At 63.8% G+C, this 42153-nt stretch carries 32 protein-coding genes and 5 pseudogenes; 23 read left to right on the forward strand and 14 right to left on the reverse strand.

The features are described 5' to 3' along the window. The 4 genes and pseudogenes from H3V53_RS30625 to H3V53_RS30640 form a co-directional block, all read right to left on the reverse strand. Positions 1-111: pseudogene (locus H3V53_RS30625) on the reverse strand (branched-chain amino acid ABC transporter permease); the annotation flags it as partial. Between the two features lie 227 nt (positions 112-338). Then, the gene (locus H3V53_RS30630) at positions 339-1538 is read right to left on the reverse strand and encodes an ABC transporter substrate-binding protein (protein ID WP_054916866.1); all 1200 of its coding nucleotides are present in this window, start codon (positions 1536-1538) and stop codon (positions 339-341) included. Positions 1539-2076: 538 nt separating this feature from the next. Further along, positions 2077-3036, reverse strand: a complete 960-nt coding sequence (gene ispH, locus H3V53_RS30635) for a 4-hydroxy-3-methylbut-2-enyl diphosphate reductase (protein ID WP_336601063.1) — start codon at positions 3034-3036, stop codon at positions 2077-2079. Positions 3037-3038: 2 nt separating this feature from the next. After that, on the reverse strand, positions 3039-3494 hold the full coding sequence (locus H3V53_RS30640; RefSeq protein ID WP_336601064.1) for an FKBP-type peptidyl-prolyl cis-trans isomerase: 456 nt from the start codon (positions 3492-3494) through the stop codon (positions 3039-3041). A 219-nt stretch (positions 3495-3713) separates the two neighbouring features. Between H3V53_RS30640 and radC the strand changes: the two genes are divergently transcribed. From radC to nadB, 4 genes are all read left to right on the forward strand, one after another. Next, a complete protein-coding gene (radC, locus tag H3V53_RS30645; protein WP_336601084.1) occupies positions 3714-4421 on the forward strand; it encodes a RadC family protein in 708 nt (235 codons plus the stop codon). A gap of 261 nt (positions 4422-4682) precedes the next feature. Continuing rightward, entirely contained in the window at positions 4683-4916 is a 234-nt protein-coding gene (gene rpmB / locus H3V53_RS30650) for a 50S ribosomal protein L28 (RefSeq protein ID WP_004186391.1), read from the forward strand. Positions 4917-4926: 10 nt separating this feature from the next. Then, complete coding sequence (gene rpmG / locus H3V53_RS30655; protein ID WP_007586229.1) at positions 4927-5094, forward strand: 50S ribosomal protein L33; 168 nt, start codon at positions 4927-4929, stop codon at positions 5092-5094. A gap of 244 nt (positions 5095-5338) precedes the next feature. Next, positions 5339-6937 (forward strand): L-aspartate oxidase, encoded by a 1599-nt coding sequence (gene nadB / locus H3V53_RS30660; protein WP_336601066.1) that lies wholly within the window; start codon positions 5339-5341, stop codon positions 6935-6937. Between the two features lie 90 nt (positions 6938-7027). Here the strand turns inward: nadB and nadC are convergent, their stop codons facing one another. The 6 genes from nadC to purN form a co-directional block, all read right to left on the reverse strand. Then, complete coding sequence (nadC, locus tag H3V53_RS30665; protein ID WP_336601067.1) at positions 7028-7930, reverse strand: carboxylating nicotinate-nucleotide diphosphorylase; 903 nt, start codon at positions 7928-7930, stop codon at positions 7028-7030. Further along, positions 7930-9060 carry a quinolinate synthase NadA gene (gene nadA, locus H3V53_RS30670; protein ID WP_336601068.1) on the reverse strand — a complete coding sequence of 377 codons (1131 nt, stop codon included), beginning with the start codon at positions 9058-9060 and terminating at the stop codon, positions 7930-7932. The genes nadC and nadA overlap by 1 nt, the downstream gene beginning before the upstream one ends. Positions 9061-9177: 117 nt before the next feature. Then, positions 9178-10374, reverse strand: a complete 1197-nt coding sequence (locus tag H3V53_RS30675) for a DesA family fatty acid desaturase (RefSeq protein ID WP_054916874.1) — start codon at positions 10372-10374, stop codon at positions 9178-9180. 208 nt (positions 10375-10582) lie between these two features. After that, complete coding sequence (locus H3V53_RS30680; RefSeq protein ID WP_336601069.1) at positions 10583-11950, reverse strand: mechanosensitive ion channel family protein; 1368 nt, start codon at positions 11948-11950, stop codon at positions 10583-10585. A gap of 111 nt (positions 11951-12061) precedes the next feature. Then, the gene (locus H3V53_RS30685; protein ID WP_336601070.1) at positions 12062-13321 is read right to left on the reverse strand and encodes an RsmB/NOP family class I SAM-dependent RNA methyltransferase; all 1260 of its coding nucleotides are present in this window, start codon (positions 13319-13321) and stop codon (positions 12062-12064) included. Beyond that, positions 13318-13983: a phosphoribosylglycinamide formyltransferase gene (gene purN, locus H3V53_RS30690; RefSeq protein WP_336601071.1), complete on the reverse strand. Its 666-nt coding sequence runs from the start codon at positions 13981-13983 to the stop codon at positions 13318-13320. Before purN ends, H3V53_RS30685 begins: the two co-directional genes overlap by 4 nt. A gap of 118 nt (positions 13984-14101) precedes the next feature. Between purN and H3V53_RS30695 the strand changes: the two genes are divergently transcribed. From H3V53_RS30695 to dut, 6 genes are all read left to right on the forward strand, one after another. Next, positions 14102-15094 carry a bifunctional riboflavin kinase/FAD synthetase gene (locus tag H3V53_RS30695; RefSeq protein WP_054916877.1) on the forward strand — a complete coding sequence of 331 codons (993 nt, stop codon included), beginning with the start codon at positions 14102-14104 and terminating at the stop codon, positions 15092-15094. 188 nt (positions 15095-15282) lie between these two features. Next, positions 15283-18120 (forward strand): isoleucine--tRNA ligase, encoded by a 2838-nt coding sequence (ileS, locus tag H3V53_RS30700; protein WP_336601072.1) that lies wholly within the window; start codon positions 15283-15285, stop codon positions 18118-18120. Beyond that, a complete protein-coding gene (gene lspA / locus H3V53_RS30705) occupies positions 18120-18620 on the forward strand; it encodes a signal peptidase II (RefSeq protein ID WP_054916878.1) in 501 nt (166 codons plus the stop codon). The genes ileS and lspA overlap by 1 nt, the downstream gene beginning before the upstream one ends. Positions 18621-18752: 132 nt before the next feature. Further along, positions 18753-19964: a bifunctional phosphopantothenoylcysteine decarboxylase/phosphopantothenate--cysteine ligase CoaBC gene (gene coaBC, locus H3V53_RS30710; protein WP_336601073.1), complete on the forward strand. Its 1212-nt coding sequence runs from the start codon at positions 18753-18755 to the stop codon at positions 19962-19964. Positions 19965-20039: 75 nt separating this feature from the next. After that, positions 20040-21041 (forward strand): LLM class flavin-dependent oxidoreductase, encoded by a 1002-nt coding sequence (locus H3V53_RS30715; protein ID WP_336601074.1) that lies wholly within the window; start codon positions 20040-20042, stop codon positions 21039-21041. A 43-nt stretch (positions 21042-21084) separates the two neighbouring features. After that, entirely contained in the window at positions 21085-21531 is a 447-nt protein-coding gene (dut, locus tag H3V53_RS30720) for a dUTP diphosphatase (protein WP_054916881.1), read from the forward strand. Between the two features lie 101 nt (positions 21532-21632). On the opposite strand, the gene clpA is transcribed toward dut, so the two are convergent. Together clpA and clpS are read right to left on the reverse strand one after the other, a co-directional pair. After that, positions 21633-23933 (reverse strand): ATP-dependent Clp protease ATP-binding subunit ClpA, encoded by a 2301-nt coding sequence (gene clpA / locus H3V53_RS30725; RefSeq protein WP_054916882.1) that lies wholly within the window; start codon positions 23931-23933, stop codon positions 21633-21635. Continuing rightward, complete coding sequence (gene clpS / locus H3V53_RS30730) at positions 23930-24244, reverse strand: ATP-dependent Clp protease adapter ClpS (protein WP_012399982.1); 315 nt, start codon at positions 24242-24244, stop codon at positions 23930-23932. The genes clpA and clpS overlap by 4 nt, the downstream gene beginning before the upstream one ends. Before the next feature lie 537 nt (positions 24245-24781). Between clpS and cspD the strand changes: the two genes are divergently transcribed. Further along, complete coding sequence (gene cspD / locus H3V53_RS30735; protein ID WP_017776809.1) at positions 24782-24988, forward strand: cold shock domain-containing protein CspD; 207 nt, start codon at positions 24782-24784, stop codon at positions 24986-24988. Between the two features lie 95 nt (positions 24989-25083). Here cspD and H3V53_RS30740 read toward each other — a convergent pair whose 3' ends face one another. Next, the gene (locus H3V53_RS30740) at positions 25084-26757 is read right to left on the reverse strand and encodes a multicopper oxidase family protein (protein WP_336601075.1); all 1674 of its coding nucleotides are present in this window, start codon (positions 26755-26757) and stop codon (positions 25084-25086) included. A gap of 142 nt (positions 26758-26899) precedes the next feature. On the opposite strand from H3V53_RS30740, the gene H3V53_RS30745 reads away from it, so the two are divergent. Then, a complete protein-coding gene (locus H3V53_RS30745) occupies positions 26900-27187 on the forward strand; it encodes a hypothetical protein (RefSeq protein ID WP_336601076.1) in 288 nt (95 codons plus the stop codon). Between the two features lie 300 nt (positions 27188-27487). On the opposite strand, the gene icd is transcribed toward H3V53_RS30745, so the two are convergent. Beyond that, a complete protein-coding gene (icd, locus tag H3V53_RS30750) occupies positions 27488-28744 on the reverse strand; it encodes an NADP-dependent isocitrate dehydrogenase (protein WP_336601077.1) in 1257 nt (418 codons plus the stop codon). Between the two features lie 303 nt (positions 28745-29047). Between icd and H3V53_RS30755 the strand changes: the two genes are divergently transcribed. From H3V53_RS30755 to H3V53_RS30810, 11 genes and pseudogenes are all read left to right on the forward strand, one after another. Then, positions 29048-29617, forward strand: coding sequence for a pseudouridine synthase (locus H3V53_RS30755; protein ID WP_336601078.1), 570 nt, complete (start codon positions 29048-29050; stop codon positions 29615-29617). 417 nt (positions 29618-30034) lie between these two features. Beyond that, positions 30035-30229 carry a hypothetical protein gene (locus tag H3V53_RS30760; RefSeq protein WP_336601079.1) on the forward strand — a complete coding sequence of 65 codons (195 nt, stop codon included), beginning with the start codon at positions 30035-30037 and terminating at the stop codon, positions 30227-30229. Positions 30230-30373: 144 nt separating this feature from the next. Then, positions 30374-30889, forward strand: a complete 516-nt coding sequence (locus tag H3V53_RS30765; RefSeq protein ID WP_336601080.1) for a DUF192 domain-containing protein — start codon at positions 30374-30376, stop codon at positions 30887-30889. A 258-nt stretch (positions 30890-31147) separates the two neighbouring features. Then, positions 31148-33253, forward strand: coding sequence for an elongation factor G (gene fusA, locus H3V53_RS30770; RefSeq protein ID WP_336601081.1), 2106 nt, complete (start codon positions 31148-31150; stop codon positions 33251-33253). Between the two features lie 353 nt (positions 33254-33606). Then, positions 33607-34116 (forward strand): cupin domain-containing protein, encoded by a 510-nt coding sequence (locus H3V53_RS30780; RefSeq protein WP_336601085.1) that lies wholly within the window; start codon positions 33607-33609, stop codon positions 34114-34116. A gap of 33 nt (positions 34117-34149) precedes the next feature. Further along, positions 34150-35166, forward strand: coding sequence for a HoxN/HupN/NixA family nickel/cobalt transporter (locus H3V53_RS30785; RefSeq protein ID WP_336601082.1), 1017 nt, complete (start codon positions 34150-34152; stop codon positions 35164-35166). Between the two features lie 287 nt (positions 35167-35453). Next, the gene (locus tag H3V53_RS30790; RefSeq protein WP_336601083.1) at positions 35454-37139 is read left to right on the forward strand and encodes an ABC transporter substrate-binding protein; all 1686 of its coding nucleotides are present in this window, start codon (positions 35454-35456) and stop codon (positions 37137-37139) included. 31 nt (positions 37140-37170) lie between these two features. Next, a pseudogene (locus tag H3V53_RS30795) lies at positions 37171-38180 on the forward strand (ABC transporter permease). A 107-nt stretch (positions 38181-38287) separates the two neighbouring features. Then, a pseudogene (locus H3V53_RS30800) lies at positions 38288-39087 on the forward strand (ABC transporter permease). Then, positions 39084-41178 (forward strand): annotated as a pseudogene (locus H3V53_RS30805) (ABC transporter ATP-binding protein). Before H3V53_RS30800 ends, H3V53_RS30805 begins: the two co-directional pseudogenes overlap by 4 nt. Before the next feature lie 566 nt (positions 41179-41744). Next, positions 41745-42153: pseudogene (locus H3V53_RS30810) on the forward strand (hypothetical protein); the annotation flags it as partial.

A 42153-nucleotide genomic window follows, 5' to 3' on the forward strand; every position in this document is an offset into this window, starting at 1 on the left:
GAAGTTGATGATGCCGAGAATGCCGTACACCATCGTGTAGCCCAGTGCAATGATGGCGTAGACACTGCCAAGCACCAGCCCGTTGAGAATCTGCTGGATGAAAATATCCATTTAATGCTCCTTAGCCCGTGCGACTGGATTCGCGCTCTACATCTGCCGGTTGGCGCTGATGCTTCACGCAAATCGCAACGGCACTGCGGGTACTGATATTAAAGACCGGTAAAGTTGTCTTCGCCGGGCGTTGTTGGCAGCTGGGTTGCAACTGCCCTCGCGCCCGACGCGGATGCAAAAACGGCACCGTCGGATGGTCCGGTGCCGTCAGGCTGTACGTCCCGTCATTACATCTTCACGACGTCGAGGACCGCCTTCTTGCCGTCCTTGAAGTCGTAAAGCGTAATCGCGCCTTCTTTCAAATCGCCCTTGTCGTCGAATGCGATGTGACCGATGACACCCGTGTAATCGGTCGAAGGCATCGCAGCGAGCACCTTGGGCGGCTCGATCGAATTGGCGCGCTTCATTGCATCGACGATCACGTACACAGCGTCATACGTGAACGGCGCGTAAATCTGCACCGGCGTGTGGAAGCGTGCGTCGTACTTCTTTTCGAAGTCCGCTCCCCTTTCCATTTTCGAAAGCGCAAGACCTGCTTCCGAACATACGAGGTTCTGGACTGCACTGCCTGCCAGCTCCCCTACCTTGTCGGTGCACACGCCGTCGCCGCCAAGGATTTTTGCCCTGATTCCGAGCGCCGCTGCCTGTTTCGTGAACGGCCCGCCCGTTGCATCCATGCCGCCGAACATGATGGCGTCCGGCTGGGCACTTTTGATCTTCGTGAGGATGGCCCGGAAATCCGTGGCCCGGTCATTGGTCGCCTCGCGCGCGACGATCTTCGCGCCGCCCGCTTCGGCCGTCTTCGCGAATTCGTCAGCAAGACCTTTGCCATAGGCAGTCGCGTCGTCGACGACGGCGATCCGCTTCGCGCCGAGCGCTTTCGTCGCGTAGTTCGCCAGCGCCGGACCCTGCTGCGCATCGGTCGCGACGACCCGGAAGGTCGTCTTGAAGCCCTGCTGCGTATAGGCCGGATTCGTCGAGGACGGAGAGATCTGCACAATGCCCGCGTCGCTATATATCTTGGAGGCCGGAATCGACACACCCGAATTCAGATGCCCTACGACGGCGACCACATGGTCGTCGACGAGCTTCTGCGCCACCTGCGTGCCCGTTTTCGGGTCGCCGGCGTCGTCCTGCGCGTCGAGTTGCAGCTGGATCTTGCGGCCGTCGATGGTCAACCCCTGCGCGTTGATCTCTTCAATAGCGAGACGCGCCCCGTTTTCGTTGTCCTTCCCCAAATGCGCAATGCCGCCCGTCAGCGGAGCTGCATGACCGATTTTCACGATAGTCACTTCGCTTGCGGGCGCGGACGCCGCCACGGCCGCCGACGCGCTCGTGCCCGCTTCGCCATCGCTTTTTTTGCCGCACGCGGTCGACATCGCGACCACGGCCGCGATGGACACGGCACAAGCAAACTTGACTCGCATTAAATAGGTCTCCTGCGCCTTGCTAAATCTGGTGTTCCGAGGCGCTCGAGCCCTGAGAACGCGCGCATTGTAACTCCAATTTTGCGACGGGCAATATTGTTGAATGCGCAGGGTTTTCCTGCATTGCAACCATATCCGCAGGCACTTAGCGCGCATTCATCGCAACCCGGTTGCGCCATAAATTCGTGCATCAGTTGCACCAGCGACGACGCCTTGCCACACCACATGTTGCCGCCGCTTCCGCGCGAGGCCGGCGGTATGGGCTTCCGCGCATATCGGCTTCGCACGACCATGTTCGCACGCTGATGCACCATATTTGTGCGCGAACAGACAGCCGCCGTAAACATCGGACGAAAAACGGGGATCGATCACGCCGATGTGCCCAAATTACGCCGCCAAAATCAAAAATAATGTTCGCCTCGCCACCGTGTTTGCCGAGATTTTGGTTGATCTGGCACCGTTTTATGAAGGAATCGGAGCAAAGCGAGGGCAACAAAAAGCGCGCCCTCGGCGCGCTTTTTCGGATGGGGACAGTTCGTCAGGCCGGCAGACCGAGCCCACGCGGCAGCGGAAACGCGATGTTTTCCTCGATGCCCTCGAGCGCGCGCACATTGCGCACCCCAAGCTCGCGCAGCCGCGCGATTACAGCCTGCGCCAGCGCTTCCGGGGCCGACGCGCCGGCCGTCACGCCGATGCGGCGCTTGTCGGCGACCCACGCGGGATCGATCTGATCGGGCGAATCGACCATATAGGACGGCACACCGAGTTTTTCGGCCAGCTCGCGCAGCCGGTTCGAGTTGGAGCTGTTCGGGCTGCCGACCACGATCACGACATCGCACTGCGGCGCCATGAACTTGACGGCATCCTGGCGGTTTTGCGTCGCGTAGCAGATGTCCTGCTTCTTCGGCTCCTTGATGTCCGGATACTTCGCCTTCAGCGCGCCGATGATCTGCGCGGCATCGTCGACGGACAACGTGGTTTGCGTCACGTAGGCAATCCGGTGCGGATCGGCGAGCTGCAGCGCCTGCACGTCATCGATATCCTCGACGAGGTACATGCCTTGGGCCGTCTGCCCCATCGTGCCTTCAACCTCCGGATGACCCTTGTGGCCGATCATCACGATGTCGAAGCCGTCGGCACGCATCTTCGCGACTTCGATGTGAACCTTGGTGACGAGCGGACACGTTGCGTCGTACACGCGCAGCCCGCGCTCTTCGGCCTCCGCGCGGACGGCCTTGGACACGCCGTGCGCGCTGAAGATCACCGTGCTGCCCGACGGCACTTCTTCCAGCTGCTCGATGAAGATCGCGCCCTTCTTGCGCAGATCCTCGACGACATACGCGTTATGAACGATTTCATGACGCACGTAGATCGGCGAACCGTACAGCTTGATGGCGCGTTCGACGATCTCGATCGCCCGATCGACGCCGGCGCAAAATCCGCGCGGTTGCGCAAGCAGGATTTCAGCTTCGGCGAGAGTCGTGTCCGTAATGCTCATGTTTACAGAATCCCGATGATTTTGACTTCGAACGTCAGCGCCTGGCCGGCGAGCGGATGGTTGAAATCGAACAGCGCCGAGGTTTCGCCGACCTCTTTCAGCACGCCGGCGTAGCGTCCGCCGCCCGGCGCATTGAATTCGACGAGATCGCCGGGAGAAAAATCCTCGCCGATCATGCTGTTTTCGCGCAGCGTGGCCAGCGACACGCGCTGGATCAGTTCAGGGTTGCGCGGGCCGAATGCCTGACCGGGCTGTAGCTGAAAGGTAGAGTGGTGACCCACCTTCAATCCCAGCAGAATATCTTCCAGCGGCGGCGCCAGCTGGCCCGCGCCCAGCAGCAAGGTAGCGGGCTTGTCGTTGAAGGTGCTGACGATCTCGGCGCCATCGGCGAGCGAAAGCCGGTAGTGAAGCGTGACGTGCGAACCGGATTTCACTTCGGAGATGTCGATGATGCTCATGCGGTACTCGTTCGGTCGTGGCGCGCGGCGCATGGACGCCGCGGCGCGGGTCGCGCGCACGGAAGGCCCGGCAAAGCCTTGGGGCGCCGTGCGCAAAGGCTCTATTGTAAGCCACATATCCGCAGCCGGCTGGAACGTTGCTGCGCGGCGGCTCGTCGCCGCTTTACCTGAATTTCGAGGAACGTTGTCATGGACGACACGATAGCCACGCCCATAGCCATGCCGCTCAAGGCCGCGGAAACGTCGCCGCCGCCGCGCGCGCCCGCGTGGCCGAAGCGCGACATGCCGCGCGAAAGGCTCCTCGCAGCGGGCCCGGCGGCGTTGTCCGACACGGAACTGGTCGCGCTCGTGCTCGGCTCGGGGTTGGCCGGTCACCATGTGTTCGACGTCGCACGTTCGCTGCTGCAGCGCTTCGGCTCGCTTCGCGCGATGCTCGACGCAACCCCGGAAGATTTCGACGGCGTGCGCGGCGTCGGACCGGCCAAGCGCGCGCAACTGCTCGCCATCATGGAAATGGCGCGGCGCTCGCTCGTCGAAAAAATGCGGGAGCGTCCGCTGGTCGATTCGCCGGAAGCCGTCGAAGATTATTTGCGGCTCCTGATCGGCTCGCGGCCGTACGAGGTGTTCATCTGCCTTTTTCTCGATACGCGGCACAGGCTGATCCGGTCCGAAGAGAACTCGCGCGGCTCGCTGACGCGCATGGCCGTCTATCCGCGCGAAATCGTCCGGCGCGCGCTGTCGGTGAACGCGGCGAGTCTGATCGTCGCGCACAATCACCCGTCTGGCGCCGTCAAGCCAAGCGCAAGCGACCGGCAGCTGACCCGCGTGCTGCGCGATACCCTCGCGCTGATCGACGTGCAACTGATCGACCATCTGGTGATCGGCGCGAGCGAGACGTTTTCTTTTGCCCGCGCGGGCTGGCCGTGAACCGCGCTGCATGCGGCACGCGGGAAGCCACGCGGCAGCGGCCGGGCGCGTGGCTTGGCGTGACTTGGGTTGCAAATAAGGTTTGATTTTTCGGCTGTTTTTCTGCTAAGATTGCGGTTTGCCTCTTTCCAACCCCTGTTCCGAAGCCTCAAGGCCTTCTCGGAAAGCAAGCGATTCAAGTCGGCTACGGCTCGGTCCTCATGTTTTCCCGGGAAACTTCACGGCGTTCGAACTCAGAATTAGCGTATTAGGAGTGCTCTCATGGCACGCGTATGCCAAGTAACTGGGAAAGCGCCGATGAGCGGCAACAACGTTTCCCACGCAAACAACAAGACCAAGCGTCGTTTTCTCCCGAACCTGCAAAACCGCCGTTTCTGGGTTGAAAGCGAAAACCGTTGGGTGCGCCTGCGCGTTTCGAACGCCGGCCTGCGCCTGATCGACAAGAACGGTATCGACTCCGTGCTCGCTGACCTGCGCGCACGTGGCGAAGCCTAAGGAGTAAATCATGGCTAAGGGCGCACGCGACAAGATCAAGCTGGAATCGACCGCTGGTACGGGTCACTTCTACACGACCACGAAGAACAAACGCAACATGCCGGAAAAGATGGAGATCATGAAGTTCGATCCCGTCGTTCGCAAGCATGTGGCGTACAAGGAAACGAAGATCAAGTAATTGAGTCTTCAGCCTGTCGACGACAAAAAGCCCCGCTTCACGCGGGGCTTTTTGCATTTGGGCCGAGCATTGCCTTCGGCATTGCCCTCTGCGCTCGTCCCACGCTGTTTCGGCGCCCGCAATAGACTTCGCCGTTCGGCCAGCTTTCCCTCGCCAGCTTCGACGCGTATGCTGTTCGGTTTTCCAATCGAACGGCCGTGGCGGCGCTAGCCGCACCAGCCGCGCAACACGACGGAGAGAGGAGATGAACTTCGATGTAGCGATTGTCGGCAGCGGACTAGCCGGTTTGAGTGTCGCGCTGAATCTCGCGCAGACGCGGCGCGTCGCCGTGATCGCCAAGCGTTCGCTGACAGAGGGCGCCAGCGATTGGGCACAAGGCGGGATCGCCGCCGTGCTCGATTCAGGCGATAGCGTCGAGGATCACGTCGACGACACGCTGATCGCGGGCGGCGGTCTGTGCGACGAAGCCGCGACACGTTTCATCGTCGAGCACGGCCGCGCGGCGATTCAATGGCTGATCGACCAGGGCGTGCCGTTCACGAAAGACGATGCGGCAGAGCTCGGCTTTCACCTGACGCGCGAAGGCGGCCACAGCCACCGCCGGATCATTCACGCGGCCGACGCGACCGGCCACGCCGTCGTCGCGACGTTGAGCGAGCGGGTGCGGCAACATCCCAATATCACGCTGCTCGAAGATCACTACGCGATCGATCTGATCACCTCAGACCGGCTCGGCTTGCCGGGGCGCCGCTGTCACGGCCTGTACGCGCTCGATCTCGCCAGCGGCCGCACCGTGACGATCGAAGCCCCCCACACCGTGCTCGCCACGGGCGGCGCCGGCAAGGTCTACCTCTACACCACGAACCCGGATACGGCGACGGGCGACGGCATCGCCATGGCCTGGCGCGCGGGCTGCCGCGTGTCGAACATGGAATTCATCCAGTTTCATCCGACCTGTCTGTTTCACCCCTACGCCAAATCGTTTCTGATTTCAGAAGCCGTCAGAGGCGAAGGCGGCGTTCTGAAGCTGCCGGACGGCACCCGCTTTATGCCCGATCATGATCCGCGCGCCGAGCTGGCGCCGCGCGATATCGTCGCGCGCGCAATCGACTTCGAGATCAAGAAACGCGGTATCGACTGCGTGTATCTCGACATCAGCCACCAGTCGCCGGAGTTCCTGCGAGAGCATTTCCCGACCATTCTTGCGCGCTGTCTCGAACTGGGCATCGACATCACGAAAGAGCCGATTCCCGTCGTACCGGCGGCCCACTATACGTGCGGCGGCGTCGTGACCGATCTGGCCGGACGCACGGATCTGGCGGGACTGTATGCCGTCGGCGAGACGTCGTGCACGGGGCTGCACGGCGCGAACCGGCTGGCGAGCAACTCGCTGCTTGAGTGCCTCGTGATTGGCCGCTCCGCGGCACAGGCCATCGAAGACGAAGGCTTCGGCGCCGCCGTGCACGCGCCGCTGCCCGACTGGGACGAAAGCCGCGTCTCGGACCCGGATGAGGAAGTGGTCGTGGCCCACAACTGGGACGAGCTTCGCCGTCTGATGTGGAATTACGTGGGCATCGTGCGCACGGACAAGCGCCTCGCGCGCGCGAAACATCGGCTGGCGCTGCTGCGCGACGAAATCCACGAGTACTACGCAAACTTCAAGGTGAGCCGCGATCTGCTCGAACTGCGCAATCTCGTCGACGTGGCATCGCTGATCGTCGACAGCGCGCGTTCGCGCCGCGAAAGCCGCGGGCTGCACTACAGCCGCGACTGGCCGAACACACTGCCGAAGGCGCTGCCGACCGTGCTCGCGCCTGAGCGCGTGCCGAACCGGACCGTGTAGCGGCCTGGCGGGTCGAGTGATCCATGAAACGGGCCATCGCCGTGTACTGACCGACGATGGCCTTTTCCCGAACCGCCCTGCAAAGCGCGATCAGACGATGCGCATCGAAAAATCCGTCGCGCGCACGTCCTTGGTTAGCGAGCCGACTGAAATGCGGTCCACACCTGTCTCAGCGATCCGCCTGATCGTGTCGAAGTTTACCCCGCCCGACACTTCAAGCACAGCGCGCCCGGCCGTGATTCGCACGGCATCTCGCATCATATCGAACGAAAAGTTGTCGAGCAGAACGGACCGCGCGCCGTGCGCGAGCGCGGACTCGAGCTGTTCCAGCGTTTCGACTTCGATCTGGATCGACACGCCCGCGTTCAGCGCGAGCGCCGCCTGCATCGCCGCACCGACACCGCCCGCCGCCGCAATGTGGTTTTCCTTGATCAGGATGCCGTCATAGAGCGCGAGCCGCTGGTTCGCGCCGCCGCCCACGCGCACCGCATACTTCTGCGCCAGCCGCAGGCCGGGCAGCGTTTTGCGCGTGTCGAGCACGCGCGCGCGCGTGTGCGCCGTCGCGTCGGCAAACTTGCGGGTGGCGCTGGCCACACCAGAGAGCATCTGCAGAAAATTCAGGCCGTTTCGCTCAGCCGTCAGCAGTGAGCGTGCCGGGCCGCGCAGTGTGCACACCACCGAATCCGCCGACATCCTGTCGCCTTCGCGATAACGCCAGCACACTTCGATACGCGGATCGACGCGGCGCATCACTTCGCTAAACCACGGCACGCCGCACAGCACCGCCTCTTCGCGCACGATGATGCGCGCGTCGCGAATTTCGTCAGCGGGAACCAGCAGGCCCGTCAGATCGCCGCTGCCGACGTCTTCCGCGAGCGCATCGGTGACATTGCGCGCGATCGCCGCACTGAAAGCCGCGCCGTACTGCGCTTCGATCTCCGAAAAAAGCGGCGACACGGCGTCGCTCAGGTCTCGTTGTTCATTCGCGCCCATCACGCCGCTCCGACGTTCGAGAACAGCGCGTTATCGCGCCCGAGATCGCCGCTCGCCTGCACGCGCTTCTTGTGCCGCGCGGCGAAATCGAGCATCCGGTCGATCGGCAGACGTGCGCGCTCGCCGATCGCCGCGTCGACGAAGATTTCGTTGTTGCCGCGCTCAAGCACGTCCGCGAGATTGCGCAGACCGTTCATCGCCATCCACGGACAATGCGCGCAGCTCTTGCACGTCGCACTATTGCCGGCCGTGGGCGCTTCGATAAAGGTCTTGCCGGGCGCCGCCAGCCGCATCTTGTGCAAGATGCCGAGATCGGTCGCGACGATGAAATGCGTCGCGCTGCTGTTCCGCGCCGCATCGATGAGCTGCGTCGTCGAGCCGACCACATCGGCCTGCGCGACGACGCTCTCCGGCGATTCAGGATGCACGAGCACCTTCGCGTGCGGATAGTCGGCGCGCACGAGATCGAGTTCAACACCTTTGAACTCGTCGTGCACGAGACACGAGCCTTGCCAGAGCAGCATGTCGGCGCCAGTCTTTTTCTGGATGTAGCCGCCAAGATGCCGGTCCGGCGCCCAGATGATCTTTTCGCCGCGCGCGTGCAGATCCGCGACGATCTCGAGCCCAATCGACGACGTCACCATCCAGTCGGCCCGCGCCTTCACTGCCGCGCTCGTGTTCGCATAGACGACGACCGTACGGTCCGGATGCGAGTCGCAAAATGCGGAAAATTCGTCGACGGGACAGCCGAGATCGAGCGAACAAGTCGCATCCAGATCCGGCATCAGAATGCGCTTGTTCGGACTCAGAATTTTCGCTGTCTCGCCCATGAAACGCACGCCCGCGACGACCAGCGTCTGAGCGTCATGATCACGTCCGAAACGCGCCATTTCCAGAGAATCGGCCACGCAGCCGCCCGTCTCGTCGGCGAGCTCCTGCAGTTCCGCATCGACGTAGTAGTGCGCGACGAGCACCGCCTTTTCTCGCGTCAGCAAGCCGCGAATGCGCTCTTTCAAAGCCAGCCGTTCCTGCGCCGACGGCGCATCGGGGACTTTCGCCCAAGCCTGGCCGACACTGCAGGCCGCGCCCTGCGGACGGTCGTACTCGACGCTCCTGATCGCCTGATTCATGATCTCCTCTGCCCCGCTGATACTGCCGCCGACAGCCATTCCGGCGGCCCAAAAAGCAAAACCCCGCCAACGCGGGGTTTTGTGACGTAACGAAAGTTTAATAGATTTCGTCGAAGATCAGGCGTAGCGCCGCAGGCGCATCGCAAATTCCTGCAGCGCCTTGATGCCGCTTTGTTCGGCGCGGTGACACCAATCCTGCAATTGCACCAGCAGTTGTTCGCGCGAGGCGTTGGAACGCTCCCACATTGCCGCCAGTTCGTTGCGCAACTCGATGTAGGTGCGCAATTTCTGGCTGTTCGCGAAAATCTGCGGCAGCTGAAGACGCTGCGGCTCGTCAAGGCCAGCCTCTTCCTTGTGAAACCAGTTGCGCGCGCCGCGCATCAACTGATACTTCTCGCGCGCGCCCACTTCCTTCAGGTGCGCAAGTTCCTGACGATAAGCCCGCTTGATCGCCTTCGCGTAACTCGCCATCACTTCGTAGCGGTTCGCCAGCACGGCCTGCAGCGTGTCCTGATCCAGCACGAGCTTGCCGGTGGTCAGACGCGGCGTAGGCGCGAGCTTCTTCACCTTGGCGAGACGGAAAGCCGACATGATGCGGATGTACATCCAGCCGATGTCGAACTCGTACCATTTGTTCGACAGCTTCGCCGACGTCGCGTACGTGTGGTGATTGTTGTGCAGCTCTTCACCGCCGATGATGATGCCCCACGGGATCAGGTTCGTGCTGGCATCCGACGAGTTGAAGTTGCGATAACCCCAGAAGTGTCCGAGGCCGTTCACCACGCCGGCCGCCCAGAACGGAATCCAGATCATCTGCACGGCCCACACCGTCAGGCCGACGATGCCGAACAGCGCGACGTCGATGACCATCATCAGGCTCACGCCGAGAATCGGATACTTCGTGTAGACGTTGCGCTCGAGCCAGTCGTTCGGCGTGCCGTGGCTGAACTTGCGCATCGTCTCTTCGTTCTTCGCTTCCGAGCGGTAGAGTTCGGCGCCTTCCAGCAACACCTTCCAGATGCCGCGCGTTTGCGGGCTGTGCGGATCTTCTTCCGTCTCGCACTTCGCGTGATGCTTGCGGTGTATCGCGGCCCATTGACCCGTCAGCATGCCCGTGGTCATCCACAGCCAGAAACGGAAAAAGTGGCTCGCAACAGGATGCAGGTCGAGCGCGCGGTGCGCCTGGCAGCGGTGCAGATAGACGGTGACGCCGATGATCGTCACGTGTGTGACGGCGAGCGTCCACAACAGGATTTGCCACCACGAGAAACGCAGGGCGCCGTGGGCAAGAAAATCAAGGAGGGAATTCAACAAGGCCATTTACCTGAGGAACGGAAGACATTCGCGCAAGGATACAACGGCGGATGTCAAGAAAGTGAAAGCAAAGCACAGATTTAGGACGATATTTTACGCCAACGGTTCCAAGTGTCTGTAACAAAAAAGGAAATCGTTGTGCTGCGTCAACGGGAACCGCAGTCGAAAAGGGTCGAAACGGCTATTTCCGGCGCGCGCAGCGGCCTTCTCAGGCCGCGTTACCGGGCTCGTTGGCGGCGCGGCCAGTCATCGTTACCGACTGCGACATGATGTCGCTGACGCCCGCGCCGGTGCCGGAAACGATGCGCACGTCGCGTTGCGCGTACGGAATCGAAATACCGTTTTCGGTGAAGAGCCGCCAGATGTTGCGGTTGACGTTCGAGCGCACGCCCGACGTGCCCGTCGCCGCGTCGGCGATCCAATAGCCGAGTTCGAGATTGATGCCGTCCGCGCCGAAACCTGCCAGATAAGGCGTCGGCGCGGGGTCCTGCAAGACACGCTCGACGCCGCGCGTCGCCTCGACGAGCAGCGCCATCGCCTTGTCGACATCCGTCGAATAGGCGACCTGCACGGTCGCCTTCGCGTTGCCGCGCGTCAGATAGGACGACTGGTTCTGCACGACGTCGGTGATCAGCTTTTCGTTCGGAATCAGCGTCTCGATGCCGTCGAGCCCGCGCACGACCGTGTAGCGCGTGCGGATCTGCGTGACCATGCCCTGCAGGCCGCTGACGTTGATCGTGTCGCCGATGCGCAGCGACCGGTCGATCAGAATGATGAAACCCGACACGTAATTGCTCGCGATCTTCTGCAAGCCGAAGCCAAGACCGACGCCGAGCGCGCCGCCGAACACGCCGAGCACCGTGATGTCGATGCCGACCAGCGACAGGCTGATCAGGATCGCCGCCAGAATCAGCAGCGCGCGGCTCACGCGCGACAGCACGACCTTCAGGTTTGCGTCGAGCGAGCCCGAGCGCATCAGCCGGTCTTCGAGCGCGGCGCCGAGCCACATCGCCACGATCATCGTCACGCACACCCACAAGAGGCCCGACATGAGCGACAGCAGCGACAGACGGGTGTTGGCGATCCGGAACTGGACGCTCGCCATCCACGCGAGCACGTCGTTCTGAATGCCCATCACAGTCAGCACCATGCCGATCCACACGATCAGCGACACCAGCTTTTCGACCAGCGACAGCCACGTATGCGTGCTGCCGTCGCGGCCGAACACGCGCCGCGCGAGGTAGAACACGATGTAAATCAGCCCGATGCCGAACAGCGGCACGAGCGCGAGATCGAGCAGCGACGTGTGGATGAACTGCCCGGCGATCGCGCGCGCAATCCACACGAGCACGCCGCCGAGCAACGGGAACAGCGCCCGGTTGAGGGCTTCCGCGCCGAAGCGCAGCGCGCCGTAGCGGGTCTCGCGCTGCGCGTCGAGCGCGCGGCGAGCGAGCCGTGCGAGAGCCCATGCAAGCGCCAGCGTGCCGAGCAGCACGCCGACTTGCCACAGGATGACGGGCTGGCCGAAATCGCGCACGACGTCGCCCAGCGTGTGAAAGAAGATATGGTTCTGCATGACGTTTCCGGCAGCCGGCCGCGACGCCCACGGCGCGTGCCGGCCTGACTGCGTGATTCTGCGACGGCCGCGCGGATCCTTGCGGGCCTTGCGCAGCCCGTCCGCGCGCCTTTAGCCGCGGCGCTCCAGCACGGCGGCGAAGAAGCCGTCCGTCGCGTGACGGTGCGGCCACAGCGACAGGTAATCGCCCATGTCCAGCTCGATGCGCTGTTCGGCGAGCACATCGCGCGCGGGCACCAGTTCGAAATCGGGATGATCGGCGAGGAACTGCTGCACGACGCCTTCGTTCTCCGCGTCGAGGATGCTGCAGGTCGCGTAGACGAGGCGTCCGCCCTTTTTCACGAGACGCGCGGCGCTGGTGAGAATGGACAGCTGCTTCGGCGTGAGTTCGGCGATCGATTCCGGCGACTGGCGCCACTTCAGATCGGGATTGCGGCGCAGCGTGCCGAGGCCGCTGCAGGGCGCGTCGACCAGCACGCGATCGATCTTGCCCGCGAGGCGCTTGATCTTCGCGTCGTGCTCGCTGTCGATCAGCACCGGGTTCACGTTCGACAGGCCGCTGCGCGCGAGGCGCGGCTTCAGCTTCGCCAGACGCCGGTCGGAGATGTCGAACGCATAGAGGCGTCCCGTCGAGCGCATCATCGCGCCGAGCGCAAGTGTCTTGCCGCCCGCGCCCGCGCAGAAGTCGACGATCATCTCGCCGCGCCTGGGCGCCACCAGCGAGCACAGCAACTGGCTGCCTTCGTCCTGCACTTCGAGCCAGCCGTTCCGGAACGCGTCGAGCTTCGACAGCGGCGGCTTGCCGACCACGCGAATGCCAAACGGCGCGAACGGCGTGGCGCCCGCCTCGATGCCCGCCTTCGACAACGCGGACAGCACCTCGTCGCGGCTCGCCTTGATCGGATTCGCACGCAGGTCGAGCGGCGCCGGGTAGTTCAGCGCGGCGGCGAGGTGCGCGAGTTCTTCGCCCTCGAACCGCTGGCTGAGCGCCTGATAGATCCAGTCGGGGAGATTCAGGCGGATGCGCAGCGGCAGGCTCTGCGGATCGACCTTCGACACATGCTCCAGCCAGGCGGATTCCGCTTCCGACAGGAACGGCTTAAGCGCCGTGCGGCCCGCCGTCTGCATCAATCCGAGCAGCGCCATACGGCGGTTAGGATTGCCGGTGCCGCTTTCTGCCAGATGCGCAAATTCCATCCGACGACGCAGCACCGCGAACACCGCCTCCGCGATCACGCCGCGCTCGCCGTGGCCAAGCTTCGGATGCGCGCGGAAGAAACGGCTGGTCGCGGCATCGGCCGGGCCGGTGAATGTTAGGACGTCGGCGAGCAAAGTCTCGGTTTGTCCAATCAGAAATCCATGCAGTCTCATGCGCCCTCCCCGGCGTTGTTCTGGCTTGTGGTGTCGAAGAAGAGCCACTGCGGCTCGGGCGGTGTCACGGTGACGCGCAGGCCGTCGAGCGCGAGACGCCCTTCGACGAACCAGCGCACGGCGCGCGGATAAATCACATGTTCGGTTTCGAGCACGCGGGCGGCGAGCGTCGCGGCGTCGTCGCCTGTCAGCACGGGCACCACCGATTGCGCGACGATCGGCCCATGATCCAGCGTCGGCGTGACGAAATGAACGGACGCGCCGTGCAGCCGCACGCCCGCTTCGAGCGCCTGCTGATGCGTCTTGAGGCCCGCAAAGCTCGGCAGCAGCGACGGATGCACGTTCAGCATGCGCCCCGCATAGCGATCGACGAAACCGTCGGTCAGCACGCGCATGAAGCCGGCGAGCACGACGAGATCGGGCGCAAAACTGTCGATTTCACGCGCGAGCGCCGCATCGAAGTGCTCGCGATCGGGAAACTGGCGGTGGTCGACCACTGCCGTGGCAATGCCTTGCGACGCCGCGAACGCGAGGCCGGCGGCGTCAGGACGGTTGGCAATCACGGCGGCGATCCGCGCCGGCCAGCCCTCGCTCGCGCAGGCGCGCACGATGGCTTCCATGTTGCTGCCCCGTCCGGAAATCAGAATGACGAGATTTTTCATCCGCGGATTTTATCATTCGGCCATGCCCGTTCCGCGCCGCGGCGCCGGGTATGGCCCTGTGCGTTTATAATCGATTGTTTTGCGGCATCTGGCCCGCTCAAATCCATCGCCCGCTATCGTGAGAGTCTTCCGCGGTCTTCCCAATGCCGAGAGCCGTGCGCCCTGCGCACTGACCATCGGCAACTTCGACGGTGTCCACCGCGGGCATCAGGCGTTGCTCGCCCGTGTCCGCGCGGCCGCCGACGCGCGCGGCCTGCCCGTCTGCGTGATGACCTTCGAGCCGCACCCGCGCGAGTTCTTCAATCCCGCCAGCGCGCCGCCGCGCATCGCGATGCTGCGCGACAAGCTCGAGGCGCTGCGCATGAACGGCGTCGACCGGGTGGTCGTCGAGCATTTCAATCACACCTTCGCCAGCCAGTCGCCAGATGCGTTCGTGCAGCGGATCATCGTCAACGGACTGCATGCCCGCTGGGTGATGATCGGCGACGACTTCCGCTATGGCGCAAAGCGCGCGGGCGATTTCGCGTCGCTGAAAGCGGCGGGCGAGCAGCATGGCTTCGAAGTCGAGCAAATGGCGACCGTCGCCGATCCGTCGGGCGCGCGCATTTCGAGTTCGGGCGTGCGCACGTCGCTGATCGCGGGCGACCTGGACGCGGCGCGCGCCGCGCTCGGCCGCGACTATCTGATCAGCGGCCACGTCGTGCACGGCCTGAAGCTCGGCCGCGATCTCGGTTTTCCCACGCTGAATCTGCCCATCGCGCACAAGCGTCCCGCGTTGTCGGGCATTTTCATCGTGCGCGTGCACGGCATCGCCGATCAGCCTTTGCCGGGCGTCGCGAGCCTCGGCCTGCGTCCGACCGTCGACGATTCCGGCCGCGTGCTGCTCGAAGTGCATCTGCTCGACTGGCACGGCGATGCGTACGGCAAGCTGGTGCGCGTCGAGTTCCTGAAGAAACTGCGCGACGAGGAAAAGTACGTCGACCTCGAAACGCTGACAGCGGCAATCGCGCGCGACGTCACGAACGCGCGCGCCTGGTTCGAAGCCGTCGGCGACGCGACGGGCAGCCGCTCCACCGGTTTCGCCACGTCGGCGACCGATCGAATTAGATGACCGACGCGGTACGTGCGGCTCGCCATGCGAAGCACGTACCGTCCGCCGCGCATCGACGGGCGCCGCATGCAGCATCTGCAAAAGCCCCGTGTCGCGCGAAGCCGGGCGCACGGTTGTCCCCATCAACCGGCGCCATCCAGACCTTCGCGCATGCCGCGCCCTAACACCGTATTCACCGCTACTTCACCATGAGCAACAAGAAAGCCGATTCGAAACCGCAGGCCCGGTATCCCGTCAACCTGCTCGACACGCCGTTCCCGATGCGCGGCGACCTGCCCAAGCGCGAGCCGCAATGGGTCAAGGAATGGCAGGAAGGCAAGATCTACGAGAAGATCCGCGCCGCTTCCAAAGGCCGCAAGAAGTTCATCCTGCACGACGGCCCGCCGTATGCGAACGGCGACATCCACCTCGGCCACGCGGTGAACAAGATCCTGAAGGACATGATCGTCAAGGCGCGCAACATGGCGGGCTTCGATGCCGTCTACGTGCCCGGCTGGGACTGTCACGGCATGCCGATCGAAATCCAGATCGAAAAGCAGTTCGGCAAGTCGCTGCCCGCCGCCGAAGTCATGCAGAAGGCGCGCGCCTACGCAACCGAGCAGATCGAGAAGCAGAAGGCGGGCTTCCGGCGCCTGGGCGTGCTTGGCGACTGGGACAACCCGTATAAGACGATGAACTTCGCAAACGAAGCCGGCGAAATCCGCGCGCTCGCGAAGATCATCGAGAAGGGCTACGTGTTTCGCGGGCTGAAGCCGGTGAACTGGTGCTTCGACTGCGGCTCGGCGCTCGCTGAAGCGGAAGTCGAGTACAAGGACAAGACCGACCCGACCATCGACGTGCTGTTCCCGTTCGCCGAGCCCGCGAAAGTGGCGCAGGCGTTCGGGCTCGCATCGCTGCCGCGCAACGAAGGCGGCATCGTGATCTGGACGACCACGCCGTGGACGATTCCCGCCAACCAGGCGCTGAACGTGCACCCCGAAATCGTCTACGCGCTCGTCGATACGCCGCGCGGTCTGCTGATCTTCGCTGAAGAGCGCGTCGAGGACTGCCTGAAGTCGTACGGCATCGAAGGCACGATCATCGCAAAGGCGCCGGGCGCGAAGCTCGCGAACGTGCGCTTCACGCATCCGCTCGCGTCCGCGCATCCGGGCTACAAGCGCACGTCGCCCGTGTATCTCGGCGATTACGTCACGACGGAAACGGGCACGGGCATCGTGCACTCGTCGCCGGCATACGGCGTCGAAGACTTCGTGTCGTGCAAGGCGCACGGCATGGCCGACTCGGACATCATCAGCCCGGTGATGGGCGACGGCCGTTATATCGAGTCGCTCGCGCTGTTCGGCGGGCTGTCGATCTGGGCGGCGAACCCGAAGATCGTCGAAGCGCTCGACGAAGCGGGCACGCTGCTGCGCACCGAAAAGTACCTGCACAGCTACATGCACTGCTGGCGCCACAAGACGCCGATCATCTATCGCGCCACTTCGCAGTGGTTCGCCGGCATGGACATCAAGCCGAAGGACAGCGACAAGACGCTGCGCGAAACGGCGCTCGAAGGCATCGAAGCGACGGCGTTCTATCCGTCGTGGGGCAAGCAGCGCCTGTTCGCGATGATCGCGAACCGTCCCGACTGGACGCTGTCGCGCCAGCGTCAGTGGGGCGTGCCGATGGCGTTCTTCGTGCACAAGGAAACGGGCGAGCTGCATCCGCGTACGCTGGAGCTGCTCGAAGAAGTCGCGAAGCGCGTCGAGGTGTCGGGCATCGAAGCCTGGCAGACGCTCGATCCGCGCGAACTGATCGGCGACGACGCGAATCTGTACGAAAAGAACCGCGATACGCTCGACGTGTGGTTCGATTCGGGCACGACACACTGGCATGTGCTGCGCGGCTCGCACAAGGACGAATTGCAGTTCCCGGCGGATCTTTACCTGGAAGGCTCGGACCAGCATCGCGGCTGGTTCCACTCGTCGCTGCTGACGGCCTCGATGCTCGACGGCCGTCCGCCGTACAACGCGCTGCTCACGCACGGCTTCACCGTAGACGGCGAAGGCCGCAAGATGTCGAAGTCGCTCGGCAACGGTATCGACCCGCATGAGGTGTCGAACCGTCTGGGCGCGGAAATCATCCGTTTGTGGATTGCGTCGACCGACTACTCGGGCGAACTCGCGATCTCCGAAGAAATTCTCAAACGCGTGACGGAAAGCTATCGACGCATCCGCAACACGCTGCGCTTCCTGCTCGCGAACCTGTCGGACTTCGACTTCGAGAAGAACGCGCGCCCCGTCGGCGAATGGCTGGAGATCGACCGCTATGCGGTGGCGCTGACGGCCAATCTGCAGAACGACATCCTCGCGCACTACGACAAATACGAGTTCCACCCCGTCGTCGCGAAGCTGCAGACGTTCTGCTCGGAAGATCTGGGCGGTTTCTATCTCGACGTGCTGAAGGATCGCCTGTACACGACGGCGCCCGATTCGAACGCGCGCCGCGCCGCGCAGACCGCGCTCTATCACATCGCGCAGGGTCTCTTGCGTCTGATGGCGCCGTTCCTGTCGTTCACGGCGGAAGAAGCGTGGAAGGTGTTCCAGCCGAACCGCGAGACGATCTTCACCGAGACGTACCACGCGTATCCGGAAGTCGCCGACGCGGCCGCGCTGCTCGACAAGTGGACGCTGCTGCGCGCGGTGCGCAGCGACGTCACGAAGGCGCTCGAAGAGGCGCGCGTCGCGAACCAGATCGGATCGTCGCTGCAGGCGGAAGTCGAAATCCGCGCAAGCGGCGCGCGTCATGAAGCACTCGCGAGCCTCGGCGCCGATCTGAAGTTCGTGCTGATCACGTCGGGTGCGACGGTGCTGAAGGTGGACAACGTCGACGAAGAAGGCGTCGACGTGATCACGTCGAAGTACCTGAAGTGCGAACGCTGCTGGCACTATCGCAAGGAAGTCGGCGAAAACGCCGAGCATCCCACGCTGTGCGGCCGCTGCATCAGCAATCTGTTCGGCAACGGCGAAACGAGGAGCGCGGCATAATGTCCAGAACGCTGTCGAAACCGGCGGGCGGCTCGCTCGCGCCGTGGCTGGGCGTGGCCGTCATCGTGATCCTGTTCGACCAGTTGACGAAAATCGCGGTGGCGAAGGTGTTCGCGTACGGCTCGTCGCATGCCGTCGCGCCGTTCTTCAACCTCGTGCTCGTCTACAACCGCGGCGCCGCGTTCAGCTTCCTCGCGATGGCGGGCGGCTGGCAGCGCTGGGCGTTCACGGCGCTGGGCGTCGGCGCGGCACTGCTGATCTGCTATCTGCTCAAGCGGCATGGCAATCAGAAGCTGTTCTGCACCGCGCTCTCGCTGATCATGGGCGGCGCGATCGGCAACGTGATCGACCGTCTGCTGTACGGCCACGTGATCGATTTCCTCGATTTCCATGTCGGCGGATGGCATTGGCCGGCGTTCAACCTCGCCGACAGCGCGATCACGATCGGCGCCGCATTGCTGGTGTTCGACGAATTGCGGCGCGTGCGCGGCGCGCGCTGAGTGCGGGTGACGCGCGGGCGACGAGCGAGTGTTGCGCTGACGAGCCGCGCCGCCTGCGTCAGGTAGTTGCAGTACGGAAGCCGGCGCGCTTCAACCGATGCGCCGGTCATCACGTCTTGTCGGAGGCATCAGTTGGCCACAGAACTCGCCGGAAAGCACATCGTGCTCGGCATGACAGGCGGGATCGCCTGCTACAAGATCGCTGAACTCACGCGCCTGCTGGTCAAGGCGGGCGCGGCCGTCCAGGTCGCGATGACGGAAGCCGCGACGCAGTTCATCACGCCCGTCACGATGCAGGCGCTCTCCGGCCGTCCCGTCTTCACGAGTCAATGGGACGCGCGCATTGCGAACAACATGCCGCATATCGATCTGTCGCGCGAAGCCGACGCGATCGTCGTTGCCCCCGCCTCCACCGATTTCCTCGCCAAGCTCGCCAACGGCCTGTGCGACGACCTGCTGTCCACGCTGTGCATCGCGCGCGATTGTCCGCTGCTCGTCGTTCCCGCGATGAACCGCCAGATGTGGATGAACCCCGCGACGCAGCGCAACGTCAAGCAGCTACGCGCCGACGGCATCGAGTTGCTGGGTCCGGATTCGGGCGCGCAGGCGTGCGGCGAAACGGGCGACGGACGCATGCTCGAACCCGAAGCGGTCTACGAGGCGATCGCGGCTTTCTTCACGCCGAAGACGCTGGCGGGCCGCCGCGTGCTGCTGACAGCGGGTCCGACGTTCGAGCCGCTCGATCCCGTGCGCGGCATCACGAACCGCTCGAGCGGCAAAATGGGCTTCGCGCTCGCGCGTGCCGCGCAGCAGGCGGGCGCCGATGTGCATCTCGTCGCCGGGCCGGTCGGACTCGAAACGCCGTGGGGCGTTTATCGCGAGGACGTGCAGACGGCGCAGCAGATGCACGACGCCGTGATGCGCGCGGTGCCTGGCCACGACATTTTTATCGGTGTCGCGGCCGTCGCCGATTGGCGCGCCGAGCATGTCGCCGAACACAAAATCAAGAAGACGGCCGATCGCGCGATCCCGTCGTTTTCGTTCGTCGAGAATCCCGACATTCTGGCGTCTGTCGCCAGAATGCCGCGTCCGCCGTTCTGCGTCGGCTTTGCAGCGGAAAGCGGCGATCTCGATGCGAACGGCGAAGAAAAGCGCAAGCGCAAGAACGTGCCGCTGCTGATCGGCAATCTCGGCCCGCAAACGTTCGGGCTCGACGACAACGAAGTCGTATTGTTCGAAGCCGCCGGCATCACGCGGCTTCCGCGCGCGGACAAGCAGACGCTCGCGCGCGACCTGATTGCGGAAATCGCAAAGCGCCTGCCGGCAGCGAGCGTGACGGTTTGAAAGCGAGTTCGTTCAACTCGCCGTCGTAACGACCACGCTCGACCACGATCCCTCAGCTAACGCACTGGTGCTGCCATGACCCTGCTCTCCGTGCTCGACCAGACGCCCGTGATCGACGGGTACACGGTCGCCGACGCGATCGCCGCGACCATCGAACTCGCGCAACTCGCCGACGACCTAGGCTACACGCGCTACTGGTGCGCCGAACATCACGGCTTGTACGGCGTATCGAATCCTTGCCCCGAAGTCATGCTCGCGCGCCTCGGCAGCGTGACGAAGCGCATCCGCATCGGCTCAGGCGGCATCATGCTGCCCTACTACAGCCCGTTCAAGGTCGCGGAGCAGTTCATGATGCTTGAGGCGCTGTTTCCGGGTCGCATCGATCTGGGCGTCGGGCGCGCGCCGGGCGGCGACATGCGCACCGCGCAGGCTGTCGCGGCAGGTGCGTACGATCGCGGCGAACACTTCCCGCAGCAAGTGAGCGACCTCGTCGCGCTGATGGACGGCACGCTGCCGTCCGATCATCTCGCGCATGGCGTGCTGCTGCAGCCGCAAGTCGACACCCGGCCGCAACTCTGGGTGCTCGGCTCCAGCGACTTCGGCGGCATGCTCGCCGCGCAATTGGGCATCCGGTTTTCGTTCGCGCATTTCATCAACGCGCATTTCGGGCACGCCGTCGCGCAGGCGTATCGCGAACGCTTCAAAGCCGGCCACGAGCAGAAGCCCTATCTTGCCGCCGCCGTGTTCGTGATCTGCGCGGACACCGAACAGGAAGCCGCCGACCTCGAAAAAGCCGTCGACTTGCGCCGCGTGCAGATGGCGTACGGCCTGAACGCGCCCGTTCCGTCGATCGCGCAAGGACTCGCGCAGGAATACGGCGAGCGCGAGCGGCTGATCATCGATCGAGAAAAGCCGCGCAGCATCATCGGCACGCCGGAGTCCGTCGGCGAACGGCTGCGCGCGCTGCAAGAACAGTTCGACGCCGATGAGCTGATCGTGCTGACGGTCGCGGGCAGCTATCGCGCGCGGCTGCGCTCCTACGAGCTGCTCGCCGCCGAATTCGAACTCGGCAAATGACTCTGCTGGATTACTTCACCTCGTCAACCTCTCACCCGACTGCATGAAACTCGACCTCAAGATTCTCGACCCGCGCATGCGCGAACAACTCCCCGCTTACGCAACGACGGGCAGCGCGGGCCTCGACCTGCGCGCATGCCTCGACGCGCCGTTGACGCTCGAACCCGGCCAGACGGCGTTGGTGCCGACGGGGCTCGCGATCCACGTCGGCGATCCCGGCTATGCGGCACTGATCCTGCCGCGCTCGGGTCTCGGCCACAAGCACGGCATCGTGCTCGGCAACCTGGTCGGGCTGATCGATTCGGATTATCAAGGCCAACTGATGATCTCGACGTGGAACCGCGGCACGACCACGTTCACGTTGAACCCGATGGAACGTCTCGCGCAGCTGGTGATCGTCCCCGTCGTGCAGGCGGAGTTCAATATCGTCGACGACTTCGAGACGAGCGAGCGCGGCGCGGGCGGCTTCGGCAGCACCGGCAAGCACTGACGTTTTCTTCGTTGCTGATTGCCGCGCAGCGAGGCAAATAAAAACGGCGTGGGGTTTGAAACCCACGCCGTCTGTTTTTGCTTTGAGCGGAAGGTAGACGCTTAGTCGACTTCCACCGCTTCCGGATTCGGATTGCGCGGCGGCGCCGAGTTTTCGTCGAACGTCAGCTGGACCTTGTCGTCGGCATCGACGTCGACCGTCACGCGGCCGCCGTTCATCAACTTGCCGAACAGCAGCTCGTCGGCCAGCGCGCGGCGGATCGTGTCCTGGATCAGGCGCTGCATCGGCCGCGCGCCCATCAGCGGATCGAAGCCGTGCTTGGCCAGATGCTTGCGCAGCGCGTCGGTGAAGAGCGCGTCGACCTTCTTCTCATGCAGCTGATCTTCCAGTTGCATGAGGAACTTGTCGACCACGCGCATGATGATTTCTTCATCGAGCGAGCGGAAGCTGATGGTCGCGTCCAGACGATTGCGGAACTCCGGCGTGAACATCCGCTTGATGTCGGCCATTTCGTCGCCCGTTTCGCGGCGCGTCGTGAAACCGATCGTCGACTTCTGCATCGATTCAGCGCCCGCATTCGTCGTCATGATGATGATGACGTTGCGGAAATCGGCCTTGCGTCCGTTGTTGTCCGTCAGCGTGCCGTGATCCATCACCTGCAGCAGCACGTTGTAGATGTCCGGATGCGCCTTCTCGATTTCGTCGAGCAGCAGCACGCAATGCGGCTTCTTCGTCACGGCTTCCGTCAGCAGACCACCTTGGTCGAAACCGACGTATCCCGGCGGCGCGCCGATCAGACGGCTCACCGCGTGACGCTCCATGTATTCCGACATGTCGAAGCGGATCAGCTCGATCCCCAGCGTGAACGCCAGTTGCCGCGCCACTTCTGTCTTGCCGACGCCCGTCGGGCCGGAGAACAGGAACGCGCCGATCGGCTTGTCCGTCTTGCCGAGGCCCGCGCGCGCCATCTTGATCGACGCGGACAACGCGTCGATGGCCGGGTCCTGGCCGAACACGACAGCCTTCAGATCGCGGTCGAGCGTCTGCAGCTTGCTGCGGTCGTCCTGCGACACACTTTGCGCCGGCACGCGCGCGATCTTCGAAATGATCTCTTCGATCTCGCTCTTGCCGATGGTCTTCTTCTGCTTCGACTTCGGCAGGATGCGTTGCGCCGCGCCCGCTTCGTCGATCACGTCGATTGCCTTGTCGGGCAAGTGACGATCCGTGATGAAACGCGCCGACAGTTCAGCCGCCGCCGACAGCGCGCCCGACGAATACTTCACGCCGTGGTGTTCTTCGAAACGCGACTTCAGGCCGCGCAGGATCGCCACCGTCTGCTCGACACTCGGCTCGGTCACGTCGATCTTCTGGAAACGACGCGACAACGCTGCGTCCTTTTCGAAGATGCCGCGGAATTCCGTGAACGTCGTCGCGCCGATGCACTTGAGCGTGCCCGACGACAGCGCCGGCTTCAGCAGATTCGAGGCGTCCAGCGTGCCGCCCGATGCGGCGCCGGCGCCGATCAGCGTGTGAATCTCGTCGATGAACAGGATCGCGTTCGGACGTTCCTTGAGTTCCTTCAGAACCGTCTTGAGGCGCTGCTCGAAATCGCCGCGATACTTCGTGCCCGCGAGCAGTGCGCCCATGTCGAGCGAATAGACCTGCGCGTCCACCAGAATGTCCGGCACTTCGCCGCGCGTGATGCGCCATGCGAGCCCTTCCGCGATCGCCGTCTTGCCGACGCCGGCCTCGCCGACCAGCAGCGGATTGTTCTTGCGGCGGCGGCACAGTACCTGCACGACGCGCTCGACTTCCGCCTCGCGTCCGATCAACGGATCGATGCGGCCGTCCTTCGCCATCTGGTTCAGGTTCTGTGTGAACTGCGCGAGCGGCGTTTCCTTCTGCGCGGCGGCTTCGTCCGACTCGGCGTTCGCGTCCGTCGACTTCGCAGCTTCCGAGCTGTTCGTCTTCGCGATGCCGTGCGAAATGAAATTGACGACGTCGAGGCGCGTCACGCCCTGCTGCTGCAGGTAGTAGACGGCATGCGAGTCCTTCTCGCCGAAGATCGCGACGAGCACGTTGGCGCCCGTCACTTCCTTCTTACCGTTCGAGGTCGACTGGACGTGCATGATCGCGCGCTGGATCACACGCTGGAAACCCAGCGTGGGCTGCGTATCGACGTCGTCGGTGCCCGGAACGGTCGGCGTATTGTCGTGAATGAAGTTGCGCAGGTTCTGACGCAGGTCTTCGATGTTGGCCGCGCAAGCGCGCAGCACTTCGGCCGCCGTCGGATTGTCCAACAGCGCCAGCAAAAGATGTTCGACCGTAATGAACTCATGCCGCGCCTGGCGCGCTTCCATGAACGCCATGTGCAGGCTGACTTCCAGTTCCTGGGCAATCATGCTTCCTCCATCACACACTGCAGCGGATGCCCGGCCTGCCGTGCGTGGGTAACGACTTGCTCGACTTTGGTCGACGCGATGTCCCGCGTGTAGACCCCACAAACTCCCCTGCCTTCGCGATGGACCTTCAACATGATCTGCGTTGCGGTCTCACGATCTTTATTGAAATATTCCTGCACGATCATCACGACGAATTCCATCGGCGTGAAATCGTCATTCAACAGCACCACCTTGAACATGGCAGGCGGCTTCAGCTTTTGTTCCTGCCGCTCCAGTACGGTGTTGTCCTGCTTGTCCGGGATAATCGCCATACACCCATTCTAAACAACTCGGACAGGCCCGCAATCCTGTCAAAACCCGACCGTCTGGCCGGACATTCGTTCCCTCCGGCCCTGTGGAGCAGCTCTTGCGGGTGCGCTCTGCGCGGGGCCGCCTGCGGTGGCGACCCTCCGGGAAATCTGTCATACAGCGTAATAGCTGCAGTCGGATCGAGTATCGCACAACCCGCGCCAGCAAGCTGATGACACGCCATATTGCACCGGCCTCTCGCCGTAGAAAGGCATGTGAGTCGATTATGCGACTTTTCAAGACGCGCCGCTTGCGCCACCGCACATAAGAAAAGCGGGAGAAACCCTGGAAATTGGTTCTTTACAACGAACAATTGAGCGTCTCAAAATTTTCTTGACACTCGAATAAAGAGCCTCAACAATCAAGCTGGCACTTTTTTCAATAAGCGGTCTATACGAAAAAATGCCGTTGGTGAGCTTGTGAGGAGGGACGACTGCATCCCGCGGTCGTTGAGCTTTTCGAGGGCTCGTGGCAGCTTTTGAGTTACAGGGGAAGTTGGTATGGCAACTGGTACGGTCAAGTGGTTCAACGACGCGAAAGGTTTCGGATTCATTACGCCCGACGAAGGCGGTGAGGATCTGTTTGCGCACTTTTCGGCTATCCAGATGAACGGTTTCAAGACCCTCAAGGAAGGCCAAAAGGTGAGCTTCGAGGTCGTTCAAGGCCCGAAGGGCAAACAGGCATCGAACATTCAGGCTGCTGCCTGATACCGTTCGGTTCCGCGCCTTGGAAAACCCGGCTTTATGCCGGGTTTTTTCGTTTCTGGCGTGAGCAACGCGTCTATCGATAACTACGGCAGCGATCAGACAACCTTGAGGGTCGCCATCATGCCGAGATCTTCGTGTTCCAGTATGTGGCAATGGAACATGCGCTCGCCGGCATCGCGTTGAACCGTCGCGATGCACACGACCTCGCCCGGCTGGACGTTGACGGTATCCCGCCATGCGAGAAACGGTTCGGCCGTGCTCGCCCCGCCCCGCTCCCGCGCGATCACCTGAAACTGCGTGCCGTGCAGATGGAAAGGATGATCCATGTCGGTGCGATTCTCGATCGACCAGACTTCCACTTCGCCGCGACGGCTGGTCAGCGCGATGCGCGACGGATCGAAGCTCGCGTCGTTGATCATGAACCGCATGCCGGCCGGCAGCGCCGACATCGACGCGCCGGGCCGGTGCATCGCCGACATATCCATGGCTTCCGTGAATACCACCGATTTTTGCGGCGTCGGACTTCCTGTTTCAATCGTGTGACCGCTCGATGACAGCAGCGGCGCGATCGGACGCAGCGTTGCGGGCACCGCGGGGGCCGCTGCCGACGCGCCCGGCTCGAAGCGGACATCGGCGAGCGGTTTCGCCGGATCGGCGGGCAGGCTGCCGCCTTTCGTCATCGTCATCTTGCGGCGGTCGTATGCGGCGGCGGTCAGCACGGCCGCCGCGGGCTGCGCGCCCGCGCGCACGATGATCTCGGCGCGCTCGCCGGGCGCGAGCAGCAGTTCCGTCAAGCCGTCGCGGGGCGCAGCAAGCAGGCCGCCATCGGTGGCGACCTGCGTGAAGGTCAGCGTGTCGCCCAGCGACAATCTCAAATAACGGGCATTGCACCCATTCCACAGACGCCAGCGCTCGTCCTGCGCAACGATGATGCGCGGCCGGCGCGCGCCGTTCACCAGCACGAATTGCCCTTCACGGCCGTTCATCCAGTCCATCATGTCGTTCGGCGCGACGGAGCCGTCGCTTGCCAACTTTAGGTCGGAGAAGAACAGATGGCGCTCGGGGAATGCGGCGAGCGGGTCGTCGGCGGCGCGCACGACGATCGGCCCGGCCAGCCCGCGAAACACCTGCTCCGCCGACATCATGTGCGGATGCGGGTGATACCAGTATGTGCCGGCGCTGCCGGGCGGCAATGTGAAGCGATACACGTGGCTCGCGCCGGGCGCGACGGGGCTGGTGGGATTGCCGTCCTGATCGGGCGGGACGGGCAGGCCGTGCCAGTGGATCGTCGACGGCTGCGGCAGCCGGTTGACGAAGCGGATTTCGACGGTATCGCCTTCGCGCACGTCGATCAGCGGACCGACTAGCGGGCCGGACAGCGGGCCGGCAGTGCGGGAGGAAGTCGGCCCTTGCGGCGCATCGCCGTATAGCCACATCGCGGTCGGATGCCCCGGCATCAACTGGCGGCGCTCGGGCTGTGCGACGAGCGTCGCGCGAAATACGCCCGGCTCGCTGCTTTCGTTCGCGAGCTTGCGCAACGCGGCAAGCGGCGCGCCTGCGGGCAAGGCCGTTTCGGGGGCGAGCGCGGCCGCTTTCTGGCCGGCGGGCGGTCTCGGGTGAGACGGCGACATTCCCGGCATGTCGTCCATATCCGACATGCCGGACATGCCGTGCATGTCGTGCATCGAGTGCTGCGCGAAGACGTTGCGCGCAAAAAGCGACGCGACGGCGACGCTCAACGTGCGAGCGAGAAAATCCCTGCGAATCATGGATCGGTTCCTTGCTGATGCGGCGCGGCAATCAGGCGATCGCGCGGACCGCATGAATCGTGTGACGACGGGCGTGAAGGATTGACTCACGCATCGGTTCGGGTAGCGCTAGCTGAAAGCGCCGACACGACACGTTCACGCGATGGGCGGCCGCACGGGCGGTGCGCGTGTGACGCTGGCGCGCGCGGCATCGCTGACGGCCTTGGGCCGTTCCGTCGACGCGACCCGCGCGGGCGGGGCGACACCCGACACCAATCCGCTGCAATGCGCACCGCAATGCGCGCCGCACGCCGTGATGCAGCACAGCGAGTGGTCGCGCTGGCAAGGAGAACCCGATCCGCTCATGTCCATTGACACGGCGCAATGCGGCGCCGCCTGGCTGGCGCGCCACGGCGCGTGGATGCCCGTGGCCCGAACCGGCGCAGAGTGAGGCTCGCACGCCGGCGCGCCCTGCACCCCGGACAAGGCGAGCAAGAGCGCGACGACAATGCGTGCGCAGAAATTGCGCCAGAGCTTCATCACGTCTGCGAACAGAAAATGTGCGATAACCCGCGAAACAAGCGATGCGAAAACAGGGAAAGGAATCGCCCGATCATAACGCAGCCCGGTTCGCCGCGTTGATCGCGCGAACGCGAACGTGAAACGCAGGCTCAAGACGAAACCCCGGCGGGCCTGCGCACGCCGGGGTCCCGCTCAAGGCACAACCAGCACACGATCAGGCGGACGGCGCCTACATGTTGTCGATCATCACCTGGCCGAAGCCCGAGCACGACACCTGCGTCGCGCCTTCCATCAGGCGCGCGAAGTCGTACGTGACACGCTTGGACAGAATCGACTTTTCCATCGACTTGATGATCGCGTCCGCCGCTTCCGTCCAGCCCAGATGCCGCAGCATCATTTCCGCCGACAGGATTTCCGAGCCCGGATTCACGTAGTCCTTGCCCGCGTATTTCGGCGCGGTGCCGTGCGTCGCTTCGAACATCGCGACGGTATCCGACATGTTCGCGCCCGGCGCGATGCCGATGCCGCCCACCTGCGCCGCGAGCGCGTCCGAGATGTAGTCGCCGTTCAGATTCAGCGTCGCGATCACGTCGTATTCGGCGGGACGCAACAGGATCTGCTGCAGGAACGCATCGGCGATCACATCCTTCACGACGATGTCGCCGCCCGTCTTCGGATTTTTCAGCTTCATCCACGGGCCGCCTTCGATCAGCTCCGCGCCGAACTCTTTCTGCGCGAGCGCGTAGCCGTAGTCGCGGAATGCGCCTTCCGTGTACTTCATGATGTTGCCTTTATGCACCAGCGTGACCGTGCGGCGATCGTGGTCGATCGCGTACTGGATCGCCTTGCGCACGAGACGCTCGGTGCCTTCGCGCGATACCGGCTTCACGCCGATACCCGACGAATCGGGGAAGCGGATTTTCTTCACACCCATTTCGTCGCGCAGGAACTGAATGACCTTCTTCGCTTCGGGCGAACCCGCCGGCCACTCGATACCCGCGTAAATGTCTTCCGAGTTCTCGCGGAAGATCACCATGTTGACCTTCTCCGGCTCGCGCAGCGGCGACGGCACGCCCTTGAAATACTGCACGGGACGCAGACACACATACAGATCGAGCTCCTGGCGCAGCGTGACGTTCAGCGAGCGGATGCCGCCACCGACGGGCGTCGTCAGCGGTCCCTTGATCGACACAATGTATTCCTTCACGGCCTGCAGCGTTTCGTCCGGGAGCCATACATCGGGACCATAGACTTTGGTCGCCTTCTCGCCCGCGTAGATTTCCATCCAGTGGATCTTCTTCTTGCCGCCGTAGACCTTTTCGACAGCCGCATCGACGACCTTGATCATCACGGGCGTAATGTCGACGCCCGTGCCGTCGCCTTCGATGTACGGAATGATCGGCTGGTCGGAAACGTTGAGCGAGAAATCCGGGTTGACTGTGATCTTGTCACCGTCTGCCGGAACCGTGATGTGCTGATACGCCATGATCGGACTCCAGTGATAGCTGTGCTGTGAGAACAGGTTGGAATTGCGAAACCGGGGCGCCCTTTCTTGTCGCGCGAGCCAAGGCGCTACGCTGCTGCGGGATGCCGGTGCAGCAGCGGCCAGGCGGCTATTCTAGCCCACGTCCGGCAGACCTCGTGCCTGGCACGACCACTGATACGCCCAAATGCAGCGCCGGCATCCGAAACACAAATCCGATGTCCTATATCTTATATAAGACATAAGAATGGCCGAACTCGATTATGCATTAGAATCCCGCCTTCTGGCATCACGCATCGTCCGCGCATGACCCTGCTCGCTCTCAACAAACCGTTCGGCACGATCTGCCAGTTCTCGCCGCACGAAACGCGCGCGTCGCTCGCCGACTGGGTGAAGGTTCCCGGCGTCTATCCCGCTGGCCGTCTCGACTCCGATAGCGAGGGCCTGCTGCTGCTCACCGACGATGGCGCCTTGCAGGCGCGCATCGCCGAGCCGCGGCACAAGTTGATCAAGCGCTATTGGGCGCAAGTGGAAGGCGTGCCGGGCGCGAGCGATCTGAAAATACTCGCGCGCGGCGTCGATCTCGGCGACTATGTGACGCGTCCGTGCCGCGCGGAATTCGTCGAACCGGGCGATGCGCTGTGGGCGCGCACGCCGCCCATCCGCTATCGCGCCGCGATTCCGACAACGTGGATCGAGTTGTCGATCACCGAAGGCAAGAACCGGCAAGTGCGCCGCATGACGGCGGCTGTCGGCTTTCCGACGCTGCGTCTCGTGCGCGTCGGCGTCGGCGCGCTCGATATTTTTTCGCTCGGCCTGCAGCCCGGCGAGAGTACGGAACTGCCGCCGCGCGCGCCGTGGGACGGCCGCGCATAGCAAGCGACACCCCTATGAAACGCGCGTCACCGGGTGGCTAAGCCGTTGTATCGACATTGCTTTTTTATTCGATTGCGCCGTTTGAAAAATGGTGGCGAAACGACGCACGCGGATTGAATGCGCCTCTGAATGCGCCTCTTTATCGCATCTCAAAAAATTCCTCGAAAATTTCGTCAACCGTGTCGTCGCGTCACGCGTTATTCGACGCAGATGCCGCTGAAGCTGTCCGGCATTCAGCCTCAAGAGCCTTTGAAACAAGCCGCTCCAACGACGTGTACGAAGGTGTCTGAACGCTCGCAGCCGCAAAGAAAATTTCTTCGATGCGGATGTCAACCGAAAGGATGACGGCACGTTTAACGACATGACTCAATCTAACCGGGTCATTGGGTTAATTAACTAAAGCTGAGGATTCACACAATGAACAAACTGATCGCCGCTCTGGTCGCTGGTCTCTTCGCAACGGCAGCATTCGCACAAGCTTCGGCACCGGCAGCAGCTTCGGCAGCTCCCGCAGCAGCAGCTTCGTCGCACAAGGCAACGAAGAAGGTTTCGCACAAGAAGTCGCACAAGAAGGCAGCAGCTCCCGCAGCAGCATCGGCAGCTTCGGAATAAGTTTGTCGCAATAACGCAGTCAAGAATTTGCAGTATTGCCGTTCTTACGGCGTTGAAAGGCAGATGGCCGCAGGGCTCTCTGCCTTTTTGTTTTTGACGCGCTCGCGTAACATTCGCGGTTCATATTCAGCAAGGAGCTACGTCGTGCGATTTTCACTGCGCCCGTTGATCGCGCGCTTCGCGATTGCCATTGCATTGCCCATTGCCGCATTGTCGGCCGTTTCGCTTGCCGCGCTGTCCGCGCAGGACGCTCACGCGCAGCAGCTGCCTCAGGGTGCAAAACAGGCTGGCGATTTTCCGCGCGCGAAGCTGAGCGCGGGCATGTTCGTGATCGACGCCGCCGTCGCAGCGAACGATGCCGATCGCGAGCAAGGCCTGATGTATCGCACGCAACTTGCGCCGAATGAAGGCATGCTGTTCGTGTTCGGCGAGAACGCCGTGCATTGCTTCTGGATGAAGAACACGTTGATCCCGCTGTCGATCGCGTTCATGCGCGCGGACGGCACGATCACCGACATCGACGAGATGCAGGCGGAAACCACCAACAACCATTGCCCGCGAAACAACGGCGTATATGCGCTCGAAATGAGCAAGGGCTGGTTCGAGTCGAAGGGCATCAAGCCCGGCATGAAGATTCAGGGTCTGCCCGCGCCGCAATAGGCGTCGCGCGAACCGTTCACGGTCGCCGCTTCATGACGAGCCGGCGCAGCCGCAAGGCGCGCCGGCTTTTTTGCGTCCGCTGCGCCGCAACGCGCCCGCAACGCACCGCCGGGCGCGCGCTGGCAGGATTCCTGCAAAAGCCGGGGCGACACGCTATTCTTATAGTCTCACCAGCAGCACCGAGTCGTCCGGGCCCCCGCAGCAACCAGGCGGAAAGTCCGGCGCCATTTACCGGCGCGCCTACTCATGGAGGTTCACGTGCCCCGCAAGACTCCTATCGAGCGATATCGGAACATCGGTATCAGTGCTCACATCGATGCCGGCAAGACCACCACCACCGAACGCATTCTTTTCTACACCGGCGTGACCCACAAGATCGGCGAGGTTCACGACGGCGCGGCCACGATGGACTGGATGGAGCAGGAGCAGGAGCGCGGCATCACGATCACATCGGCGGCCACGACGGCCTTCTGGAAGGGCATGGCCGGCAACTATCCGGAGCACCGGATCAACATCATCGACACGCCGGGGCACGTCGACTTCACGATCGAAGTCGAGCGCTCGATGCGCGTGCTCGACGGCGCGTGCATGGTGTACGACTCGGTCGGCGGCGTCCAGCCGCAGTCGGAAACCGTATGGCGTCAGGCGAACAAGTACAAGGTGCCGCGTATCGCGTTCGTCAACAAGATGGACCGCGTCGGCGCGGACTTTTTCCGCGTGCAGAAGCAGATCGGCGAGCGCCTGAAGGGCGTGGCCGTGCCGATCCAGATTCCCATCGGCGCGGAAGAGCATTTTCAGGGCGTGGTCGATCTCGTGAAAATGAAGGCGATCGTCTGGGACGACGAGAGCCAGGGCATCAAGTTCACGTACGAAGAGATCCCCGACAACCTGAAGGAACTCGCGCACGAGTGGCGCGAAAAGATGGTCGAGGCGGCGGCGGAATCGAGCGAAGAGCTGCTCGAAAAGTACCTCACCGATCACGAGAGCCTGACGGAAGACGAGATCAAGGCGGCGATCAGAAAGCGCACCATCGCGAACGAAATCGTGCCGATGCTGTGCGGCAGCGCGTTCAAGAACAAGGGCGTGCAGGCCATGCTTGATGCCGTGATCGACTATCTGCCGTCGCCCGTGGACGTGCCCGCCATTCTCGGCCACACCGAGGACGACAAGGAAGCGGAGCGTCATCCGAGCGACGACGAGCCGTTCTCCGCGCTCGCGTTCAAGATCATGACGGACCCGTTCGTCGGTCAGCTGATCTTTTTCCGCGTGTACTCGGGCGTGGTCGAATCGGGCGATACCGTCTACAACCCGGTGAAGGAAAAGAAGGAGCGCCTCGGCCGCATTCTTCAGATGCACGCGAACGAGCGCAAGGAAATCAAGGAAGTGCGCGCGGGCGATATCGCGGCCGCCGTCGGCCTGAAGGAAGCGACCACGGGTGACACGTTGTGCGATCCGAACAACATCATCATCCTCGAACGGATGATCTTCCCTGAGCCGGTGATCTCGCAGGCCGTCGAGCCCAAGACGAAAGCCGACCAGGAGAAGATGGGCATTGCGCTCAATCGTCTCGCGCAGGAAGACCCGTCGTTCCGCGTCAACACCGACGAAGAATCCGGCCAGACGATCATCTCGGGCATGGGCGAGCTGCACCTGGAAATTCTCGTCGACCGGATGAAGCGCGAGTTCAATGTCGAGGCCACCGTCGGCAAGCCGCAGGTCGCCTATCGCGAGACGGTGCGCACCAAGGTCGAGGACGTCGAGGGCAAGTTCGTCAAGCAGTCAGGCGGACGCGGCCAGTACGGTCACGCAGTGATCTCGCTCGAACCCGATCCGGGCAAGGGCTACGAGTTCATCGACGCGATCAAGGGCGGCGTGATTCCACGCGAATTCATTCCGGCTGTCGACAAGGGCATTCAGGAAACCTTGAAAGCAGGCGTGCTCGCGGGCTACCCCGTGGTGGACGTGAAGGTGACGCTGACGTTCGGTTCGTACCACGACGTCGACTCGAACGAGAACGCGTTCCGCATGGCCGGCTCGATGGCGTTCAAGGACGCGATGCGCAAGGCGAAGCCCGTGCTGCTCGAACCGATGATGGCCGTCGAAGTCGAAACGCCGGAAGAGTTCATGGGCAACGTGATGGGCGACCTGTCGGGCCGCCGCGGCATCGTGCAGGGCATGGAGGATATCGCCGGTGGCGGCGGCAAGCTGGTGCGCGCGGAAGTGCCGCTGGCGGAGATGTTCGGCTACTCGACTTCTCTTCGTTCGCTGACGCAAGGGCGTGCTACTTACACGATGGAGTTCAAGCAGTACGCTGAGACGCCGACGAATGTGTCGGAGGCGATTATCAATTCGAAGTCGAAGTAGCTGTTTCTTTTTTTTGTTGTGCGGGCCCGTTCTTTTGAGCGGGCCTTTTTTATGTCTGCTATTTACGCTGGCATGCGCGAGTTGCTTTGCGCTGCTCTTGTGTTGCCACGGTGCCGAGCGGCAGCTGGTTTTCCAAAGAATGATGTCCAGGTGCTGCGGACACCTTACCAGATCCCCTTACGGGCGACGCGGACACCCAGATATCGCATGGTTCCAGTGGCGGTGATGACTTCGCCGCCGTGGTCCGTGGTGTCGCCGAAGGCGCAACGCCGATACCAGCAAACCCCAAAAACAAAAACGTTTTTGACCATGCCAGAATAAACGACGATCAAAGTGGGCAAAGGAGACGAGTAATGAGCACCGACAAAGATCCAACACCAACCCCGGCCGATCACCCCAAAACAGACTGGCGCGAACACGGCGTCAAGGTCATCAAAGGCGACCAGCTCGACACGAACACACCGCAAACGCCCGGCATGAACCGCGCCGCGGCGATCAACGCGGCCCGCGCCGGCGCGCAAAAGTTATGGGCGGGCACCGTGACGATCCATCCGAATGCGAAGACGGGCGCGCATCATCACGGCGCGCTCGAAAGCGTCATCTATGTCGTGCGCGGTCAAGCGCGGATGCGCTGGGGCGAGCATCTGGAATACACAGCGGAGGCCGGTCCCGGCGACTTCATCTTCGTGCCGCCGTACGTGCCGCACCAGGAGATCAACGCCAGCACCGACGATCCCCTCGAATGCGTGCTGGTGCGCAGCGACAACGAAGCCGTCGTCGTGAACCTGAACATCGATGCCGTCGAGCAGCCGGAAACCGTGTACTGGGTCGATCCCATCCACAAGCATCCGCACGATCACTGAACGCAAGCCCAAAGCCGACGCCGCCCTCACGATATGACGCCGACCTCTTCGCTACGCCCTCGCCTCGTCACGCTGTACGCCGGACTGATTACCGCGAATCTCGCTGCGTGGGCGTGGGCGCTGATCGCGTTTCGCGACTATCCGCTGCTGCTTGGCACGGCGCTGCTCGCGTATGGCTTCGGCCTGCGCCATGCCGTCGATGCCGACCACATCGCCGCGATCGACGCCGTCACGCGCAAGCTGATGCAGCAAGGCAAACGTCCGCTCGGCATCGGGCTCGCGTTCTCGCTCGGGCATTCGAGCATCGTGATCGCCGCGACCGTCGGCATTGCATTGACGGCGCTGTCGCTGCAGGGACGTTTCGAAGCGTTTCACGCGGTCGGCGGCACGATCGGGACGATGGTTTCGTCATGCTTTCTGCTGGTGCTCGCTGCCGTGAACCTCACGATTCTGCGCGACGTCTGGCGCCGCTACCGGCACGTGCAGCAAGGCGGCCAGCTGACGCCCGAAGAAGCGTCGCGCGGCGCGCCCGCCGGTCTGCTGTCGCGCGCGCTGAAGCCGCTCTTCCGGCTCGTGACGAAAAGCTGGCACATGTACCCCGTCGGCGTGCTGTTCGGCCTCGGTTTCGACACGGCGACGGAAATCGGCCTGCTCGCGATCGCCGCCGCCGAGGCCGGCAAGGGCCTGCCGCTCTACTCGATCCTCGTCTTTCCCGCGCTCTTCACGGCGGGCATGACGCTCGTCGATTCCACCGACAACGTGCTGATGGTCCACGCATACAGCTGGGCGATGGACGACCCGAAGCGCAAGCTCTACTACAACGCGAGCATCACGTTCGTGTCGGCGGTGGTCGCGATCGCGATCGGTGGCATCGAGGCACTCGGCTTGCTAGCCGACACGCTCGGACTAAACGGCGGCGCGTGGGACGCCGTCGCGGCCGTCAACGAGCGCTTTGGCCTGCTGGGCTACGGTATCGTCAGCGTGTTCGTGCTGTGCTGGATCGGCTCGATCCTGTTCCATCGCTGGCGCAGGCCCGCCACGCCGCGCTGAGCGCACAGCGCGCAAGCGCGCGACGGCGGCGCCCGCTGCCGGGGCACCGAAACAGCCGCCACAGCAGCCACCACAGCACGCACCGCGCGCGGCCAGACGCACTGCGCCGTTGTGCGCGCGACACAACCGCGCCGCCGATTCGTCTGAAGGCAAGCGTGCGCGGGCGCAATTGCTCCCAATCCGGAGGCAATCGCTTAAACTGGTCCCGCATCGTCGTCGCAGAACCACCGCAGCGCCTCGCGCGAAAGCCGGCGGCGTCCCAACAGAACGGATCGGACCCACTATCGATGAAGAATTCCGCGGACCCGCGCCTCGCACCTGACCTTGTCGAACCGCTCGACGTGGAGGCGACGCGCCGCAGCGCCGACGCCCTCGGCCATCACGCCCTCGACGAATTTCTGGCTGGCCGCGTCACGCGGCGCGAACTGCTGCGCTACGCGAGCGTGATCGGGATGTCGCTCGCGGTCGGCGGACTGCTCGTGCCGCGCAGCGCCCGCGCGCAAGCGGCCGCTGGAGTCAACGCAACGATCCGCGTTGCCCATCTGATGCCCGCGGGCGCCGTCGATCCGATGACGGTCACCGATTCCGCGAGCCTCTGCCTGCTGAACCAGACGGGCGAGTTCCTGATCGACGATGACGGCGAAAAGCAGACGCTGCGGCCTTCGCTCGCGCTGTCGTGGAAGCCGAACGACAAGGGCGACGTGTGGACTTTCAAGCTGCGCGAGAACGTCAAGTTCCACGACGGCCAGCCGTTCACCGCGAAGGACGTCGCCGCGACCTTCGACCGTCTCGCCGATCCCGCTGCAGGGTCCGCTGCGCTGTCCACGTTGAAGGGCGTGCTGTCGAAGGGCGGCACGAAGGTCGTCGACGATCACACCGTCGAGTTCCATCTCGACGCGCCGAACGGCAACTTCCCGTACTACGTTTCGTCCGATAACTACAACGCGATCATGCTGCCCGCGAACTACGCTGGCGGCTACGAAAAGACCTTCATCGGCACGGGACCGTTCAAGCTCGAAAAGTATCAGGCGAAAGTGGGCGCATCGTTCGTGCGCAATCCCGACTATTGGGGCGAAAAAGCGCTGCCGCAGCGCGTGCAGTTCACGTTCTATGCGGACCAGCAGGCGCAGATTCTCGCGCTACAAGGTCATCAGGCGGACGTGATGCCCACCTTCACCGTGCAGGGCGGTCAGGGGCTCATTAACAATCCCGGGTTCAAGGTGGTCGGCGTGAAGTCGAGTGCGCACCGGCAGATTCACATGCGCGTCGACAGCCCGCAGTTCAAGGACAAGCGCGTGCGCCAGGCGCTCGCGCTGTCGCTCGATCGCGAGGTGATCGTCAAGGGTCTCTTCAAGGGCCGCGCGCAGGTCGGCAACGACAGCCCGTTCGCGCCCGTGTTTCCGTCGTCGGATGCAGGTGTGCCGCAGCGCAAGATCGATGTTGCGAAGGCAAAGCAGCTGCTCGCGCAAGCGGGCGTGCCGAACGGTTTCGACGTCACGCTCACGACCGAAAAGTTCATGGAGATTCCCGACCTTGCCGTCGTCGTGCAGAACTATGCGAAGGCGGTCGGCATCCGCGTCAATCTGAAAGTGGAGAGCCAGTCGCAGTATTACGGCGCGGGTACGCCGGGCAAATCGGACTGGCTCGATTCGCCGCTCGGCATCACCGATTACGGCAGCCGCGGCGTGCCGAACGTGTTCCTCAACGCGCCGCTGTCGAGCTCGGGTACGTGGAACGCTGCGCATTTCAAGAACCCGCAGTATGACAAGCTGGTCGCTGATTACGTGGCCGCACTCGATCTCGCCGCGCAGAAGAAAGTCTCCGCGCAGATCCAGACGCTGCTGCTCGACGAAACGCCCGTGGTGTTCCCGTTCTTCTACGATCAGCTGATCGCCGCGCGCAAGCAGCTGAACGGCGTGCGCTTCACCGCGATCGCGCAGCTGTATTTCGATCGCGCGACGCTCACGGCCTGATCGCGCGCCACGCCGCGAGCAAGGAACCTCGATGTCGTCCACGGTTACCACGCCTACCGTCGCTCGCGGCCAGTCCGGCGCGGCGCGTGTCGCGCGCTTCGTGGCGACGCGCGTCGGGTTGTCGCTGATCACGCTGTGGCTGCTGGTCGTGTCGTGTTCGCGGGCGGCCAACTGCTGCCCGGCGACATCGGCCGCGCGATCCTCGGCCCGCTCGCCGATGCGCGCGCCGTCGCCGCGCTCAATCATCAGCTCGGCGCGGACCGGCCGCTTCTCACGCAATACATGCAATGGATCACGCACTTCGTGCGCGGCGACATGGGGCTGTCGTACGCGTTTCGCGAGCCCGTCGCGCCGTTTATCGGCAGCGCGCTGGCGAACTCCGCGAAGCTCGGTTTGCTCGCGTTCGTCGTGGTCGTGCCGCTCGGCATCGCGGGCGGCGTGTGGGCCGCGATGCATGCGGGACGCTGGCTCGATCGCACGATCAGCATCGCGGGCTTGTCGGCGACGGTCGTGCCTGAATTCGTTTCGTCGATCGTGTTGATACTCGTATTCGGCGTGTGGCTGCAGTGGCTCCCCATCGACGCAACGTGGCCGCCCGGCGCAAGCCTCTTCACGCAGCTTCGTCATCTGATCCTGCCCGTGCTGCCGCTCGTGTTCGTGTTCTTCGGCTACATCGCGCGGATGGCGCGCGCGGGCACCGTCGAGGCGCTGGATGCCGACTACACGCGCACCGCTATTCTGAAGGGCTTGCCGCCGCATATCGTGATCGGCCGACACGTGCTGCGCAACGCATTGCTGCCGACCATCACCGTCGCCGCGACGCAGCTCGGCTACATGATCGGCGGGCTCGTCGTCGTGGAGACGCTGTTTCACTATCAGGGCATCGGCTCGCTGATTTACAACGCGGCCAAAGCCAAGGACTTCCCGATGCTCGAAGCGGGCGTGCTGACCATCGGTGTGGTGTATACGGTCGCGAATCTCGCCGCCGATGCGCTGTATGTGCTGCTCAATCCGCGTCTGCGCGTGAGGAGCGCCGAATGAGCGCGACGCTTCCCTCGCCGGCTTCCGGCTCCGGTCCCGGCTCCGGTCCCGGTTCCGGTCCCGGCACGCCGCCGCGCGCGAAAGACAGCCGCTTCGACGCGTTGCGCATGCTGCTACGTTCGCCGACTTTCATCGTCGGCGCGGTGATCGTGCTGTGGTGGATCGCGTGCGCAATCGCGGGCACGTGGATCGCGCCGCTCGATCCGTTCGCATCCGATCCGCTGAACTCACTCGCGCCGCCCGCGCATGGCCACTGGTTCGGCACCGATCAACTCGGCCGCGATGTGCTGTCGCGCGTGATCGTCGGCGCGCGCGACATCCTCACCATCGCCCCGCTCGCCACCTTGCTCGGCACGCTCGCGGGCACCGCGCTCGGGCTCGTGGTCGGCTACTTCGACGGCTGGGTCGACAACGTGGTCGGCCGCGCGACGCGCTGCTCGCGCTGCTGCTCGCGCTGCTCGCGCTGCTCGCGCTGGCGGCCGTGGGCGCATCGAATCTGACCGTGATTCTCGTGATCGGCATCACGTTCACCCCAATTACGGCGCGCACCGTGCGCGCCGCGGTGTTCGCGGAACGCCATCTCGACTACGTGGCGGCCGCCCAACTGCGCGGCGAGAACGCGCTCTACATCATGTTCGCGGAGATCCTGCCGAACGTGCTGCCGCCCATCATCGTCGAAGCCACCGTGCGGCTCGGCTACGCGATCTTCGCGGTCGCGACGCTGTCGTTTCTCGGCTTCGGCATCCAGCCGCCATCCGCCGACTGGGGCCTCGCGCTGTCGGAGTCGTACACGCTGATGGCGGGCGGCGCGTGGTGGACCGTCGTGTTCGATGCCGCCGCGATTGCGTCGCTGGTGGTCGGCGTGAACCTGATCGCCGATGCCGTTCAAGGAGCCGTCGACGCATGAACGGACGGTCGCCACCTGTGCCCCCCGCTTCGTTTCCCGCCTTCGACGTCTCGAAGAGCGAGCAGTCCGATGCCCTCACCGTCGTCGGCTTGACGGTCGCGTACCGCACGCGCGGTCGCGAGCGCGAGGTGCTGCAGGACGTGTCGTTTCGCATCCGGCGCGGCGAGTCGTATGGGCTTGTCGGCGAATCAGGCTGTGGAAAATCGACGGTTGCGATGGCGACGCTGCGCTATCTGGCGCGCAACGGCCGCGTGAAGGCGGGCCGCATTTCAATTGCGGGCAGCGACGTGCACGCGCTCGACGCCGCCGCGTTGCGCGAGATGCGCGCGAATCAGATTTCGATGGTGTATCAAGACCCGTCGCGCGCCCTCAATCCGTCGCTGACGATCGCGCGCCAGGTCGCCGAAGCATTTGAAGCATCGGGCGCGACGCATGACGAAGCACTCCGGCAAACAGCCGACATCTTGCGCAAGGTTCGCATCGCGGAACCCGAGCGCGTGATGCACAGCTATCCGCATCAGTTGTCGGGCGGCATGCAGCAGCGCGTCGTCATCGCGATGGCGCTCGCGTCGAAACCCGCTCTGCTGATCCTCGACGAGCCGACCACGGGCCTCGACGCCACCGTCGAAGCCGAAGTGCTCGATCTCGTCGCGCAACTGCGCGCGGAGTTCCACACGGCTGTGCTGTTCATCAGCCACAACCTCGCGGTGATCGGCCGGATGTGCGAGCGCGTGGGCGTGCTGTACGCGGGCAAGCTTGTCGAGGAAGGCGCGACGCAGGATGTGTTCGCGCGGCCGCGTCATCCATACACGGTCGGCCTGCTGCGCTGTCTGCCGACGGTCGGCCGCAGCAAGGACGTCGAGCGGCTCGACACGATCGCGGGCAGCCTGCCGCAGCCGGGTTCCGTCACGCAGGGCTGTGTCTATGCGGAGCGCTGCCGTCTCGCCGACGAGCGTTGCCGCCGCGAAGCGCCGCCGCCGTATCGCGTGAGCGCCGCGCATGGCGACCAGATGGCGCGCTGTCACTATCACGAGCGCGCCATCGAACTGCCGCGCGTCACGGCTGCCGACGTGCCCACGCAAGCGCGAAGCGTGCGCAATGCGAAGCCCGTGCTGCGCGCGCAAAACGTATCGAAGACCTTCCACATCGCGGGCGCCGCGCTGCGCGCCGTCGACGACGTGTCGCTCGAACTCGCCGAAGGCGAAACGCTGGGGCTCGTCGGCGAATCGGGCAGCGGCAAGACGACGCTCGCGAAACTGCTGCTCGGTCTCGTGTCGCCCGACGCGGGCAGCATGATCGAACTCGACGGCACGCCGTTGCCGCCGCGCGTCACGCGTCGCAACGACGATCAGGTGAAGTCGCTGCAGATCGTGTTCCAGAATCCGGACTCGGCGCTCAACCGCGCGCATTCCGTGCGAAGGCTGATCGGGCGCGCGCTATTGCGGCTGTCGGCGCTGCGCGGCGACGCGCGCGAGCGCGCTCGCGTCGCTCGCGCAAGCCGTGCGGTTGCCCGACCGCTATCTGCCTTCGCGCACGCGGCAACTGTCGGGCGGCCTGAAGCAGCGCGTCGCGATTGCGCGCGCGTTTGCGGGCGATCCACGCATCGTCGTGTGCGACGAGCCGACCTCCGCGCTCGACGTGTCCGTGCAGGCCGCGATCCTCAATCTGCTTGCCGACCTGCAACGCGATCGCGGCGTGAGCTACGTGTTCATCTCGCATGACCTGAACGTCGTGCGCTATCTGTCCGATCGCATCGCGGTGCTGTACGTCGGGCGGCTGCTCGAAATCGGGCCGGCCGCCGCCGTGTTCGACGGGCCGCATCATCCTTATACGGAAGCGCTGCTGTCGTCGGTGCCGTCGCTCGACAGCGAACCGGGCGCAGCGACGCACACGCAACGCATCCGGCTCTCGGGCGAATTGCCGAGTCCCGCTGCGCCGCCTTCGGGCTGCGTCTTCCAGACGCGCTGCCCGCGCAAGATCGGTGCGATCTGCGAGCAACAAGACCCGCCCTACGCCGATGCCGGCAACGGTCACGGCATCCGCTGCCACATTCCTGTCGATGAGTTGCGCGCGCTGCAGCGGCGCAACTGAAACCGGCTTTATCGAACGCCGCGCGGCAACGCACACCCGCTTGAAACGAAATGCCGCGTGAATCGCGGCGCGCGTTTCAGGTGCGAAACGTTTTTCGCGCGTTTCGATGCGCGTGCAACGGGACCGACGCGCCGATGCCACGCGCGACGGGCGTCCGCGCGCAATGGCATGGTTATCGCTAAATGACAGTCACGCATGGGACGCCGCCGGTATCGACGAAGTCCTCGGGCACGCGGCTTTCGCGCCGTGACACGAGCGACGCAACGGCGCATAGAAAGGACAGCCGATCGGGCGGACCATGCGATCTCGCACGCGGCGAGGCGCCACAAGTCGATGACGACGGGCGCCGCGCACACACGAGAAGCCGGAGACAGCGAAGTGGCAGGCAAGGCGCGCCACGCACAACATGCCGTCGAAAAAGGCATGCGAGGCGATCCGGCACGCCGACGAGCGCAAGCTCGATTCGCCGTCAAGCGGCCCGGCGCGCACGAACAAGCGAATACAGACTACAAGCAGTGGACATGAAATGACGGCTTGCCGGACCGTCGTTTCGTCGGAGGGGTGCGATGAGAACCAGAACATTTGATACGTACTACTACCTAACACTACGGGGTACGGCAATCTTCGCAGTTGGCGCGGGGACTTTCATGGCGGCCCAGTTCGTTCAGGCCGCATCCGCCGAGGAAGTGGTTCCGAAGTGGATCGTCACAGCCGATGCCACCCTGCCTGCCAGCGGGGCGTCGGCTGCGACGCAACCTGCCGTCGACGACACGGCATCGACGGGCGCACAACCAGAATCGACGACAGCCGCGGACGACGCGGCATCCGTGTTCCTTCTCAAGACATGTGTCGGCAACGCCGGCGACTGCGCGCCCAACGGCGGACGCGGGAGCGGCAACAGCAGCGGCGGTGCGAGCGCGAGCGCGTCGGGTTCGTCGGGTTCGTCGGGCGCCGCATCGGGCAGCGGCGGCTTCG

Source organism: Paraburkholderia bengalensis (genome assembly GCF_037126505.1).
Classification (GTDB): domain Bacteria; phylum Pseudomonadota; class Gammaproteobacteria; order Burkholderiales; family Burkholderiaceae; genus Paraburkholderia; species Paraburkholderia bengalensis.

Bases quoted from the DNA above. Each gene is read 5' to 3' on its own strand.
- H3V53_RS30630 (WP_054916866.1), bottom strand. From the start codon at position 1,538: ATGCGAGTCAAGTTTGCTTGTGCCGTGTCCATCGCGGCCGTGGTCGCG.
- ispH (WP_336601063.1), bottom strand. From the start codon at position 3,036: ATGAGCATTACGGACACGACTCTCGCCGAAGCTGAAATCCTGCTTGCG.
- H3V53_RS30640 (WP_336601064.1), bottom strand. From the start codon at position 3,494: ATGAGCATCATCGACATCTCCGAAGTGAAATCCGGTTCGCACGTCACG.
- radC (WP_336601084.1), top strand. From the start codon at position 3,714: ATGCCGCTCAAGGCCGCGGAAACGTCGCCGCCGCCGCGCGCGCCCGCG.
- rpmB (WP_004186391.1), top strand. From the start codon at position 4,683: ATGGCACGCGTATGCCAAGTAACTGGGAAAGCGCCGATGAGCGGCAAC.
- rpmG (WP_007586229.1), top strand. From the start codon at position 4,927: ATGGCTAAGGGCGCACGCGACAAGATCAAGCTGGAATCGACCGCTGGT.
- nadB (WP_336601066.1), top strand. From the start codon at position 5,339: ATGAACTTCGATGTAGCGATTGTCGGCAGCGGACTAGCCGGTTTGAGT.
- nadC (WP_336601067.1), bottom strand. From the start codon at position 7,930: ATGGGCGCGAATGAACAACGAGACCTGAGCGACGCCGTGTCGCCGCTT.
- nadA (WP_336601068.1), bottom strand. From the start codon at position 9,060: ATGAATCAGGCGATCAGGAGCGTCGAGTACGACCGTCCGCAGGGCGCG.
- H3V53_RS30680 (WP_336601069.1), bottom strand. From the start codon at position 11,950: ATGCAGAACCATATCTTCTTTCACACGCTGGGCGACGTCGTGCGCGAT.
- H3V53_RS30685 (WP_336601070.1), bottom strand. From the start codon at position 13,321: ATGAGACTGCATGGATTTCTGATTGGACAAACCGAGACTTTGCTCGCC.
- purN (WP_336601071.1), bottom strand. From the start codon at position 13,983: ATGAAAAATCTCGTCATTCTGATTTCCGGACGGGGCAGCAACATGGAA.
- ileS (WP_336601072.1), top strand. From the start codon at position 15,283: ATGAGCAACAAGAAAGCCGATTCGAAACCGCAGGCCCGGTATCCCGTC.
- lspA (WP_054916878.1), top strand. From the start codon at position 18,120: ATGTCCAGAACGCTGTCGAAACCGGCGGGCGGCTCGCTCGCGCCGTGG.
- H3V53_RS30715 (WP_336601074.1), top strand. From the start codon at position 20,040: ATGACCCTGCTCTCCGTGCTCGACCAGACGCCCGTGATCGACGGGTAC.
- dut (WP_054916881.1), top strand. From the start codon at position 21,085: ATGAAACTCGACCTCAAGATTCTCGACCCGCGCATGCGCGAACAACTC.
- clpA (WP_054916882.1), bottom strand. From the start codon at position 23,933: ATGATTGCCCAGGAACTGGAAGTCAGCCTGCACATGGCGTTCATGGAA.
- clpS (WP_012399982.1), bottom strand. From the start codon at position 24,244: ATGGCGATTATCCCGGACAAGCAGGACAACACCGTACTGGAGCGGCAG.
- cspD (WP_017776809.1), top strand. From the start codon at position 24,782: ATGGCAACTGGTACGGTCAAGTGGTTCAACGACGCGAAAGGTTTCGGA.
- H3V53_RS30740 (WP_336601075.1), bottom strand. From the start codon at position 26,757: ATGATTCGCAGGGATTTTCTCGCTCGCACGTTGAGCGTCGCCGTCGCG.
- H3V53_RS30745 (WP_336601076.1), top strand. From the start codon at position 26,900: ATGGGCGGCCGCACGGGCGGTGCGCGTGTGACGCTGGCGCGCGCGGCA.
- icd (WP_336601077.1), bottom strand. From the start codon at position 28,744: ATGGCGTATCAGCACATCACGGTTCCGGCAGACGGTGACAAGATCACA.
- H3V53_RS30755 (WP_336601078.1), top strand. From the start codon at position 29,048: ATGACCCTGCTCGCTCTCAACAAACCGTTCGGCACGATCTGCCAGTTC.
- H3V53_RS30760 (WP_336601079.1), top strand. From the start codon at position 30,035: ATGAACAAACTGATCGCCGCTCTGGTCGCTGGTCTCTTCGCAACGGCA.
- H3V53_RS30780 (WP_336601085.1), top strand. From the start codon at position 33,607: ATGAGCACCGACAAAGATCCAACACCAACCCCGGCCGATCACCCCAAA.
- H3V53_RS30785 (WP_336601082.1), top strand. From the start codon at position 34,150: ATGACGCCGACCTCTTCGCTACGCCCTCGCCTCGTCACGCTGTACGCC.
- H3V53_RS30790 (WP_336601083.1), top strand. From the start codon at position 35,454: ATGAAGAATTCCGCGGACCCGCGCCTCGCACCTGACCTTGTCGAACCG.